The following is a 57671-nucleotide window of genomic DNA, read 5'->3' as shown; positions in this document are numbered from 1 at the left end:
TCTTCCTTTAATAGCTGCTAAATGAGCCACACCTGCTAAATCCATACTTTCTTGCACGGAGTGAGAACAAAGCATAGCAAATCCCGTTTGTCTTGCTGCATAAATATCTTGATGATCTCCAAAAATCGAAAGTGCTTGAGAGGCCAAAGCTCTAGCTGCCACATGAATTACCCCTGGCAAAAGCTGTCCTGCAATTTTATACATATTTGGTATTTTTAATAAAAGTCCTTGAGAGGCTGTATAAGTAGTAGTTAAAGAACCTGCTTGCAAAGAGCCATGCACGGTTCCTGCAGCTCCTGCTTCACTTTGCATCTCTACAACTTTAACTGGTACTCCAAAAAGATTTTTTTTACCTTGAGCAGCCCATATATCTGTATAATCTGCCATAGGTGAACTTGGAGTAATAGGATAAATTCCAGCAACCTCAGTAAATGCATAAGCAGCATAAGCTGCTGCTTCGTTACCATCCATTGTTTTCATTATTTTACTCATCTAATCTATCCTTAAAAAATAATTACTTAAAATCAATAGCTACTTTATCTTTAATTATCTTAAACAATGATAAAAATTTTTTATTATATTTAAACTTATACTTATAAATGTGAAGTTATAGGATATTTTTTAGATAACATACTGCTTTGTAAGTATCTTCAAAAAGCAAAGTGTTAAATTTAACTAAGCTCTCTTTAGCTTCATAACCGCTACTAACTGCAATCGGTGTAATACTTGCATTTAACGCCGCTTGTATATCAAGATGGGTATCACCCACCATAAAAGCATTTTCTTTATTTTTATTTAATCTATTTAAAGCTAATAATATAGGTTCAGCATTTGGCTTAGGATGAGTAACATCATCTCTGCCTATAATAATTTTAAAATATTCACCTATACCCAAGTAATCAAGTAAGGGCTTAGAAAATTTAGAACTTTTAGTTGTAACAACAGCCAAATCAGCAAACAAGCTAGCCTCATACACACTTTCTTTTGCCAAAGGAAGTAAAAAAGTTTGTTCTATATAGATTTTTTGGTATACATTTCTATAAGCATTAATATATTCATTTGTTTTTTCTTTTGGCACTCCAAGTTTTTCAAAAGCAATATCTAAAGGAAAACCTATAAGAGCTTTAATGTTTTCATGATCTCTTAAAGGCTCATTAAAGGCTTTAAAAGCAGCATCAAAACCTTCTAAAATGGCACTTGTAGAGTCTATCAAAGTGCCATCTAAATCAAATAAAATAGTTTTTTTATACAAGATTATTCTTTAATAAAAAATTTAGCCTCAACGCGTCTATTTTGCGCACGGCCTTCTTTGGTATCATTGCTTGCAGCAGGTTTATCAAAACCATAACCTTTTGTTGAAATTTTTTCTTTTGCAACTCCTGATCTTTCAAGTTCATTTGCAACTGCTTTTGCACGCTTTAGTGAAAGTTTTTGATTATATGTTTTAGAACCTATATTATCAGTATGTCCTTCTAAAATAGTATAATATTGTGGATTTTCTTCTAAAACTTTAGCAACTTCATGAATTTTTTGTGCAAATTCTGGATTGATACTTACTTGATCAAAGCCAAAATGGCCTTCAAGTGCTATAGTTTTTTCACAACCTATATGATCAAGTAAAGCACCTTTTCTTGGCTCTGGGCATGATTTTTCAATTTGCTTAACTTGTGGTTTTTCTTCAATTTGTTTTGCTGTAGAAGTTTGAGGAATTTTTGGAGCTTTATCACCAAAATAAAAACTCAAACCAACGCTAGATATTAAATTATGCTCGCCATTATTAAATTTAATTTGATCTCTTGCTTCAAGTCTTAAAGCTAAATCTTCTCCAAGTGCAAATTTAAAACCCGCACCATATTGGGCAAACATGCCACTTTTATTTTCATAAGCTCCATGACTTAAGTACTCATAACCACTTCCTAATAAGCCATAAAAATACACATGATTTGCTAAATCAATCCCTTTAATAGCATTTACATAAAATCTTGAAACACTTGTATTTGTATATGTATTATCTTTTGGATTATTATATTTTGCATTATCATAATACTCTAAACCAAGTTCAGCTTGATCTATCCACAAATGATCATAATGATAACCAAATCTTAATCCCACACCACCATAATTTTTAAGATCTAAATTCCCTTCTGGTATAGTGTAATTAAAAGTTGGAGTAATTTCTATTTTACTAGCATCAAAAGCAAATAAAGCAGTAGCTATACCCAATAAACTTATAATTTTTCTCATAACAAAACTCCTAAGTATTTTAAAATAAGATTATAAGCTATTGTATAAAAATAAAGATTAAAATAAAATAAGCCCCTTAAAAAGGGGCTTAAATTTACTACAAAAAGGAGGTTTCCCTGATCGGACTTTGGAATTATAAAAGTTTATTCTAAACAAAAAATCCTTTGATTTTAAACAAAATAAAAATATATGAAAAAAATGATTTTAAAAATTAAGAAAGAGATTGGATCCAAAAAACGGATCCAAAAAATATTAGCGTTTAGAAAATTGTGGGCTTCTTCTTGCTTTTCTGCGGCCGTATTTTTTACGCTCAACAGTTCTACTATCTCTAGTAAGAAGTCCTTTTGGTTTTAATAATGCTCTAAAATCTGCATCCATAGCAGCTAATGCTCTTGAAATTCCATGTCTTAAAGCTTCGGCTTGAGCGCTGTAACCACCGCCTAAAGTCGTTGCTTTAATATCCATAGAAGTTTCTTGCTTAGTTACTAATAAAGGCTGAACTACTTTTAATTTTATAGCCTCATGCCCGCCAAGCCAAGTGTTTAAATCCATACCATTTACGATGATTTTACCACTACCAGCTTTTACCCAAACTTTAGCTACAGCGGTTTTTCTTTTACCTGTTGCGTATGTTGTTGCCATGATTATTTTCCTTTATTAGCAATTTGAGCAGTATGAGGGTGTTCGCTACCTGCATAAATTTTTAGTTTTTTAAGCATAGCTCTACCTAAATTTGTTTTAGGCAACATACCACGAACTGCTAATTTATATAATTTAACCGGATTTTTTTCTAATAAATCACCAAATTTTTCACTTTTAACACTTCCAAAATACCCTGAATGTCTGTGGTATAGTTTATCTTCTGCTTTGTTTGCACCTGTGAAAACTGCTTTAGAAGCATTGATAATGATTACATAATCTCCACAATCAACATTTGGAGTATAGCAAGGTTTATTTTTACCTCTTAAGATAGTCGCTACTTCTGTTAAAAGACGACCAAAACGCTTTCCTTCAGCGTCTAAAACGATCCATTCGCGTTTTACTTCGTTTGGCTTTGTTATTTTTGTCATCATCTTACCTTTGCCAAAAAATTTTTAAAAATGTGATTATAATTATTTTAGCTTAATTAATACTTAATTTAAGAATATTTAAAGTTTTATTATTTAATTTTATGGGATTTTATTTTAATCTTTTGCTTTAAAGATACTATAATACCATAAAAATTATTTGTATAAATTTTTAAGGAAAATCGATGAAAGATTTTAACAAATATATCAAAAATTCAAAGCTTCAAAGGCTAGAATATTTATATGATAAATTAAGCAAATCACAAAATGGCCTTAGTATAAAAGAACTAGCTGAGGAATTAAATGTTAATCCTAAAACCATAAAAAGAGATATGCAAGGTGCTTTAGAAGAAATGGGACTTATAAAAAATGGTAGAAAATGGCGTATTGATGTGAATAAAGACTATCAAAACCAAGATGAAAAAATCATTCTTGAAGTCTTAGATACCATGGCAAAAAGTGCTGGAGATAGCTTTTATGCTAAAGCACATCCTATACTTTCTAAACTCACTCAAAACATCAATAACCCAATTTATGCTAGCTTAGATGCTGAGAAATTAGAAGAGAAGGATTTAAAAAATTTTCAAATTCTTGAACAAGCTATCAACACAAAAACGCAAATTGTATTTAAGTACGAAAATAAGCTTTTTCAAGCCAAACCTTTAAAACTAGCCTTTTTTAATGGTTTTTGGTATTTGCTTGCTTTTGATATGAAAAAGCGTGAAATTTTTAAGAAATTTTACTTAAAAAATATACAAAATATCACTCTAACACAAGAGCAATTTCAAACAGATGAAAGCTTAGAGACTAAACTTCAAAAGGCAAATTCTATATGGTTTAGTCTTGAAAAAGCTTTTGTGGTAAGACTTTTAATCGAAGAGCCTATACGAAAATACTTTGAAAGAAAGCCTTTAAAATCTCAAATTATCACTGGCAAAGACAATGATGGTTCCATAGAAATAGAACTTGAGATAAATCATGAAATGGAAATTTTGCCTTTGGTGTATTATTATATGCCTTATATAAAAGTTTTAGAACCTGATTTTATAGCAAAAAAAGTCAAAGAAGTTGTTGAGCAATACCTTAAGCAAATAAGCATATGATTGCTTATTTGCTTGGTTTTAAGATTTCTTCGGCTTTATTTAAAGCTTTTTTAATCGTGTCATTTTCTATAAAATTTTTTATCTCATTATAAATATAATCTTCTATAGTTTTAAATTCACTAACTTTAGCGATTTTATCATAGTCAACCATATAATAAATAAATTCATAGTTTTTATCTTGATATTTTTCATCTAAAATTATTTTTTTATATATGCTAGCATCTAAAATATTTAAACCTTTTTTATTTAATTCTTTTTTCTTTATTTCTTTCAACTCTTCTTTAAACTTTTGAATTTTTTCGTCATATTTTGTACATTCTTCATCATTATCATAATAATAAGTAATGCAAAAATCTATACGCAAATTTTTATAATTTTTATTAGCAAAATACAAATTAAATGTTGGCATTATATAATTATTTATATCCTTTTCAGGATAAATAGTAAAGAAGCTCTTATTTGAATTTATTTTTTCATAATCTTTTTCTATAAGTAAAATATTTTTTCCTATTTTTTTGTTTTCGAATTTCTTTTCAAGCTTGTCCATAAATTCAATCATTAATTCTTCACAAATTTCACCCCATTTATCTTTTACTATTTCTTTTGCTTTTTTATATTCATCATCGCTTAAATCATTAAAATCTTTTTTATTTTTATTGTGTCTATACAAAATCATAGTTTTTTCTAAATTTTCTTTACTTGATTTTAAAAATTCCAAAACATAATCTTTAGCCACATAATCATCTGTTGATACATACCAAGTTAAAAGAGTTTTATATTGATTTAAAGAAAAAATAATATTTTGCATATCATTTTTAAACCTTTCTTTAATTTCATTTTTTTCAATTTTATTTTTACATGTATTTATACATTTATCAATCCATTTTTTTATCCATTTATAATCCATTTTAAAATAATGGCTCATTTTGTTATCATTGCTATCAAGCACAAAATTATTTTTTAATTTAAATCCATATCTTGTGCCTAAACTCATTTGGCTAGGCTCTGCTTCTTCATCCATATGTAAATAAATAGTAAGTATATTTTTATAAATATCATCTGTGTTTTTTATTTTTTTTCTTATATGATTTATATAATCTTTTAATTGATTTTTTTGATCTTTTGCATAAAGTTTATTTTCTATGATGATGTATCTTTCATCTTTTAAACTTATAAGTATATCAACCCTTCTATTGTCTTTTATACAAGCTTCTATTTCTACATTTTCTATATCTTGAACTTGCAAAGTATTAAAATTGTCTATTTTAACACTTTCTCCAAGTTTGTCTAAAAATTCTTTTGCAAAAATCTCTTGATAATGATCAGCATTTGGATTTATCAAATAAGCTATAAATTTAGAATGATAATTTTCTTTATATTCAACGCCTAAAGCTTCAAAGATATTTATATCACTCATACCTTCTTGTGCATTTTTTTGAAATTCTTTTTCTTTTTCTAATAATTCTTTTACAAATTCTTTCATTTAAAACACCCCCTTAAACAATTTCTCGCAATTATACCATCATAATATAGACTAAGAATGTCTATATTTTTAAGTTATGATTTTAAAAATTTAATCATAAAGGATTTAAAATGTTTAAAACCATGCAACATATACTAAATCATACAGATGATACTTCTCTTGCAAGATACTTTTCTTATAACAACATCAACAAATTCCAACACACAAAGGCTTTATTTTTAAAATGCCAAAGTATAGAAGAATGGCTTTTAAAAGGGCATTATGATATGGTAAATTCTTCTTTGGAATTTGTAAAAAAATTTGAATTTATCCTTGATAAAAAGATTTTAAACTCCATTTTAGAACAAAGTGTTTTATTAAAAGATAAATATACAAAATTACAAGAAGCAAAAGCCATCATAAAAACAAATTTTAAACGCAAAAGCGAGCCTTTGCATACTTTGATGTTTTTATCTCATTTACGCGTGCTTAAATTTCCTATCAGCAATGATATGCTCTATCTTAATAAAACGCAAATCATGCAAAAACTCAAAGAACTTGCTATAAAGCATTATAAAAATTCACAAGGCAAATTAAAACTTTGGGGAGATATCTTACAATATGATATTATTTATGATGATGAGTTATTAGTTTTAAGCATGCAAGGAGAATGCGGTGATAGCACTTTCTAAACTCTTAAAATCTCAACACAAAAAGATTTATCAAAATCTTGTTAGTAATTTTGCTGAATTTAACATCGGCTTTAAAGAAATACCAAGCAATGATATATGGCTAAGAGATTTTATGCCTTTGGTGTATGAAAATACTGCGACAAGTTATATTTATGATCCTGATTATCTTAAAAAATATCCGCATTTAAAAACCACTATAAAACCTTTAAAAAATCACTTAAATTTGGTGCTTGATGGGGGTAATTTTATAAGAATGCAAGATAAGGCTTTTATGTGTGAGAAAATTTTTAGCCAAAACCCAACGCTTAGTAAAGAAAACATCATACAAACTTTAAAACAAACCCTAAATTTAAACCACATAATCTTTTTACCAAGATTAGCTTATGATAGATTTGCACATAGTGATAGCATGGTAAGATTTATAAGTAAAGATCATGTGTTAATCAATGATTTTTCCTTAGAAAATACGCAGTTTTTTGAGAAATTAAACGTTGCTTTAAAGGATTTTAAAATTACAAAAATGAACTATTCTAAAGAATTTATGCAAAAATACAAATGGGGCGGGTATTTGAATTTCTTAGAATTTGATAAGGTGATTTTTGTGCCAACTTATGGCATAGAAGAGGATGAGAGTGTTTTAAGCTTTTTACAAAATATCTATAAAGATAAGAAAATCATAGGTATATATCTAAAACCTATCATCAAAAAAGGTGGAGCTTTGCATTGCATTTGTGCTAATATTTTGCAATGATTAAATTTATTTAAAGGAGAAAAAATGGAAAATCAAGAAAGAGTTGAATTCATCAATCAATTAAATGATGATATTAAAAAGAAATTTCTAAAACTTTATTTAAAAGGTGTTTTTGGGAGTAAGGAAATCACAAAAAAACTAATCAAAGCAAAATCATACAATCTTAACATTGAAGAAATAGTAAGAGAAGAATTAGAACCAAAATCAAAAAATAAAAACTATGTGGCAAATTTAAAAAATCATTATGAAGTGGTAAGAAAGAAGTATAGAATCAACAAAAAATGGAAAGATGAAAATGAAAAATTTAGTGCAATCGATAAAATGGTTGAAGAAAAATTTGAAGATATGAAAAAATTTGCTATGTGGTATGAAAAAGCGTATTTGAAAATCGAAAATAAAAGCAACCTACAATGTTATTATTGCGGTATCGATGAAAAAAATTTAGAAGATCTATTTGAAAAAAAACTTATAACTTCCAAAAAACCATCTTTTAGCGGCTCATTACAAATTGAAAGGCTAGATCCAGATAAAGGTTATAATGAAGAAAATTGTGTTCTAGCCTGCTGTATTTGCAATAATGCAAAAAGTGATATGATAAGTGCTGAAAATTTTAAGAAATATTTCAAAACCCCCATTGAAAATTTCTATAAAGACTTGTTAAAAAACATAAAACCCAAATAATTTTCATAACTAGACAATCAAAGTCTAGTTATTTTGTTTATAATTGCATTATACATCTTAGTTTAAAGGTTTATAATGCAAACAAATACTTCTACTCTTACCCACATTGCAGATTTAGATTATTACTCACATAATGTAAAAGTTATTTCATTGCACGCACAAATGTTTTCTAATAGCAAGCAAATCAAAAAAGATTTTTACAACGAATTTGAAGAAATACTAGAAAAAAATAGTAAAATCCCCAGTTTTATCTATAAACAATACTCTAAATTTATCTACCCTAGCTTCTTAAAGAAAAATCTAAGCTATCTTAAAAAATACTTGAATTTTACCCAAGCAGAATGTGATGTATTTGCCTTTTTTTACTACGCCAATAAAGGTCGCTTTGCCTTACATCAAGGATATAGCGGGGCTTTAGGCAGAAAAATAATAGAAAAAATTTTTAATCACAATCTAAAAGACATCAACAAAGCTTTAAGTGATGATTCTATGCTTTTTAAACTAGATGCTTTGTGCTATTATGATAGCGATGCCTTTGGCATAGATGTAAAAAATTTTGAAAATATTTTCACACAAGATATCAGCAAGACTACGCTTATGGGCGAGTTTTCGTATTTTTTACCTAAAACTAGACTAAATTTGAGTGATTTTGACTATATACAAGAAGAATTAAGCACCATCATTACTTTTTTAAAAAAATGCCAAAAAGGCAATATTTTTATATATGGAAAAGCAGGTGTAGGTAAAAACGAACTTAGCGCACTCATAGCCAAAGAGCTTGATAAAGAAGCATTGTGTGTTAAAGAGTGTGCAAATGATAAAAAATCAAGCAGAATTTCAAATTTTTACGCACTTAAAAAAATAATCAACCCAAAAAAGCAAATGATAGTCTTTGATGAGTGCGAGGATAGCTTTTGTTATGATTCTTTAAAAGAAAAAATAAGAATTAATAAAATTTTAGATGAAGAAAATGGTATATGTGTGTTTTTATCAAATTCTAAGGATATGGATGAGGCGTATTTGAGGCGTTTTGATATGATTTTAGAGCTTGAATGTATGCCCAAAGAAAAGAAAATTCAAAATATAAAAAATTTACTAGACAAAAAAAGGGTAAAAATAGATGAAACAATCATAGAAAGCATAGCTTCTCACCCTGAGCTTTCTCAAGGGGTTATTTTAAAATGTGCTAAAAATGCCAAAATATTTAAAAACAAAAGCCAAGAAGTATTTGTAAGATTGATTAATGAAAATTTAAAAGCAAGATCACTTCGCACCATTTCAATACCAAAAAAAGACAAAAAATATGATTTAAGCTTGATAGAATGTGATTTAAATTTACAAGAGCTAATAAACAATATCGATGAAAATTCAAGTTTGAGAATTTTAAGCTATGGCATAGCAGGTAGTGGAAAAAGCGAGTTTGGAAAAGAATTAGCCAATGTTTTAAACAAAACTTTGCACTCATACAAGCTTAGTGATATTTTAGATCCTTATGTGGGCAATAACGAAAAAAATATCGCAAACATTTTCAAAAAAGCTTCCAAAAACAACGCCATCTTACAGCTTGATGAAATCGATGCTTTGATTTATGATAGAGATGGGGCAAATAAAGGCTGGGAAAAAAGCTTAGTCAATGAAATGCTTATGCAAATGGAAAATTTTGAAGGTATTTTCATAGCCTCTACAAACTACTTGCAAAGCCTTGATAAAGCTAGTATAAGAAGGTTTGATTTAAAGATAGAATTTCAAGCGCTAAAGCAAGAAAAGCTTTTAAAGGCTTTTGAATTTTTTGCTAAAGAATTAAATTTAAGCTTTGATAAAACGCAAGTTATAAAAAGGCTTTTAAGGCTTCAAAACATTTGCTTGGGCGATTTTGCGCTAATTTTTAGACAAAATAAAATTTTTAAAATCAAAAATATTGATGAGTTTTTGCAAAAACTAGAAAAAGAATCAAAACTCAAATCAGATGATGAAAAGATCAACATGGGGTTTTTATGAAAAGAATTTACGCTTATATAAAAAATAATTTGTTTGATATAATCCTTATATTAGTAGTAATAATAACAGGAATTTTATTTTAAACAAATAAAAATTAAATTTTACCTATAATAAATAAATTTTTTAAAAGGAGTAAAAATGGCAAAAATTGAAGATATTTTCAACAATAAGGTTTTTTCTATACCAAATTATCAAAGAGATTACGCTTGGACAGATAAAAATTTGGAAGATTTATGGGATGATTTATTGGAGTCAGAACAAGCTATAAATGATCAAATGTCTCATTTTTTAGGAACAATAGTTGTTGCTCCAAATAAAAATGATAAAAATATTTATGATATTATAGATGGACAACAAAGAAGCACAACATTATTTATGCTAAGATATGCGTTAAATTATAAAACCTCTAGACCAGAAAGAGATTTAAATAAATTTTTAGATAATAATGATAATTATAGATTGCAAGTTATTGATGATAATAAAGAATTTTTTGACAAAATTTTAGAGCAAGCTAGAAATGGAAAACTAAATAACAATCTTGAAAAAGAAATAAAAACTAAAGGGCATAAAAATTTATTTGAAGTATATAAGGCTATTTATAGCAAAATAAATAGCATAGAACCCGATAGAGCTAGAAAATTGTTAGATATTCTGGATAAAATGTCTTTAATGTGGCTTGAAGAAGGAAATTCTGGTAAAGCTATAAGAATGTTTCAAACTGTCAATGATAGGGGAGTTTCATTGACAATTCTTGACAAATTAAAGGCTTTATTAATTTTATACTCCAATAAATATTGCTTAGGAGAGCTAGATGATATAATAAATGAAAGATTTGGGAGAATTTTTAAAATTGCTTTAGAAATTGAAAAACATAAAGCTGTATATTCTTTTGGGGATGTGCAATTTGTAAAAGAAATAGAATCTAGAATTTTCAATTATCATGCACTAGGAATAAGTAAAATAGGACACTATAGAAATGGCGTTGAAGCACATTATACTGAATTAAAATCGTTCTTAAAAAATAAAGAAAAGAATGATGAATTTAAAATATGGCTGGATGAATATTCTTTAGATTTAGTTAATTTTTTTGAAAGTTTTTTAAGTATTTTGAAGCTTACAGAAATAAATGCAGAAGCTTTTAAAACATTATGTATTTTAAGAATAAATCCTTTATTTTATAATGCATTAATTAGATTAAAAATGAATAATATTCTCGATGATGAATGTCTTAAATTATTCTCTCAAGCACATATATGTTTATATTCCTTAGGAAATACAAATGATTCTACAGCGTTTAAATTAGTAGAAGTTACAAATTCTAAACAAGATTTTAAAGAAAGAATTATTAAAGATTGCAAAACTTGTATTAAAAGAACAGGCCATAACAATATAGAAGATTTTATAGAAGATATATCATCAGATAATTACGAATGGGGTGCATATCACTATATGTTTTTAGAACAACAGAACATAGATATAAATTCTCTATGGCAATTAATTGAAGAAAAAATTTACTCTTTTACAAAAGAGCATATAATACCAAAAAACACAATAGAAAATGGTAGCTTAACAAACTATGGATTTAAAGATGAAGAAGATTTTGAAAAATATAAAAATTCATTTGGTAATTTAGTTCCTTTAGAAAGAAAATTAAACTCAGCAAATTCTGACAAAAGTTTAGTTGAAAAAAAGGAAAATTTTTTAAAATCTAAACTACTATACAATGTTATTTTTGCAAATCAAGAAAATTATTTATTATTTAATAGAGATAGCATAATAAAAAGAAACAATGAATTCAAAGAATGGAGTAAGATTTTTTTCAAAGATTTTTTATAATGTTTTAAGTGTTTTAATAAAATTAAAACACTTAAAACTAGACATTTTTATCCTATAAATTTTTATATAATTTTCATAAAATTTTTAAAAGGTAAATAATGTTTTTTTCAAAATCAAGATACACAAGAGGCACGCAATGTGCCAAGTCTTTATGGCTGAAAACTTACAAAAATGAAATATTAAGCGTTTCAGAAAATGCTTTAGCTAAATTTAGCACCGGCGATAAAGTAGGCGAGCTAGCTTGTGAGCTTTTTCCAAATGGAGTAAAGATAGAATTTGAAGGCAGTTCTTTTGATGAAAAATGCGAACAAACTAAGAATTTACTAGAAAACAACCAAGAAGTGATCTATGAAGCTACTTTTTGTTATGATGGCATTTTGATCATGATAGATATTTTACAAAACACCAAAGATGGCTTAATCATAAATGAAGTAAAAAGTTCTACTTCTTTAAAAGATGTTTATATAGATGATTGTGCTTTGCAGTATTTTGTTTTATCAAATTTAAATTATAAAATCAAACAAGTCAATCTCATCCACTTAAATAACGAATACTATAGAGATGATTTTCTTGATATTAACAAGCTTTTTATAATCAATGATATCACAAAAGAAGTTTCATCAAATCAAAATCAAGTTAAAGAAAATTTAAAATATTTTGAAGAAATTTTAAGTAAAAATGAAGAGCCAGATATAGACATAGGAACACATTGTTTTGATCCTTATGAGTGCGATGGATATGAGTATTGCTGGGCTAAGCAAAGAAATTTATGTGAAAATGAAAACATATTTAACATCTCAAGACTTAATGCAAATAAAAAATTTGAACTTTATTATAAAAATATAATCAATTTCAAAGATATAAAAGATCTATCTATCTTTAATGAAAACCAACAAATTCAAATCCAAGCTTCACTTAATGAAGAAATTCACATAAACAAAGAAAACATCAAAGAATTTTTAAATACTTTAATTTATCCTATATATCACTTAGACTTTGAAACCTTTATGCAAGCTGTGCCTGAATTTAAAGGCGTAAAACCTTATATGCAAATACCTTTTCAATACTCTTTGCATATAGACTATAAAGACAAATTAGAACATAAAGAATTTTTAAGCGAGTGTGGGATTGATCCAAGATATGAACTTGCAAAAAATTTAATCAATGATATACCAAAAGATGTTTGCGTGCTTGCTTATAATGCAAGCTTTGAAAAAGGTGTGATAAGAAATTTAGCACTTGCTTTTCCTGAGTTTAGCGAGCATTTGTTAAATATAGAAAAAAATATCAAAGACCTTATGATACCTTTTCAAAATAAAGATTATTATCATTATAAAATGCAAGGGAGTTATTCTATAAAAAAAGTCTTACCGGCCCTAATCCCTGATATGGAGCAAGCCTATAAAAATTTAGATTTAATCCACAATGGAAGCGAAGCTATGCAAAGTTTTGAAGCTATGCAAAATATGAGTGAAAACGAGAAAAAAGCTTACCGCCAAGCCTTACTAGAATACTGCAAACTTGATACTTTAGCTATGGTAAAAATTTTAAAACATTTAGAAGAGCTAACTAGTTAGAATTAAATTTCTACTATCTCCACTTTATCCTTTAAAACATATACCAAAAAAGCTTTAGTGGAAATTTTAGCTAAGATTTTTTCTATGGCTTTTTTATAAAGCAAGACTTGCTTTTTATGCTCGCTTAAATTCAAGCCTGTTTTATAGTCTATAATGATAGCTTCATTATCATCAAATGCAAGCATATCAAGCTGTTTTTGTTCACCATTATAAGAGATGATTTGTTCTTTTAAAAGCTTTTTACCCGCTAAAAGTGCGTTGAAATTTTCATCCTTTAAAAGCATGCTAAGCCTTTTAAAAAGATCATCAAAATCCCCATCATCAAGAAAAAAGCGGTATTTTTTGCTTATTAATTGTTTGCAAAATTCAAAATTTTGATGATTTTCAAAGTCAAAATACTGCAAAAACTCATGCAAAGCCAAACCAAAATGAATTTGCTTACTTAAAACCTGACTTTTTGTTTTAACATCTTGCAAATTTACCTTTTGGAATTCTTCAAATTCTTCTATTTGGCCTAAATTTTCTATAAATTCATTAGCTTTTGTATCTTGATTTTCTAAAATACCTATTTGCTTTTCTTCATAATCTGTAAAATAACTCTTAAAGGTTTTAAAATTTGCATCATTTTTTATAATAAAAAGAGAATTTTTAGCTCTAGTAAATGCCACATATAAACAATTTATCTCATCTTCTGCTTGGAGTTTTTCTCTTTTAGCTAAAAAAGCATTATAACTTTCATCTTCAAGATATTTTCTAGCACTATGTCTGTATTTTACTTCCCAGCCTTGCTCTAAATCATACTCAAACATTAAAGTCTCATTATCTGGACTTTTTTTGCTCATTCTATCAAGCACGATTAAATTTTCAAACTCAAGCCCTTTTGACTTATGCACAGTCATTATATTAACACCATCATTTTGCTCTTGCATAGAACTTAACTCACATGGGCTAAATAAAAACTCTAAAAAATTATCAAAAGCACTTGCGTATTCTAAATAAGATATTAAATTCAAATCGCTTAAATCAAGTCCTAAAATGTCTATTAAATGTTTTAAAATTTCTCCCACACTGCGGTTTAAATCAAGCTTGATATAGCTAAATTCTTTATTTAAAACATCATTTACAAAATACAAACTAAACTCATCTTCAAAAACACAAGCCTTAGCATACTCAAAAAGCACCCTAACACTAATACAATCTAACAAAGCCACATTACTTTGCGTATAAGCTTTAATGCCGTTTTTTTCAAGGAATTCTTTGATTAAGGTAGCATCTTTATTAATCCAAACTAAAATACAAATATCATCAAGCCTAACGCCTTTTTCTAAAAGCTTATAAATGATTTTTAAAGCTTCTTTAGCACTTGCTTCATAAACAGAACTATTTTTATCAAGAATGTGATTTTGCAAAATTTCTACATACCCACCTTCTTTAACGCTTTTTTGCAAAGTAAAACTTGGGTTTAAATTAGTATCAAAAAATTTATCTTTAAAAACTTCATTCACATACTCAACTATAGCTTTTTTACTGCGATAATTTGTATCTAAATGCTCTAGTTTAATTTGTGGAAAATCTTTTAAAAGCTTATCAAAAAGTTCTTTTTTACCCCCTCTAAAACCATATATACTTTGCTTTTTATCGCCCACATAAAAAAAGCTTCTGTTTTTTTTCACACCCTCACCTGAAACAAGCTCAGCAATGATAGGTTTTAAAATTTGATATTGCAAAACATTAGTATCTTGAAATTCATCAATCAACAAATGCGAAATATAACCATCTAATCTAAAATAAATCAAATCCTTATTAGTCTCATCGCTAATTAATTCATAACACTTGCGTGCTATATCTGAAAAACTTAAGCTATTGTGTTTGATGTTGTTTTCATTTCTTGCTTGTTTAAAGCATTCTAAAAGGCTTGAAAGCATATTAATGCGGTAATTTTCCATTTGTATAAAATACTCTTTTGCCTGCTGTAAAAATTCCGCTCTTTTTTGCATAAACTCACTATCTACAACTTTTAAAAAATACTTTTTATCTAATTCGCAAATAACAGGTTTGCTAAAAAAATCCTCTATGCTTTCAAATTCAAAATTTTTTTGATAGTTTTTGTCTGTGCTTAAGTCTTTTGCATAAGTTATAAATTCATTAAGGCTTGCTTCTAAAGCTTTTTTGCTTGGAAAGGATATTGAATTGGTAGAATTTAATTCACAAGAGCTTTCATAAAGCCTTTCAAGGTTTTTTAAAAAATCACTCCTGCTTTTAGTTTTTATGGTATAAAAGGCCAAGGCGTTTAATTGCTCTTGGTTTAATTTTGCAATAAAATTTTTATAAGATTCTTTAGTATTTGCAATGTTAAAATCACTCATAAGCCCCAAATTTAGTGCAAATGCACGAATGATTTGTGAAAAAAAGCTATCAAAAGTATAGATATTTAATTTAGCCCTTAAAAAATCCTCTTTAAATTTATCCCTCAAAGCCACAAGCTCATCTTTGCTTTTGCCTAGCATTTGCATAAGCTCAAGACATTCTGCTTTAATCTTGCCATTTTCAAGCACATCAAATTCCAAAAAGGTTTTAAAAACCCTTTCTTTCATCTCATTACTTGTTTTGTTGGTAAAGGTTAGAGCTAAAATTTCATTTATTTTTGCACCCATTAAAACCAAAGCCACAAAACGCACACTCAAAGCAAAGGTTTTTCCACTTCCTGCACTAGCTTCTAAGGCTAAAAAAGGTTTGAAGTTATTATCACTCAAAGTTTAAACTCCTTTTTATAAAGCATGGTATAAGGGCTATATGCATTATCATTTTTTTGATTGAAAAATTCTTTTTCTAAAGGTTCTTTAGCTAGTTCTTCTAAAAGTATTTTAAGCTCATCAACGCTTTTGCTTTTTGCGTTTTCAAATTGCATTTTTAGATTATTAAGATCATAAAAACAAGCCTTTATATTATCAAGGGCTTCATTTTCTTCTAATAAAAATTTATAAAAAGCTAGCTGGTATGATTTTTCATCAAATTTAGAACTTTTATAATCAATTAACAATCTTTGCTCTGAGTTTGAATCTATCCTATCAGCATAACCTAAAAGCTCGATATTTGTATTATTTTTGCTTTTGTATTGTTTTTGGAGTTTTTTTTCACACCAAAGCACGCTATAGCCTTTTTGAAAATGAGCGTTTTCAATAGTAGCAAAATCTTTAAAAAGCAATTTTATCCTTGCAAAATCCAAAGCATCTAAATGATAAGTTTTTATACTTTTAACAATTTGCATGAATTTTTCATAATCAAAAAAGTTTTTTTCATTTTCTTTATAATAAAGCTCCAAAGCCTTATGAATAAACTTTCCAAACTCACTAGCCTTATAAACATCACTTAAAATTTTTGGCTCTTTTAAGCCCAAAACATATTTATAATAATAATCCAAACCATAAAAAACCAAAACATTTAACCTTGAAAAAGACAAAGGATTTTCAAAATAATCATGCTTTGCCTTTATGCTAGTAATTGGCTTAAGATTAAAAATACAATCTTGCTTTTTAAAATACTTTGCATAAGCTAAAATACTATAATTTTGATCTTGCTTTAACTCAAAATCAAGCTCTTTTAAAAATCTTGACTTGATTTTATCATCATTTTCCACATAAGAAATTCCAACTAATTTTGCCCTAGCCAAAAGCGAGTAATAATAATGTCTTTGTAAATTTTCTCTTTGAGTGTGGGTGATAAGTCCTGCTTTTTTGCGAATTTCATTATTTAAAAAAAGCTCGCTTGAAACTCTTTTTGGGATAAACTCATCATTAAAATCAACAACAATCACCCCTTCAAAACTAAGCCCTCTACTTTCTAAAAGCCCCATCACAGTAACTTCACCACCCCCAACACTGCTTAATTTTAAATTATCAATTTGCATGAAAAATAACTCTAAAATTTGTGCTAAAGTCAAATTTTGTGCTTTAATGAGTTCTTTGATAAAAAGAAGTTCTTGTTTGATATTTTGGATTAATTCTTCTGATTCCTTCTCTAATAAATTTAAAATAAAATTTTCAAAATACTCAAAACTAACATTTTCACCAAAAAGCTTTTTAAAATCTAAAAAATACTGCGTGCATGAGAAAAAATGCAAATTACACAAATGCTCATTTAACACTTCTTTTTCATAAATATCCTCACACACTTCAAACTCAAATTCATCATCTTTAGCACTTTCATACAAAGACTTTAGTTTATGATAAAAAAGTGTATTTTTGATGCTTTTTCCACTTGCATAATTTAAAACATTGTTTTTATCATAAAGTCTTAAAATATCTACGAATTTTTCATCAGGAGTGATAATGATGATATCTTTAGCTTTAATACCTGCTTTTAAAAAAGCATTGATTTTTTCAAAGACAAAAGCAGCTTGCAAGCTTCTTAAGCTAAAACTCTTATAAAAAATAGTATTTTCTTTAACAAAGCTTTGTTCTTTTAAAATCTTTTTATGGTTTAAATCAAAAACATAATCATGATTTTCTTTAAAGCTCATTCCCTTTAAAAATTCCAAAGTATGCAAAAAATCTTTATTAAATTTAGAGCAAGAAAAATGCAATTTCACAGGAAGTATCTTTACTACTTTTAACAAAACTTCCACCTCAAATGCATTTAAAAAACCTTGAAAATCAAATACCAACTCATCATAATTTTTTAAAAAAGCAGTGTTGATTTGATAATTTAATGGCAAAGAAATTTCATCATATAAATTTTGCTCTTTTAAGTGGGTTAAATAATTTTTCAAAAGTGCGTCTAAAATTTGCAAATGCTCATCATATTGTGCGTAAGCATCGTGTATTTTTAAATCATTTATATCTTTTTTTCCCAAGCTTAATTCTTTAAAAAAACTAAATAAATAAGCATTGTTTTTTAAAAAGGCAAAAAAATTGCTGGGAATTTTTAATTTTTCTTCTAAATTTTTGGTTTGCTCACAAGCTTTTTTCATCAAAAGCAAATGCTCATAAGAGCTTGCTTGAAAAAAGGGTGAAAGGACTATTTTTTGCATAAAATCAACCATATTTATGGCTTGATCGATTAAAGCATCATTTTGTAAATTTTTCTCATAATATTTTCTCAAAGCTCTCATAGAGCTAAAAACAATAAGTTTCATTATTTAGTTTGCAAAAAGAATTTAAAAAAACCAACACTATTTTCATCTTGTGTGATTTTTAAAAGCAACTGCCAAACCCCTTTTTCTTTAACATCAAAATCAAAAACTAAATTATTAGCTTGGACTTTTGCTTGTAATTTTTCATCATTTTCATTTGTATGGGGGCGTGAAAGTAAAGCTTGAATTTGAAGTTTGTTTAAATCATAAGCTTTTAAATTTTCAAGTGCGATTTTTATTTCATTTTTTCCTAAATCAATATAATAAACTTTATTTTTTTTATGCATAAAGCTTTCTTTATCCATAATGCTTAATTTAAAATTAGCATCAAATTGCTGTTGTTTTTTTTGAATTTCATTAAAATTAGTTTCAACATTTTGATAAGTATCAAAATAAAAATTATCCTCATATACTGGGGCCTTGCTTGCAATAAAAATCGTAACAATGCAAGCAATTACAATAAGTCCTAAAGAAATCAAAATACCATAAGGCCAAAAAGTTTTTTTATTTTCCATGATTATCTTCTCCTTTTTATTCTTCTTTGCACAAACATTAAAATCGCTACACATAAAAAGCCATAAATTAAAATTCTCATAATATTTAAAGTATCGCGGTTTGAATTACCATAAAAAGGTTTGATATTAAAATGACTTGCCACTTGATCAGCAATATCTGCATAACCATTAAAAAGCGCTGCATTGTAAATGTCTTTTTGTTTAGGATTTGCAAGTATAGGTAAAATGGTTCCTTTTTCAGGATAAGGACTTAAAACCCCTTCTTTGTCAAAAAACGCCAAAGCATCATTACTTGCAAGTATATCCACTCTATGAGAAGGCTTAGAAAATACAAGTAAAATATAAGGTTTGCTCAAATTTGATTCATAAGCTTTTAAGCTTTCAAAATCTTTTTTATCACTTAATGCTAAAGCTATATTTACACCTGTTAGTTCTTGAATTTGTTTAGAATTTGCACTTATATTTTGTTCTATTGCTGTATTTAAGATATTTTCATTTAATAAAATATCAGCGTGTAATAAATTAACAAAGCAAATAAATACGGCGGTTAAAAAACCGCCTTTGAATGTATTTTTCATCCTATAAAAAGATGATTTGCTGTTAAAACTGACCAAGCAGTGATTGCAGCTGCTACAACTAAACCTGCTATAATTAAATATTCTACAACTTTAGCCATAATTATTCCTTTATAATAATATGCTCATCTCTTTTAGAGTCAAACATTTTAATTTGCTCTGCATTTTCTATTTTATAAGGCTTTTGCATAACATCTTGTTGAGTTTTTAAACCCCAAATAGTAAGCCCTACTAAAATAGATAACAATAACACAGTTGCTATTAGCATCCCACTTACACCCGAAAGTGAAAATACACATCTATTTGAATTTTCCATTACTCACCCCTTGAAAGAGAAATTGTATATTCGCCAACTGCTTCTTTTTGAAGTTCATTTAACAAGCCATTATTAAAATGTGGCATTACACCTATACTTCCTGTTTTACCACGATTTAATACATCAACCACAAAATCAGCACTGCCGTATTTTGTAAGATCAGGAGCTACCAATTGACCATCTAAACTACCTTTGCCATCTTCGCCATGACAAACCGCACAAGTTGCAAAAAGTTCTTTACCTTTAGCTACAAGCTGTGGATTTTGTGTTTTTTTAATTGCTGAAATTTCAGAAGCAACATATGCAGCAATCGCTGGAATATCAGCTTCATCTATACCATTGTCTGCAGCACCTAGCATTTCACCCATTGGATAATTTAAACCTTTAGAACCTTTTGTGATAACTTCTATAAGTCCTTCTTCAGATCCCCATATATTAAGATTTTGTGCTTTTCCATTAATACCATCACCTGTAATTCCATGACATGAAGAACATTGCACTAGGAAAATATTTTTACCCATTTCTTGTTTATCCTCAGCACTTAAGTTTGCAAATTTTTGTGCAAATTTTTCATTATGAGCTTGAACTTCTTTATTATACTCACCAATTTGAGAATAACTATTTAATGGATATCCCCAAAGAAAATACCAAATACACCATACTATAGCTAAGAAAAACACCACTGCCCAACCAAGTGGCACAGGGTTTTTAAATTCACCTATGCCATCCCAATTATGCTCACTAAGCTCACCTTCGCTTTTTTCTTCCTTCATACTCTTAAATAATTTTCCTACCACAACAAGAGTAATCAAAATGATAAGAATCGCTCCGATAAAAGATAACAAATTAACATTATCTTGTAAATTCAACCACTGCATTAAGCACTCCTTTTATTTTGCTCTAAAACACGATCGCTGATTTCATCATGCAAAGCTAAATCAGCGTATTTTTCATAGTTTCTTCTACCCGTCTTTTCAGATCTATATAAATGAAACCAATAAGAATATAAAACAACTACTAAAAATACTACAAGAGCAAAAAAACCATAAGCTTGTAGCTCTCTTATTAGTTCTAAGTCCATATTTTTTCCTATTTTAAGCTATTAAGATACGCTATTAGCGCTACGATTTCTCTGATTTCACCTCTAGCAAACGCATCTTTTACATCTTGATTTTTCATTTGATCAACTATAGCTTGAGCTTCTGCTTTAACTTCTGCTTGAGCTTCTTCCCAAGTTCCAAGTTTAGTTTGCCCTTCAACATCATAAGGAACATTAAAAACTTTTTTCACAGTTAGTGCTTCTGCATAAGCTGTTTCTATATTTGCGTTATTGCTAAACATATGTTTATATGCTGGCATTATAGAGCCAGGAACAACTGAAACTGGATCCCACATATGATTTTCATGCCAATCAGTAGTTCTAAAATTACCTATGCGTAACAAATCAGGTCCTGTTCTTTTTGAACCCCATAAAAATGGTCTATCATATGCATATTCTCCACTAACTGAATACATTCCATAACGATCTGTTTCTGATTTAAAAGGACGAATAAGCTGAGAATGGCATGCATTACAACTTTCTTTTATATAAGCATTACGCCCTGCAAGTTGCAATACCGTATAAGGTTTTTTACCTTCAATTGGTCTTGCATTTTGAGCAAAGTCAGGTAAAACTTCTACAATACCTGCATAAGCAATCACAATAAATACCGCCACAGCAAAAAAGAATGGATTTTTTTCTAACCAACTAAACATATTTTTCCTCCTTATGCTGCCATAGGTGAAGCACTTTTTGGTTCTTTATCAAGCACTCTACCCACTGCGATTGATTTATAGATATTATAAACAAACATGAAAAATCCTATTAAATACAATAACCCACCTACAGCTCTAATCCAATAATAAGGAATAATAGCCTCAACAGTATCAATGAAAGTATAAAGTAAATTACCATACTCATCTGTGGCTCTCCACATCATACCTTGAGTAATACCTGCTATCCACATTGAACTAAAATATAATACTATACCTGTGGTTTGAATCCAAAACTGCGCTTCCATTAGCGATTTGCTATAAAGTTCTCTTTTGAACATTCTTGGCACCATGTGATAAAGAGCAGCCATAGTCATAAAACCAACCCAACCAAGTGTTCCATCATGCACATGCCCTGGAATCCAATCTGTAAAGTGTGCTAATGCATTAACTGATTTAATAGAAAGAATTGGTCCTTCTAAAGTTGAAAACATATAAAAAGTCGAAGCTAAAATCATAAATTTAATCAACGGACTTTCTCTTAACTGACTCCACTCACCTTTCATAGTAAGCAAGATGTTAATTGCCGAACCCCAAGAAGGTAAAATAAGAACGATTGAAAAAACCGAACCCATAGTTTGCATCCAATCAGGCACGGTTGAATAAATCAAGTGGTGTCCACCTGCCCATAAATATACAAACATTAAGCCCCAAAATGCAAATAAAGATAATTTATAAGAGAAAATTGGTTGTCCGCTTTCTTTTGGTAAGAAATAATAAATTTGAGCAATAATACCAACAGTAAAAACAAATGCCACAGCATTGTGTCCATACCACCATTGAACAAGAGCATCATTGGTTCCTGCATACATAGAAACACTATGCCACCAATCACCCATTCCACTTACAAAATAAGTAGGAACTGCCATATTATTAAATAAATATAGCATTGCTATACCTAAGAAAGTAGCTATATAATACCAAAGCGAAACATATAAAGTTTTTTCACGACGAATTCCAATAAGTCCAAAAATACTTACACCCCATAAAACCCAAACTAAAACTACCAATATATCAAGCGGCCATTCAAGTTCAGCATACTCTTTAGAAGTGCTAACACCTGCAAATAAAGATATAACAGCTAAAATCATTGTTACCATATAAAGCCAAAAATGTAATTTTCCAATAAACATTAAAAAGCCTGATTCAGCCATGCTTACTTTTAATACACGCTGACCAATATAATACCAAGTAGCCCAAATTCCTGAGAGCATAAAGCCAAAAATTACACCTGAAGTATGTAATGGTCTAAGTCTTGAAAAAGTTCCATACTCTCCAGCTAGATAATTCAAATCCGGATAAGCCATTTGAAAGGCAATTAGCGTTCCAATAGCCATACCAATAACACCAAACAATAAAGTAGCAAACATGAAATACTTAGCTACTGTATAGTCATAGTTTAATGCATTTCCTGGGTGCATTTCCTCTCCTTAAATTTTTTTCTGCACTAAGCAATTGCTATATTATACGATAATTAATATCTTTTTTAGCTTAAAAAATAAAATTATTAACGCTTGGTTAATATTGCAAATAATTATCAAAAATTAACGAGTAAAACTAAAACCTATATAAGAAAAATATATACCATATAAAATAATTAAAACATAAGAAATCATACTAGCAATTTTTTTAAATCTGTCATTCATGGTTTTTGAAAAATATGCGAAAAAAATCATAGCAGGTAAAGTTGAAACACCAAAAATAAACATAATTAAACTAGCCATATATATATTTTGCATACTCATGCCAAAAGCTATATAAAAATATACCAAGCCACAAGGTATAAAACCATTTAAAAAACCAAGTATCATAGTAGTTTTTAAAGATTTTTTTTGGATTAACTTAGGAATGCTATTTTTTATAAAACAATCAAAAAAATAAGAATTTTCAAAAAATTTTAAAAATTTTCCTTTAAAAATTAGTGCAAAACCTAAAAATATCATAAAAATACCAATAATAAAAAACAACACTCCCTTTGCAACTTCACTAAAAGAAAATAATGAGCCAAAAAAACCAAAAAAAATTCCCAAACAAATATAAGCAAAAATTCTTGAAAAATGATAAGAAAAAGTCAAAATAAAAAACGGGAGTTTAATTTGTTTTGCAAGTTGAGTATAAGCTAAAACAAATCCTCCACACATTCCATAACAATGCCCAAAACTTGAAAGAAAAGCTATACTAGCTAAGGCAATTAGATCTAAATTCACAAAAGCTCTACAAATTCTTTAAAAATATACTTGCTTTCATGAGGCCCTGATGAGCTCTCTGGATGATGTTGCACTGAAATAATAGGATAATTTTTATATTTTACCCCTTCTACATTATCGCCAAATAAATTCCTGTGTGTGATAATAGCAATTTCTGCTATTTCTTCAGGAACATTATAGTTATGATTTTGTGCAGTAATTTCTACGGTATTGTTAGTAAGATTAATCACAGGATGATTTGCTCCATGTTGACCAAATTTCATCTTATAAGTTTCATAACCAAAAGCATTGCTTAAAAGTTGATGTCCTAAACAAATTCCAAGCATAGGAATTTTTGCTTGTACTAGTTTTTTAATCTCTTCAATTTCACTTTTTAACACCTTTGGCTCACCTGGTCCATTTGATAAAAACACCCCATGGATTGCACCTTTTTGATATAAGTCAATCAAATCTTTTGCCTTAGTATTATAAGGAAAAACTTCCACTTCAAGCCCTACACTTACAAGCTCATTTAAAATATTTTCCTTAACACCATAATCAATCACGGCTACTTTTTTACCACTTGATTTTACATTTTTATATGCTTTTTGATTATGATCCCAAGCTCCTTTATTGTGCTTATATACAGTTTTAGCACTTACCTTTGCTACATAATTAACCTCATCAATTTTTGCACTAGCAAAAAGCATTTTTTTAAGTTCTTCTTTGTCTTTAATTTCAGTGGATACAACAGCCCTTAAATTCCCCAAATCTCTAATCATTTTTACTAAAAATCTTGTATCAACTTCACAAAGACCTATCTTTTTATGTTTTTTAAGATAAGCACTTAAAGAATCTTTTGCCCTAAAATTGGAATAATCTTCATTCAATTGTCTTATAATCATACCACTGGCAAAAACTTCTTTACTTTCATTATCCTCATCATTAACCCCAACTACGCCTATTTCTGGCATAGAAAAAACCACAAATTGTCCTGCATAAGAAGGATCTGAAATGATTTCTTGATAGCCGGTTAAAGAAGTATTAAAAACAAGCTCTCCAAAAAAAGTTCCTTCCGCACCAAAAGCCTTAGCGCTTAAAAAGACATCATTTTCTAGATAAATATAAGCTTTCATAAAAGTCCCTTTTTTCTTAACTCTTCTTGATATAATTTTTCAAAAACTAATTCATATTCTTCAGAACCTGGTATGAGTTTTCTTTTGTAATTTGAAATTTTTTCATATACTAGATCTTCTAAATTTTCATACTCTTTTAAATAAGATATTATGCTTGAAAAAATTAAATTTTTTACACGATTTTCTGATACATTATAATTTATCAAATCCTCATCAATTAAATGTTCTAAAATTTTATGCGAAAGATTGTTATATCTATCTTCGCTATCTAAGATGAATTTAAATTCACTGGCTAATTTTTTCTTTATCATCCAAAACATACTTTTTCTATCTATTTGCATGAATTCAATTTCATCCTCTTGACTTTCTAAAAGCTCCTTTGCTTTTTCATCAAGTTTACGCTCATTTAATACATCTATTTCGATAATCTCTTTTGCAGTTTTTATGAGTTTTTGGCTATCATCTTTAATCTTAACAAAAGAAGAGTGCATTAAATCAAGTATTATTTTATTTGCTATGTAAGGTATATGAGCTGGTTTAATACGCATTTATCCACCTTTTTATTTTTATTGAAATAATACTAAAAAAAAGGTAAAAACTGCTTAAAACTTATTGCGAACTTGCATTTTGATCTAAATTTTTCAAAAGAAGTGTTAAATCGGAAGCTTTCTTTGGATCCATTTTAGCCATAATAGAAGAAATTTTTCTAGGTTCTAAAGACAATAAAATTTTTGAAGCCTCATCTGCATCCATTTCACTTAATATACCTGCAACTGCAACATCTTTCATCTTAGCATAAATTTCAGTAATACGCCCCATTGTTTTATCATTAATTACTTGAAGGTTTTCTCTAGTAGCTTCTAATATGCGTTCATTTTGCTCTTTAAGAGTTTTTATTTGTTCTAAACTTGCATTAATATCTGCTTCTTTTTGAACCAAAGCTTGCATTTTTTCTTTTTGTAAAGCCTCAAAAGATGCTTTATATGCTTCCAAACTCTGCCTTGCCTCATCATATTCTCTAATTTGATCTTGCATTTGATCTTTTCTTGCTTCAAAATACTGCTCACAATTTTGCTGTGCATTTAAAATACCTATAAAAACTAATAAATATATAATTTTTTTCATCATTTTTCCTTGTTAAAATGTCTTGTTATAGCAAGTTCATCTATAAATTTTTCTTCTTCTTTTTGTAAAATTTTTCGAATTTTTTTTAACTCCTCATTTTCCAATGCTTTAATTTTTTCAAATTCCAAATGAGCTTTTTTATATAAATGCTGATAATGCATAAGTTCTTTCTTTGTTAAATCCAATTTTTGCTTTATCCTTTGCTTACCTTCTCTTGCAATTTCTTGTAATTTCAAAGAAGATCGCAAAAGTGTTATTGAACCTTTATCAGCTAAAGTTAAACTTTCACAAGCCTTAGAAGCTTCTTGTAATTCTTGCTCACATTGTAAAAGTTTTTGTCTTGTTTTAGTTAAATTAGCCTCTGCTTTATCAAGTTGTTGTTTTCTTAACTTTATCACAGAAGAATATTTATTTTTCATAAAATAATAGTATCTTCCCTTTCAGGACTTGTAGATATATAACCTACTTTAACCCCGCTTAATTCTTCTAAACGCTTAATGTATTTTTTTGCATTTTCAGGCAATAAATCATAATCCCTAATCCCTGCAACTTTGTCCCAGCCTTCCATTATCTCATAAATAGGTTTTGCATTTTCCAAATCACAAGGCACATAATCAATCACTTCTCCTTTATACTCATAAGCCTTGCAAATTTTTACATTTTCAAAACCATCTAATACATCAAGTTTCATTAATGATAAAGTATCTAAGCCATTTAATCTTGCAGTATATTTTACAGCAACTGCATCAAACCAGCCACACCTTCTTTTTCTACCTGTACTTACTCCAATTTCTTTACCAATAAGACCGATTTTTTCACCATCTTCTCCTAAGTCTTCACTTGGAAAAGCTCCATTTCCTACTCTTGTTGTATAAGCTTTTACTATGCCTATAACTTTACCGATTTCTTTTGGATTTAAACCCAAACCACTTAAAGCCCCAGCTGAAATAGTCGTTGAGCTAGTAACATAAGGATAAGTTCCATGATCAATATCAAGCATAGAACCTTGTGCACCTTCTAAAAGTATTTTTTTATCCTCATCTAAAGCCTTCCAAAGCATTCTTGTTGTATCTGTAATATATGGTGCAAGTACTTCTTTAAAGCGTTTTAAATCTTTTAAAATTTCATCATAACTAGGCATTGTAATACCTAAAACATCAAAATAAGTTTTTTTAAGTTCAAAATCTTTCATTAAGTTTTCACAAAGTTTTTCAGGCTCTAACAACTCCCCTACTCTATGTCCATTACGACTTATTTTATCTTCATAGCTTGGCCCTATACCTTTGCCTGTTGTTCCTATAGCTTTATCGCCTTTAAGTCTTTCTCTTGCTTGATCAATCAAAGCATGATGGTTTAAATTTAAATGAGCTCTATCGCTTATAAATAATCTTCCTTCTAAGTTTTCAAATTGAGCCATTTCGCTAATTAATACATCAGGATTAACTACAACTCCATTGCCTATAACATTAATACATTGCTTATTTAAAACACCAGATGGCATTAAATGTAAAGCATATCTTATACCATCAACCCATATAGTGTGACCTGCATTATGTCCGCCTGCACTCCTGCAAACATAGTCATAATTTTCACATAGCTTATCAACTATCTTACCCTTACCTTCATCACCCCATTGGATACCAACGACAATATCTGCTTTACTCATAAAAACTCCATTTTGACTTAAATTTGGCGAGAAGGTGAGAGAATCGAACTCCCCAAAAAGTAGTCAACTACCCTTTCATCTGATTTGAAGTCAGTGGCCATCACCAGATAAGCTAACCTTCCATAAAAGATATTATATCTTATATTTTTTAATTAAAACAAAAATTAAATGCATAAAGTTTTGATGTAAGATTAAGTAGATTATTAATTTTAAAAGATTATTTTTATAACCCTAAAGCTTGAAAACTTTAGGGTTTATTTTTAAAGATGTTTTAACATAGTTTCATAAGCTGCTTTAGTTCCTGGACGCACTTTAGTCACTAAACTTACCAAAATAATCACAACCGAAGCAGTTAAAAAGCCTGGTATGATTTCATATATTGGGAAGTTAAGCCAAGCACCTAAGAAATTTTTATAAGCTACTACCATCAAAGCTCCACTAATCATACCTGCAATAGCAGCATATCTTGTCATTCTTGACCAAAACAATGAAAAAAGCATTACAGAACCAAAGCTTGCACCAAATCCCGCCCAAGCATAAGCTACTATGCTTAACACACTTGAGTTTTTATCTGTTGAAATGATAAAAGCTATTACAGCTACTGCTAAAACTCCAAATCTACCTAAAGTCATTACCATTTTATTTGAAGCTTCTTTATTGAAAATTCTTTTATAAAAATCTTCTGCTATGGTTGAGCTTGAAACAAGTAATTGCGAACTTGCTGTACTCATAATAGCTGCTAAAATAGCACTAAGTAAAATACCTGCTATCCAAGGATTAAAAAGAAGTTGAGACATTACGATAAAAATCTTTTCAGGATCATTCAAACTAAGCTCAAATTTACTCACATAAGCTATACCTAAAATTCCTATCAAACAAGCACCAATTAAAGATATAACCATCCATGAAATTCCTACAAAAGTGGCAGTTGGGATATCTTTAGTAGATCTTATAGACATAAAACGCACTAAAATATGAGGTTGGCCAAAATAACCAAGCCCCCAAGAAAGCGCTGATACTATACCCAAAAAGCTTAATCCTTCTCCCATAGATAAAGTGCTTGGTTTAATCTCTCTAACTATATTCATAGCTTCATCAAATCCACCTAAGTGATAAATCATCACTATAGGAACTATTATCAAAGCACTCATCATTAAAAGGCCTTGAATTAAATCCGTCCAACAAACTGCCTTATATCCACCCAAAAATGTATAAGCAACGATTATCACAGTTCCTGTAGTTAAAGCATAATCATAAGCAATGCCAAAAGTAGCTTCAAAAAGTTTTGCTCCACCCACAAGCCCTGAGGAAACATAAAAAGTAAAGAAAATCAAAATAACAATAGCACAAACCACTCTTAATATATGCTTATCATCATCAAATCTTGTTTCAAAATAATCTGGAATTGTAATAGAATCTGCAATCACACTAGTATAAATTCTAAGTCTTTTTGCCACAAAAGCCCAGTTTAAAAACGCTCCTATGCTAAGTCCTATTGCGATATAACTTTCTGCTAAACCACTCACATATAAAGCGCCTGGTAAACCCATTAAAAGCCAACCGCTCATATCAGAAGCTCCTGCACTAAGTGCAGAAACCACAGGACCCATAGAACGACCGCCTAAAAAATAATCTTCTGAATTTTTATTTTGCTTATAAAAATAAAATCCAATAAAAAGCATTAATGCTGAATACGCCACAAACATTATGGCAATTTGGGTATTAATTTGAACTACCTCCATTTTGCACTCCTTTATTTATTTAATGCACGAATACCTAAATTTCCATAACGATGGAAAGATATGCTTAAAGCCTTTTCATTGTGATATAAAAGCAACTCAAAACGACCATTGATTAATGGCTTAGTATTAGCAATAACTTTTGCACAACTTGCTGCTTTTATGAAAACTGCATCATTTACATCTTGTGGTGCAAAATAACGAATTCTCTCATAATCAGCAATCTTAGCAAGGAAATTTTCTTCACTTTCTTTACATAATAAAGTTTTAGTGCTTATGCTTTGGTTTATTTTTTGCACTAAATCCATTTTTTCATGTTCATCATAACTTAATAAAAGATCAATATTTAGCACACTTGCTGCTAAAATTACACCCAAAATATCTTTTAAGCTATCATCTTTATGCACCCTATAGGCAATATTTTTCACTTTTGTATAAGAGAAAAGATTATCCTCACCTCTAATATTGACATAATCTTTCGCACTTGCAAATTCATTTTTAGCATGATAAGCATAGCTTCTTGCCATAGCTTTGATAACTTCTAATTCTGCTTTATCATTTGTGCTTAAGTCAAGATTTAAAGCATTTAATTTAGACACTAACTCATTGTCTAAAACATTTTGATCAACTTCACTTTGCTCAATATCCATAAATTGCGTGATGTAATTATAAATTCCAACCTTTCTACCAAAACCAATAGCAGATTTTTTAATACCACCAAAAGGCTGTCTAAGAACTATAGCTCCTGTTGTTGGTTTATTAATATATATATTTCCTGCTTCTATATGAGTGTGAAAATACTCCCACTCTCTTTCATCTAAACTTTCAAATCCTGCTGTAAGGCCATAACCTGTAGAATTTACTATTTCAATAGCTTCTTTTAAATCCTTTGCTTTCATTACGGTTAAAATTGGCGCAAAAAGCTCATTCATATGAGTAAAATCACCTTTTTTAGCGCCGTATTTAATACCTGGAGTTAAAAGATAAGGATTATCATCAATAAATTTAGGTTTTAAAGCCCAACTTTCATAAGGCGCTAATTCATTTATAGCTTTTTGTAATTTTGCATCGGGTTTATCAGCTAAAGCACCCAATTTATTTTTAAACACAAAAGGATTTCCAACTGCCATAGAACTTGCTGCATCTACTAAAGTCTTTTTAAATTCCTCATCCTCATAAACTTCTTCTTCTAAAACAAGCAAAGAAGTAGCTGAGCATTTTTGACCTGAATTTGAAAATGCTGAATGAATGATATTTTTAATCGCACTATCACGATCAGCAAATTTAGAAACAATAGTTGCGTTTTTACCACCTGTTTCAGCACTTAAAAGCAAGGTTGGATTGGCTTTGAGCATTGCATAAGCTGTTTCTTCACCACCAGTTAAAACTGAGAATTTAACACTTTGATCTATAAGTAAATATTTTGATATATCACTTCCTTTAGCAGGTAAGAAAATCAAAGCATCTTTTGGAATTCCTGCATCCCAAAAGCATTTACAAAGCATATAACCTGTTAACATTGATAAAGATGATGGTTTATATATCACTTTATTTCCTGCTGCTAAAGGCGCTGCTATAGTTCCTACTGAAATTCCTACTGGAAAATTCCATGGTGCAATCACCACGCCTATGCCTTTTGCTTTAAAAGTAGTATTTGGATTTTGTTCTTTTAATTTTTCTAAAGAATGCGGGTAAAATTCTAAAAAGTCTATTGCTTCGCTAACTTCTGGATCAATTTCTAAGAAAGTTTTTCCTACTTCTAAGGCTGCTATACCTATTAAATCGCCTCTGCGCTCTCTAACAAGTTGAGCAGTTTTGGCTAAAATTTTATAAATTTCATCATGACTTAAATCACTAAAATTTGAATTTTTAGCTACATCTAAAGCAAGCTCGATTTCTTTTTGGCCTGCTAAATGTGCTTTTCCTATGGTGTGATTTTTAATTTTATCTTTTACTTCTACAACTTGTAAATTTTCACCTTTAATTTCTTCTTTAATAACAGGATATACATCATAATTTTCTAAATTTTCATATTTAGCTCTTATACCCTTAGCCCATTCTCTATTGGCTTTTAAAATAAAATCTGTATCAGGCTCGTTTTTAAATTCTTTACTTTCATAAGAGCTAATAGCTTTTACTTCTTTATTTCTATCTTGAGTTCTATGAGTAGAATTATCAAGTGTTTTAATCCCTTCTAAAGATTTTACAAATAATTCTTTTTGTGCTTGCCAATTTTTATCATTAACTTTGAGATTGAAAAAATATCTCATGAAGTTATCTTCGCTAGTATTTTCATCAAGTCTTCTAACCAAATAAGCAATAGCATTGTTAAAATGAGCTTCATCACAAACTGGTGCATAAAGTATAAGATCATGCATCTTAGAAAGCTCATAAGAGCATTGCAAACTCATACCTTCAAGCATTTCAAAAGTAAAAGATGATAAAGCTCCAGCTTGTGAAATTCTAGTATAAGCATAAGCAATTTCAAATAAATTATGGCTTGCTATACCTACATTGATGTATTTATAATTATCCCCTTCTAAAACAAAATCTAACATTTTGTTATAGTTACTATCTGTATCAATTTTTTTATAAAAAGTTGGCAAAGCCCAACCTCTTTGTGAAGCTATGGTTTCTTCACTTTCCATATTAGCACCCTTAACAAAACGAATTTTAATAGGTTTCATACCTTTTAAAACCCTTTCTTTTGAGAAAGCAAAAAGTTTTTTCAAATATTCATAAGAATCAGGCAAATAAGCTTGCAAAACAATACCTGCTTTAATATCAAATTTAGAAACACTCTCCATAAAAGCTTCTACGGTTAATTCTAAGTCTCTAAATTCCTCCATATCAAGGTTTATAAATTTAGAAACACCTTGTTTTTTCTCTTCTTCTAAAGCAAGAGCGTATAATTTGTCTAATCTTTTTACCACCTCATCTTTAGAGTATTCAAAATCAATAATATTAATTTGGGAAAAAATTGTAGTAATTTTTATAGAAATATAAGTAATATAGCTTGTTTTTAAAGCTTCTTCATACTTTCGCATTCTATAAGCACTTTCAGCCTCGCCTAAAACTTCCTCTCCGATTAAATTTACATTTAAAGTGATTTTATCCTCATCTTTTCTTTTACGCATATGAGGCTCTAAAACGCTAGGATTTGCATCTAAAACCATAGCTTTTGTATCTTCTCTTAAATGTTTGATGAAAAATGGCACACTTAATTTTGGGGCAAATTTTCCAAAATTTAAGAACGAAAACAACAAGAATTTTTCAAAAGCACTGAAAAAATCTGCTATACCATATTTATTTAAAGTATGCTCTATAAGCTCAAAACTCGCACTTTTGTCCTTACATCTAAAAGAACGATCTAATAACTCAATTAACATCACTTTATTTTCTGGATTGTTTAAAAGTTTTTGCATTTTTGCATGAAATTCTTTTTCACTTTGAGAAATGTTACTTTCTATTTTTCTTTGTAACTCTTCTGCTAAAAGCAAAGCTTTTTGTATCATTTTTTCCTCCACCTTGATAGATAATATGTTTTTATGATACAAAAATTGCAAGAAAAATCAATTATTATTTATTTATAATTTAATTTTTTATGTAAAAAAGTAACAAATATAAACAAAATGGCTTATTATAAATAAAAAATTAGCATAATAATAAATAATTACGAGTATTTTTTACACACTCAGCAATAATTTTGGCTTCGATATTATGATCTTGTAGGATTTTAATGGCTTGTCTTGCTTCTTTTTCACTCATAGCAGCCAAAAGACCACCTGAAGTTTGAGGATCAAAATAAATTATATCATCTTCACATTCTTTAGAAATTTCAACCCAAGCTTTTAAAGCCTCTTTATTTGTATAAGCACCTGCTGGAATAATCCCCATATTAGCCATAGATAAAACTCCATCCATTAGCGGAATTTCATTTCTATACACTTTAATAGCTATATTATCATTTAACATTTCCTTTAAATGTCCCAAAACACCAAATCCCGTAACATCACTTAAAGCGTTTAATGATTTAAATTTGCTTAATACACGACTTGCATAAACATTTAAAAAACTCATTTGCTCACAAGCTTTAATAATTTGATTTTCTTCCAAAAAATTTGCTTTTATAGCAGTGCTAAGAATTCCACTTCCTATAGGTTTTGTTAGCAATATCACATCACCTTCTTTTGCACTATTATTAGCTATAAATTTTTTTGGATGCACCATGCCTGTTACACTAAGTCCAAAAATAAATTCATTATTTTCTATAGTGTGCCCACCAACTAAAATAGCTCCTGCTTCTTCAATCTTAGTCCTTGCTCCTTCTAAAACTTCAAGTAAAATTTCATTTGTAAAATGGCATGTATCAAAACCTACTATATTTAATGCATTAATAGCCTCAGCACCCATAGCAAAAATATCACTTAAAGCATTTGCAGCAGCAATAGCACCAAAATAATACGCACTATCTACTACTGGGGTGATAAAATCAAGTGTTTGAACCAAAGCTAAATCTTCATTTATTTTATAAACACTTGCATCTTCATTATTATTAATACCGCTTAAAACATTTGGATGAGGCTTTAATATACCAAGTATTTTGTCAAGACTCAACGAGTCTAATTTGGCAGCTCAACCTGCAGTTTTTACGAATTGAGTCAATTTTTGATTTTTATAAATCATAAAGAAATTATCTTTGCCTTTCCAAAAAGTTCATTTAAAATTTCATAGGCATTGCCTATTTTACCTATTTTAAGCTCATTGGTTTTACCAAAAAAATCCAAACACGCCCCACAACTATAAATTTCAACACCCAAATTTTCAAGCTCTTTCATAGCTTCAAAAGCCATATGCGAGCTATTAGTATTTATCAAAACACTATCATTAACACAAAGAATTTTTTTAGGCTTATTAGGTAGTTCTTTTAATGTCTTTAAAAAACCTAGCATTAAATTTTTTCCTAAATCACCTTCACCTACTTTATCACTTTTTAAAAATAAAACATTATATTCTAATAAATTTTGTTCTTGGTTTTGCTCTAAATTAAAATTTTTAACAATGCTAATAATACTTTCATCCTCTATTTCTTTAATATTAAAATCTAAATTTAAAGATTTTAAAAATCTTATAACATTTTCTTTTGAAGCTTGAGAATTCAAAAGAATTTCTAAATTTTCGTTTTGTTTTAAATTTTCCAAAGCTTTTTTAGCTTCTATCACAGGACGCGGACAAGCTAAATCTCTACAATCAATTTTCATTTTTAACCTTTTTTAGTTAATGATATATTTTTATAACTTGTAAGAAAATTAAGTCTTATCTTTTTCTTGACTTTTTTTAAAAAATAATTCTTTAAAGCGTTTATTGGTGTATTCTTCTACATCTTGCTGTAAAATTTTAAAATTATGGATTAATTCATAAGCTCTTGGTGTAAGCTTACTACCAGCATCACTTCCTCTTCCTTTTTTAGCAATAATTAGCTCTTCTTTCATATTTTCTTCTAAATCTTGTATATAAAGCCATGCTTTTTTGTAATTTATTCCTAATATTTTAGCTGCTTGAGATATGCTTCCACATTCTCCAATCAGTTCTAAAATATCTGTTTTACCTTTACCAAAAAGTAATTTTCCATCAGGATTTTCTATCCAAATTTTATTTTTAATATTAAATTTTTTACCTTTTTTTTCTTTAAAACACCCAAGTTCACAATGTTTAACTTCTATTTTATAAGCTCTTAAAGTCGCTCTAATATCAGCTGCATTAAAATTATCCATAAATTCTAAAGCATCTTTACATGCTATATAGCGTTTTTGATCTAATTTTGTTTCTATTTTTTCTAAAATTTCACTTTTTGCAATATTTTTATTTAACTTTCCAAATTGCCCTAATTCACAATCTGAAATTTTTATTCCTAACTCGTTTATAACTTTTTGAAATTCATCTTTGGAGTATTTTTTTAATAAATCTAGTGCTTTTTTGCATGGGAGCTTATTATTTTCATCAAGATTTTTTTGAATTTCTAAAATAAGTTCTTGCATATATTAACCCTAAAAAAATATTAAATAAAAAAGGGTGTATTAACACCCTTTAAATTATTTTGCATCAAGTCCTAAATTTTGGCCTTTAAGCAAAACTCTTTTTCTATACATTGCACTAACTTCAGCTGCATCACCAACTAAAAGTGCATTTGTAGAGCAAACTGCAGCACACATAGGCACTTTACCTTCTGCGATACGATTTTGCCCATAAAGCTCTCTTTCCTCATGAGAATTAGTAGGCTCAGGACCACCTGCACACATAGTACATTTATCCATTTCACCTTTAATACCAAATGCTCCATCTCTTGGAAATTGTGGGGCACCAAATGGACATGCATAAAGACAATACCCACAACCTATGCATGTTTTTTTATCATGTAAAACTATACCATCAGCTCTTATATAAAAGCATTTTACAGGACAAACTTGCTCACATGGAGCATCAGTGCAGTGCTGACAAGCAAGAGTTGTTGAAAACTCTTTGCCTTCTATACCTTCATTTAAAGTGATAACTTTTCTTCTATTAATCCCCACTGGCACTTCATGTGCACTTGAACAAGCTACTTGACAAGCAAAGCAAGAAATGCAGCGATTATTATCTACATAAAATTTCATTCTAGCCATAACTTACCCCTTAAGCCTTTTCAAGTCTGCAAAGTCCTGCATTAAATTCAGAAATTTGCGTATTTATATCAAAACCATAATTGGTAACCGTATTAGAACTTTCCCCTATAGTATAAGGTTTAGTTCCTTCTGGGTAATTATAACTTAAATCCACTCCTTGCATAATACCTGCAAAGTTATAAGGCAAGCAAATTCTATCTGGTGTAACAGAATGATTATGCACGCATTTTACTTTGATTTTAGTTCCTTGAGGAGAGTGAATCCACATCATATCCCCATCATTTATACCATATTTTAAAGCAAGCTCAGGATGGACATTAGCAAACATCTCAGGTGTGATTGCTGCAAGATATTTACTAGTTCGCTCAAGCATACCTGCACCACTTAAATTAACTAAACGCATACTTGAAATAATAGTTGGGAATTCTTTGCTCCAATCTGTCTTTTGTTGTTCGCTAATAAATTTACTTTCAACCCTAAAGTTTTTCTCTTGATCTCCCCAAGTAGGGTATTTTTTAACCAAATCCCAACGCGGAGAATGTAAAGGTTCTCTATGCAATGGAATAGGATCAGCAAATTCCCAAACTTTCATTCTAGCTCTAGCATTTCCTAAACAACATGCACTTTTTTCTCTACATTTTTCCAAGATAATACCTGAAATATCAGTGCTCCAACTAGCACCCATTAGTTCTTTTTCACTATCACTTAACTTGATATTAAAGACTTTTTCTATATTTGCTTTGGTAATTTGTGGATATCCACCCTTAACTTTACAACCTTTTGGAGTAAAGCTATCATCTGCCAATTGAGAATGTCCATCATGTTCTAAACCAAAACGATTTCTAAAGCCCATACCACCTTCTTCATAAGGAATATCTGTATTCCACATAATAGAAGTTCCCGGGTGTTTTTCATCCCAACATGGCCAAGGTAAACCATAATATTCGCCTTTTACTTCACCACCTAAGCCTCTTTGAGTATCTGGATCAAAATGCTCCCAATTTTGCTGATGTTTTCTTAAACGCTCAGCAGAAATTCCTCTTAAACCTATACTTAAAAGTCCATTACTCATTTCTCTTGTAGCATCATCAGGCCATATGAAATTATCATCATTATCATCTCTTGTTTGTATAAGCTTATGATCTTTTAATTCCATTTTCATACCGCGAGTATATTCTTTATAAAAACCAAATTTCTTAGCAAAAGCAAACATAATCTCTTGATCTTCTTTGCTTTCATAAATTGGTTTTATTACTTGAGAACGCCATTGCATTGCACGGTTGGTTGCGGTTACATAACCTTCTGTTTCAAATTGAGTACATGCAGGTATGATATAAATGCCATCAGGGCGATCTGCTAAAACCGCTACTTCATTTACAAACGGCTCAGCAATTACAATCATATCAAGTTTTTTTAGTGCTTCTTGAATTTTTACCGTATGTGCCATTGATGTGATACCTGTTCCTTGAACCCAAAGAACACGAATAGGTGAATTTGAATAAGTTTTTTCTTCATGTAAAACACCTTGCCACCATTTTGCTAGTGAAAAGCCTTTTTCATGCATCCATTCTTTAGAATAAAATCTTGAATTTAAATAATCTCTTTCAACATTCCATACATTTGAGAAATGATTCCACGCATCATCTGTTAAACCATAATAAGCTGGCAAAGTATCAGCTAAACATCCCATATCAGTAGCACCTTGAACATTATCATGACCTCTGATGATATTTGTTCCCGCACCTGGTTTACCTATATTTCCAAGAACAAGTTGCAAAATAGCTAAAATTCTTGTATTTGAACTACCTACTGAATGCTGAGTAATACCTAAAGCCCAAAATAGCGTGGCAGGCTTAATAGTAGCTAGCATTCTTGTGATTTTCTCAAGTTGAGCAGCACTAACACCTGTAACATCTTCTACAACCTCTGGAGTCCATTTAGCAGCTTCTGCTTTTATCTCTTCAACCCCATAAGTTCTAGTTTTGATTAATTCTTTATCTTCCCAACCATTTTTAAAAATCAAATGAAGCATACCATAAACTAATGCTATATCAGTTCCTGGACGAATTCTTACAAATTCATCTGCATGCACTGCAGTTTTTGTAAAAACAGGATCTACCACAACTAATTTAGCATTATTGCGATCTTTTGCTTGTAATAAATGCTTAAATCCAATAGGATTTGCAACGGCAGTATTTGCACCAAAAATAATCATCATTTTTGAGTGTTTAGTTACATCACCAAAATGATTTGTCATAGCGCCATAACCCCATGTATTCGCCACACCGGCGACTGTTGCGCTGTGTCAAATTCTAGCAACGTGGTCTATATTATTAGTTCCCCAAAATGCTGCAAATTTTCTAAAATAATAAGCTTGTTGATTATTAAATTTAGCTGAACCTAAAAACATAACACTATCTGGGCCATTTTCTTTACGAATTTCAAGCATTTTATCACCAATTTCATTGATAGCTTGTTCCCAAGTTAAACGCACCCATTTTCCATTTTCTTTTTTCATAGGATATTTAATGCGTTGTTTGGATTTAGTAAGATCGATTTGATCTATTCCTTTACAGCAATGTGATCCTTGTGAAATAGGATGTTCTATAGCGTTTTCTTGACGCACCCAAACACCATCTTGAACTTCTGCCTTAATCCCACAGCCTGCACTACAGATACTACAGATTGTTCTAACAATCTTAGAATCTGGATAAGGATTTGCCACCTCTTGCGCACTAGCAGCTCTAATAGCTTTATTCTCACTACCAAAAGCAGCGCTTCCAAGACCAGCAATACCAGCAAGCTTAAGAAAATTTCTTCTTGCTAATGCCATTACCTTTCCTTTCTCTTAATAAGCGATTTTGTAGTATTTTTCCCAATGCATAGTTTTTTTATAAAGCACTTCTTCTTTAGTACTTTTTCCCAAAACTACATTTTGCTCTTGATGATCTTCCTTTGCTAAAGCACTTACGCTAGCTCCGGCTACCACTCCTAAAGCACCAATTTTCAAAGATTTTTTTAGAAAATCCCTTCTTTGGTTAGCCTCCATGTTCTCTCCTTTGAAATAAAGTAAAGAATAATTTACAAAAGATTTATCTAAAGCTTTTGCATACTTAAACATGATAAATTTTGCATATTTTCACTTAAGATTTTATTTAATTTTTATTTTCATAAATAAGTTAATTTTGATAATATGTATTTTGGTAACAAAATACATATTGATTTTATAATTTGCTAAGTTCTTCTATATTTGTTTTGCTAAATTTAGTAGGAAGTCTTGGTTCATAAGGAAGTCTTTGTAAGGCTTCATCAGCAATGCTTTTTCCTTCTTTTTTAACTGGAGCTTGCACTTCTAAATAAGCTCTTTCATTTATAAAGAAAATTTTCATTATATTAGCAATACAGACATAAAAATTAGAATTTTTATGAATTTGTAATTTTTCAATAAATTCATCTATAACAGGATTTATCACAAAACGAAATAATTGCTGTGCTATCTTTAAATCATATTCTATAATACTTGCCATAAAAGCAAATAAAAATCCAAATTCATCTTCACTTTGTCTGCAATCTTCTTTTTTTCTAAATTTAGTTTTTCTAATAATCTCACAAGCTTGAAGTTTCATTTTTCCATCATCTCTGCCTTCATCATAAAAAGAAGCACTCATAGGAACATTAACATAAGAAAAATCAAAAAAAACAGCGTTTTGTTCTTCTTTAAAACTAACAAAATCACATTTACTAAGTTTTTCAAAATCAGAATTTAAATTTTCATCCAAAGGACTTTGTGCTAAAATCAAAACTTGCTCATGCCAAATTTTAAATTCATTTTCATCGATAAAATTAAATGCTTTGGAAAAAAATTCATAGAAATATTTGCGTGAAAGATCAATATCTTGTATCATAATTTTTTCCTTGTTATATTTTTATTTGATTATAACAAGGAAAATTTAAAAAAATCAAGTAGATTTAAAATTTTGTCCTAGAATCGTAACTAAAAGATGGATTAATTTGTTTTTTATCACTTAATTCTTTATACCAATAAGAATGCAAAATATAAACTTCCTCTTCCTCTTTATAACCACTAATCATAGAATGAATACTACCTTTAATAGCAAACACTGCCATATAAATATGTATAGCAAAAAATACTGCACATAAAATTCCTAAGATATTATGAATAATTGCTGAGGCTCTTAAAATATCTATATGAGAAATGCCAAAAATAGACTGCAAAGATGTAGAATTAAAATCAAGAAAAAACATAAATGCACCAGTAATTATCATCAAAAAGCCACCAAACACAGCTATATAATACCAAGATTTTTGTCCAAAATTAAATTTACCCGCAGGAACAGGCCTTTTTTCTTTACTTAAATATCCGCCAACTATCATCATCCATCTTAAATCATAGCTTGCAGGAAGCATTCTTTTAATCCAACACAAAAGCATAGGAATAATAGAAATAATAAACAAAATTGTCGCGATACCATGTAAATTCTTACACATGCGAACAAAAAATCCGCCTCCAAAATATGAACCAAAAATCATAATAAGTCCAGTTGGAACAAGTATAATCCAAGAAATAGCAGCTACAAAATGAAACAATCTTTCAAAAACAGAAAATGCATAAATTTTCTTTCCATCATGAGAAAATTTCTTTGGTCCTATAACCATATAATGCAACGCAAAAGCCGAAACAACACCAATTAGTATAATCAAAGCAGCACTTGCTATATACTCGCCTTGTAATTTAGTCCACAAAGCACCAAAATTTTGATAACTTTCTATATTTACTACTCTTTGAACACCCCAAATTTGAGTATCTTTAAGTTCAAAATTTTCTTGAGCAAATAAAAAGTTAAAACAGGCTAAAAGAGCTAGTATAACTCTATACATTAATCACTCCTAAGACATTACAAGCTAGCAAAAAGCTTAGCATTGTAGTTTTGTTAATTTTTAATTTCATTTTCTATTTTAAAAAAAGTTTTATTTAAAAAACATAAAATTATAAAAAACTCAAAAGAAATATTACTTTTAGTTTCGTTTTGAGTAGTTTTTATAGTCAAACTCCCTAATCATAGATAAATTCTCTTTTTTATCTAAAAGCATTAGATTGGGTAGTTTTATGCCATTAAAAGTAGTGTTTTTCACTATAGAATAATGTGCCTGATCTAAAAAAACTATCTTTTGTCCTATATTAAGCTTTTCTTTAAAAGCATATTCTCCCATTATATCACCTGCTAAGCAAGTATTTCCACCGAGTAAATAAGCAAATTCATTTTCTTTTAAATCGCTGTAATTTTCTCCATCACGACTGGATAAAATTCTCGCATTTAAAACTTCACTAGTATAAGGCATTATTATAGTATCTGGCATATGAGCTTCGCTTGAAGTATCTAAAATAGCAATTTGCTTTTCATTATCTACTATATCAACTACACTAGCTACTAAAGTCCCACATTGCCACCCCACTGCTTCACCTGGTTCAAGATAAACTTGCACACCATATTTATCAGCAAATCTTTTACATAAATTTATAAGCTTTTGCGTGTCGTATCCTTTTTTAGTTATGTGATGGCCTCCGCCAAAATTTATCCATTTCATTTTTTTGATATATTTTTCAAATTTATTTTCAAAAGCATTTAACACAAGCTCCAAAGAATGCGCACTTTCTTCACATAATGCATGAAAATGCAATCCACTTACACCATCTAAATTTTCATTTTCAAAATCTATCGCACGAATTCCTAGCCTTGAATACCTTCCACAAGGATTATAAAGCTCTTTTGGGGCTAGCGAAATTTCAGGATTTACTCTTAGTCCTATGCTTTTTATTTTTGCTTTTTCTTTGTATTTATTAAATTGATTAAAAGAATTAAACACTAAATGATTAGAAAGCTTTATAATCTCATCTATTTCATCATCTTTAAAAGCGGGTGAAAAAGTATGAATTTCTTTATCCATAAATTCTTTTGCATATTTTGCTTCCCAAAGCCCACTACAAGTGCATCCTGATAAATACTCACCTACTATATCCATAGTTCCTGAAAAAGCAAAACCTTTTAAAGCTAGCAAAATTTTTGCACCACTTTGCTCGCCTACTTTAGCTAAGAGTTCGCAATTTTTTCTAAGTTTATCTTCTTCTATTACATAAGCTGGAGTGGGGAAATTTTTATCAAGATGATTTTGAATTTGCATGATAATCCTTTAAATTTTTTTGATATTATATAAATTAATCAATAATTTTTAGGAAATTACATGGTAAAAATAGAATTTTTAGGGCCAATAAATAAAGATAGCATAGAGCTTGATGTAAAAAATTTAAAAGAATTAAAACAAATTTTACAAAAAGATGAAAGTTTGAAAGAATGGTTAGAACTTTGTGCTATATCTTTAAATGATGAAATGGTATTTGATGAGAATGTAAATTTTAAAAATGGAGATAAAATTTGCCTACTTCCGCCAGTTTGTGGAGGTTGATAAATGTTTGAGTTATACAACGGGGCTTTAAATATAAATCAAATTTATACTAAATGGTATGATTTTTCAAAAGATAAAAATTGTGGTGCATTAATAACATTTTGTGGCATAGTAAGAAATGAAGATGGCATAAGCGCATTAAGCTTTGATATATATGAACCTTTGCTTAAAAATTGGTTTGAAAAATGGTGCGAAAAAGTAAAAAATGATAATGTAATTTTAATGTTTGCTCACTCCATTGGTGAAGTTAAAGTGCATGAAAGCTCTTATTTTGCTGGAGTTTTAAGCAAACAAAGAAAGCTAGGATTAAAGCTTATAAATGATTTTGTAGAAGATTTTAAAGCTAGTGCGCCTATTTGGAAATATGATATTGTAAATGGAGAAAAAATTTACGCAAAAGAACGCTCTTTAAAACTTAAAGGCGCTGGAATTTTAAAGGATTAAAATGCAATCTTATGAAGATAGTTTAAAAAGTTTAAAAAATGTTATAAATTCTTATGAAAAGATAGAAAAAATAGCCTTAACAGAATGTTTAGACAGAATTTTAGCCACAGATATAATATCCTTAAAAGATCATCCTGAAATTCCAACTTCAGCTATGGATGGATATGCTATAAAATTTGATGATCAAGATGAAAATTTAAAAATCATAGGAGAAGTTCCTGCTGGAAAATTCCCTAATTTTAAACTAAACAATAAAGAATGTGTTAAAACCTTTACAGGTTCGTTAATGAGTGAAGGTAGTGATACTTTAATACCTGTAGAAAAAGTGCAAATAGAAAATGATATTTTAATCATAAAAGAAAAAGTTAGCAAAGGCTTTGCCGTAAGAAAAGTAGGAGAAAGCTATAAAAAAGGTGAAATTTTGTTAAAAAAAGGCACAAAAATAAATTATAGTGAAATAGCACTTTTGGCAGAGCTTGGATATTTTCATATAAGTGTATTTATAAAGCCTATAATAGGAGTTTTAAGTAGTGGTAGTGAAATAAAAGATCTTGGAGAAAGCTTAGAAAATCCTGCGCAAATTCGCTCATCAAACCATGTAGCCATAGCAAATATGGCAAAAAAATTACATTGTGATATTAGAATTTTTCCACTTTTAAGTGATAATAAAGAACAAACAAAAATTGCTATAAAACAAGCATTAAATTCTTGCGATATTTTAATCACCACAGGCGGAGTTTCTATGGGTGATTTTGACTTTTTAAAACAAGCTATAAAAGATTATCAAATCATCATAGATAAAGTAAATACAAAGCCTGGCAAACACATAAAAATAGCTAAATGTGAAGAAAAATTTATCTTTGCTTTACCTGGCTTTCCATATTCAGCTATGGTAATGTTTAATTTATATGTTAGAGAATTATTAAATACTTGGCTTTTACAAGAAAAAGACTATGTATTTAAAGCATTTTTAAATGCTGATTATAAGAAAAAAAGTCCGCATTTAGAATTTGTAGCTTGCAATGTGGAATTTAAAGATGGAAAAATATATGCGAATTTAAAAGGCAAAAAAGAAGGCTCAAGTGCTATCATAAACAACCTAAACAACAAAGCTGCATTAATGATAGCAAATGATAATATAAAAGAAAATGATTTAGTAGATATTGTTTTGATGCCTTGATGTGAAAATGCAAAAGATGTAATTTGCTAAATTTTAACTTTAAAATTAATAGAGTGTAGATTAAGATTGTATTTTTTAATTTTTGTGAGTTGTTTTGATATTATTTTTTTCAGTATTTTTTAAATAATTTACTATGACTGCCTAGTTTTAAAATATTTAATTCTAATTCATTGTTATGTTTTTGATAAATCAATAATAAATTAGACTTTATGTGACATTCTCTAAAATCTTTTAATGCACCTTTTAATTGATGATCTTTATATTTTGGTTCTAAAATTTCATCATTAGAAAGCTTTATGATAACTTTATCTGTTATTTTACGCTCTTCGTTGCTTATTTTTGCATAGGCTTTTACAAAATCTTTATGATAATAAATTTTATATTTTGCCATCTTGATAAGCTTTCACAAATTCTTGATGTGAATTAAAGCTTAATGCGGTATTGTCTTTTTTTTCTTTATTAAGCTCTTTACTTGCATTTAATATCTTATTTTCAAAACTACTTAGTTTAGGTTTAGAAACTTTACATTTAGCATTTATACTTTTAGCTAAACCTTTAAATGCAGGTAAAAATTCTTCATTAACATTTTCAATAATAAGAGTCATGAATTTCCTTTCTCAAGCCATGTAATATAATTATATTGTATTTTAATCAATTTTTATAAGCAATTTTACTACAAAAACCTATTTTAAGAGATTAGAAATAGATTTTTTTATTTTGCTTGTTTTTATTTAAACAAATACAAAGTTAAAATTTTAAATAGCAAGCTTAGACTAAGCGCGAATATATAATATGCTCTAATTTCAGCAAAACAAGATTTTAACTCTACAACAGATCAAATTAATGCTAGCGAAAACGGCAAAATTGCTATGAGAAATACACCTAAAGATATTGTTTGTGGTGGTTTAGGTGTTGCAGGGAAATAAATGATAGCAAATGATGATATAAAAGAAAATGATTTAGTAGATATTGTTTTGATGCCTTAAATAAGTGCTTTTTGAATTTTTTCTAAAAGCACTTTAGCTTTTTCTTGATTTTGCTTTAAATCTTCCACAATTTCTTCTACTTCACGCAAGGATTTTTCTTCTTTTGTATTTGGATTTTTAGCACTTATATCGTAGTTTCTATTTCTTAATTCTTCCAAACTTACTATATAAGAATTTGGTGTGATTTTTCTATCTTTATAGCATTTTAAAAAATCTTTAAAATGTGAATACTCTAAAGGCTTATTTTTAGTAAGTTTAAAAGGTGGTATAAGCTCATAATAATACACTCCATCGCCTTCGCAAATGCATTTTTTGCCTTTAGAGAAAAAAAGCACATTAGTCTTAACAGCACTATAAGGCAAAAATACTCCACTTGGCAAGCTCAAAACACATTCTAAATTAAAATCATCCAATAAATCTTTTTTTACATTTACAAAGGCATTTGAATTTTGAAAAAGCACGCCTTCAGGCACGATGATAGCACATCTTCCGTTGTTTTTTAAAGATTTTAAAATATGCTGTAAAAACAAAAGCTCAGTAGCATTTGATTTTATAGGAAAATTTTCTTGAATTTGTTCTTTTTCTTTGCCTCCAAAAGGTGGATTTGCAAGTATTACTTCGTATTTTTCTTTTTCTGTTATATCTGTGATTTTTTTACTTAAAGTATTTGTTTTTATGATATTTGGACTTGAAATTTCGTGTAATATCATATTCATAACGCCCATTGCATAGCTAAGTGGAGTTTTTTCTTTACCAAAAAGTGCGTCATTTTTTAAAAATTCAAGCTCTTCTACGCTTAAATTTGCTTTTTCGCCTTTAGTTCTATCTTTATACAAAATATGCAAAAAACTCTCAACCAAAAATCCACAACTACCACAAGAAGGATCATAAATTCTTTCTTTTGCTTTAGGATCTATCACTTCTACCATAGCTTTTATCAAAGGACGCGGAGTGTAAAATTCTCCACTATTTCCACCATCACTACCCATATCTTTTAAAAGTTTTTCATAAACTTCACCTAAAGCAAATACCTCATCTTCTTTATTAAAACTAATCTCATCAACTAAATTTATCACTTCTCTTAAGGTATGGCCATTTGCTATGCGATTGTCTATAAATTCAAAAATTCCACCTATTTTATACTCTATGCTTTTAAAATCATCATTATTTTTAAAATTTTTAAGATAAGGAAAAAGCTCTTTATTTACAAATTCAAGCAAATCCGATCCACTCAAAGCATTTTTTACATCAAGTTTGCCATCTTTTTTCGGTGCTGCCCAAACACTCCAGCTAAATTTTTCTTCTAAAATGCTTTTATAATCTTTGCCATCTAAAAATGCTAAATCTTTTAAATTCATCTCATAATCATCTAAAAATTTCAAAAACAATATCCAGCTAATTTGCTCGCTATAATGCATAGCACCGCTTATGCCGTCATCTCTTCTTAAAATATCTGTGATTTTATCTATTTTACTTTGCATTTTTATCCTTAAAAATCAAATTTTTTAACACTTATAATCTTCCTTTAAAGGCTTTATCTAATAATGATTTTTTAAGCTCTTGTAAATTTTTTATCTGTGCTTTATAATTTTGTTTTAAATCTTTTATATTTAAAGAAAGCTCATCTAAATACGATGCGATTTGCTCTTGCTCTTGTAAAGGTGGTAAAGGGATTTGTAAATTTTTTATATAAGTTTGACTTATATTAGGTTGAGCTCCACCAAAAGAATCTTTGATAATTTTATCTCTTATGAAAAATAAAAAATAAAAAAGAAATTTTTCAAAAAATTTAATATTTTTATTATCTTTATGCAAAAATGCACAAATTGCTTGATTTGTAGCTGAATATAAATCTAAAATACCTAATTTTCCAGCTGTAGCTCCATACATAGCGATTAGCAATGTTCCCTTTGGAAATATTTTAGCCGATGAATTTTCAATAGCTTCTTGAGTTATATTTTCTTCTATAAAATTAATATATCCATCATTTAATTCTCCACTTTTCAACCATTTAATTGTTCCATTTTCCCAGTATTCTTTTTTATTTCTTGATGGTGTTCCACCGCTACTAGTAACCGCAATATCACCTAAGCTTTTCCATTCCCAACCTTGCGGGAGTTGATAATTTCCTTTAGAATTATCTTTTAAAGGATTAAAAGCCTTTTGTAAAGCACTTTGCATCAACTCATCTAAATTTAGCAAATCCTGCTCTAAAATTTTAATACTTTCATCTATATTTGCAAAACTCTCATCTAAAATCCCCACTATCCTTTCTTGCTCTTGTAAAGGTGGTATAGGGATTTCAATATTATGTATTTGTTCTGTACTTAAATTTGGTTGAGCAGCGCCAAAAGCATTTGCAAGATTTTGCTCACTATTACAATATAAAAACCAAAAAACATATTTTCTTAAAATATTGTTATCAATTCTTAGCAAACCAATTCTTTGATTTAAATAAGCTTTATCATTTAAATTATATATTCCTATTTTACCGGTAGTAGCACCACTCATAGCTATTAATATATCATTTTTAAATATTAAATAATTATCTAAACTATTTTTATAATCATTAGGATTACAAAAAACCAAATCATCTAAAATAATATTTTCATTTTGTATATTTTTAATTCTTATAATAGGAATTCCATCATTGCAAAATAAATTACTTTTAAATGCAAAACCATTTTTTAATTTAACAATATCACCAAGCTTTTTAACTTCCCAACCAAGCGGTAAATTTGTCATTTTATTTTGCATTATTATTCTCTTCTATTAGATTTAACAATAATTCTATATTATGCTTTATAAAATCATTTTTTGGAAGATTAATTTTGGGATATAAAACTTCATAAGTATTTTTATAATATTGTTTTAAATTATCTAAAAAACCATATTTATTTATAATTTGAATCATTTGCTTGTCACGATTTGAAATATTATAGCTAGAAATATTTTTATATAAGCAAGTATCGCTTATATTATATAACATATATTCACCAAAAACATAAGAATATTTTTTTGAATCCAATGAAATAGCTTTATCAATATAATCTTTTTCTTCAATTAATAAAGACATAGCATTGCTTACCATTTGTGGAGTATTTATTTTTTCTGCTAAAAATCCGAAAATTCTATCTTCGGTTATAAATTGATATTTATTCATACAACAAATACTAAAAATGCTTATTTCTCGTCTTAATTCAATAGGTATATCTTCCAAATTACTTATTGTATGTTTAGTATCATCAATAATTTGTTTGAAATCTACTAATTTTAATATATGCTCTAATTTTTCCTTTACCTTGAAGTTATCTATTTTTAGTAATCCATTAGAGCTTAAAGAATAAATTTCTTGATTTTTTGAATTTTCTATATTTTGAATTTTATATTGTATTTCAAGAATAATACTTTTTGGTATAAAAACATCTTTTCTTTGTAAAACAACATCAAGTTTATTAATATGCTGTAATAATACAATAGAAGAAAAAGTTAATATTTTATTTACATTCCAAGGAATGCATTTATTTGAGTAAAAATTAATATTTTCATCTTCTATAAGCATTGGAATTAATTCTATATAGTCAAACCCTAAACCATTTTTTAGTTTAAATAAATAGCAATTTTGATTATCAAATTGCGAAATAAGCTCTTCTCTTTCTTGTTTTATAGGAAAAGTTATATTGTTAAATTCTTTTATAAAAGATTCTAAAGGATTGTTGTTATCTATGTTAATTTGATGAACATTAGGAAGTTTTTTTTGAGCTATTATTGTTAAATAAAAATTAAAAAATATTGACTCTTTAGCATAATTATCATCTTTTAATTTTAAGTCAAATTCAAAACCATCTATGATATTGATATAATTATAAGAAGGATCAATTTTATTATAATAACTTTTACTTATGTATGCTTGTCTTGTATTTTTATCGTATAAAATTGTATCTTGGACTATATCAATATTATTATTTGTAATATATTTATCATATATTCTACAAATAAAATCGATAATTTCTTGATCTAAATTATTTATAGGATACTCTAAAAGTTGCTTATTTAATTTAAAAATTATATCTGTATCTATCTTTTTATAAAATAGCAAAGAATGATATAACAATTGCATAAGCTCTATCAAATTTAGATTATCAAGATCAGATTTTAAATAATTTATAGCTTTTGCAAGTAAATTATTATCAAGAATTTCTTTATAATTATCATAATAATTTTGTAAAATATATAATGTATGTTTAGATAGGATTGTTTTATCTAAATTTTTATCATTCCAAAGATCTTGCGTAATCTTTAAGCTTTTTTTATATTCACCGCAATTTAAATATATACCAGATATTTCTTTTTGATATAAAGTTTGATCTATATTTTCGATAAAATTTTCAAATTGATTTATATTAATATTATTATAAAAATAAGATAAAGCTAATTCAACCAATCCATTGTATTTATCTTTAAATTTTAAAATTATATCTGTCCAAAAATTAAAATTTTGCTCTTGAAAAAACAATATTATATCTTTTATAAAATCACAATTTAAAGTTGTATCTAATTTAGAATATAATTTTTCTAATTCATTATTTGAAATTGATTTTTTCATCTTTAAATTTAAAAAATCATATATTATATCAGATTCAGATTCACTTGCTATAAATTGTTTTATTTCTTGTACTACTTCAAATTTATTATTAAAACAAATTTTTGTAAAATAAAATATTAAGTTATGCTTATATAATAATTTATAATTACTAGATAAGAAGCTATGAGCCTTTTTATCTTTATGGATATCGCAATATGTAATATAGTCATACATTAATTTAAAATCTTTAGTTTCTAAAATTTTATCTTGTATCATATTGTGATCTATATCATTTTTTACAATATCAATATATGAAAAATAAAAATGATCAAAAAGTTCTTTTTCGTTTTTTGTGTAAAAATCTATAAATTTATCATTTTCTTTAAATAATAATAAAATTTCACAATAATTATATTTAATATACTTTTGATAATCAAATCCAAAATATTGCAGGTTATCATTTTGTATAATATTTTCTAAGATAGCTTGATAATTTCTTATATGGTTTTTATTTTTTAAAATACTTCTATTGTATTTTCTAGTAAAAAATTTTTCAATTACATACAGCATTTCTAAAATATTTTTTTTCTGCAAAAAATTAAGTTTATTTTCTTTTATAAGTGTTTTGCATAATTCTATAAACAATAATGCATCATTTTCATTTTGTTCTTTAAAAAAAGATTGTGTGTATAAATTTGCTTTTAAAAATTCACTCTTTTCTTTTTCTTTTAACTTGTCAAATAATTCTTTTGCTTGTTTTATATCTCCTATATTTAATGCATACATAAAATCAAAATACTCACTAGATCTATTTGTTTGTTTTTCTATTAAAAAATATTGTTTTATCTCGTTAAATTTGTTTAGATCTTTTTCATGCATACACAATGATAATTGAATTTCTTTAAAAGAATTATCTATAAATTCCTTATATTCTTTTTCAAGATAATATAAATTTTCTTTAGTTTTTTCATAATTACATAAGTCAAAATAATATTTTGCTTCATTTACTAACAATAAGTAATTATTTTTTTTATCACTCGAATTATCTCGTTTATATTCTTTTAGTATTTCAAAAGATTTTTTAAATTCCCCATTATAAAAATAATCTTCATTCTGTTTAATGAAAGAAATTATATTAGAATTAAAATGATTATGGTTTTCTTGTTTTATACTACCAAAGTTAAAAAAACTAGATAATTTAAAACCAAACATTCTTTTAATCACTTATTTGAATTTTCTTGTTTTATACTACCAAAGTTAAAAAAACTAGATAGTTTTAAACTAACTTTATTTATATTTTTTCTAGTTTTTTTATTAAATCTTAAATATAAAGCAAAACAACTACCAACAAATCCTCCGACTAACCCACTAATAATTGAAATTAATATATCCATTTTTCTCTCCTTTAATTTAAATAAATCTCCCTTTGTAAATCATCAAAGCTTTGTTTTAGAATTTCTAAGCCACCAAATTCATTAGCTAATTCTCTAGCATTACCTAAAGAACTAAGCTCTATAAGCGGTTGCAAATCTCCATCGAAGTCTTTTATGCCGTATTCTTGATATCTATTTGGTAAAAATTCTATGAATTTTATAGCTTTTTCTTTTTGAAAGCGTTTCAACTCACCAAGCTTTTTAATCTCCCAACTTTGTGGAAAATTTGTCATTGTGTTATTTTGCATTGTTTAATTCTTTAAATTTAATTGCTAATTTATCCATAAAAGCATATGAGCTTACATAATTATTTTTTTCTGCTTCTTTATTTGCCTTTTGAGCATTTGCAATAGCCGTGTCAAGATTTTGTTGTATGATATTTGTAAAATTATAATTTTTAGTATAATCTTGGATGTATTCTTTTAAACAAACACTGATTAATTCTATGCAAGGGCTATTTGTGCTAAATGATTTTGTAGTGTATGTAAAATGTAAAAGTATCCAAAATTCAAAACAAGGATTTGAAATAATTGCTTCAAATTTGTATTTTTTACATTTTTGCTTTGCTTTGTCAAAATTTAAATGCGTATCTTTATCAAACACACAATAAATTTTATCATAAGAATTTTCCTTACTTTTTTCTTTGGCAAATTTAACAACCTGTAAAGGGCTTGACTTTTTACTTGATAAGATATTTATACTTACATTACTTAAGCTAAAAAAATCTTTTAATTGATTTAAATAGTTTTTTTCTGTTTTTTCACCTTCACACACTATGAGTATAACTTCGTTTTCTTGTCTTTTTGGATTCCTACTTCTTAGCGTTTTATTTCTTTTATGCAGATCATCAGTTCCCATTATCACTCCAAGATGATAATATTTCTTTAAAATAAGGCAAAGCTCCAAAACGCCCCAATAAATAATCACTTTCCAAATTTGTTTTATCTTTTCTTACTTTAAAATCACTCAAAGGATAAAGCTTGGTTGCTTTATTTTGCTTTTCGCAAAACCAAATTTGATCCCTTCTAAATACTTCCTGATTTAATATAGAAGTATCGTGAGTGGTAAAAATAAGCTGAGCATTTGATTTGTTTAAATTCTCATTGTGAAAAAGATTTACTAAAAATTTTGTCATCAAAGGGTGTAAATGGGTATTTAGCTCATCTATTATTAAAATGTTTCCTTTTTTTAAAGAATCAATCCAAATACCTGCTATATTAAAAAATTTTCTTGTGCCATCTGATTCATCGTTAAAATTTAAAAATTTTATTTGATTTTTTTGACTTAAATGCATAAAAGATATATCTTCTAGTATTTTTGCATTTTCTAAATTTTGAATATTTTTAACTTCTTGAATAATTTTTTCTTTGAGTTCTTGTGGAATATTTTGAAGATTTGATGGTAATGAATTTTCATCAATATCGCTTGTTTTAATCTCTACACCTTCTATATCCAAATCAGCTATTTTAAAAAAATTATTGATCAATTCTTTATTTTTTTCATATTCGTTAATTGTAATATTTATTCCATTATCCCAGCCTTGCGAATTTGTTATTTGAAGTTTAAGGTTAAAAAAATCAAACACAGGTTTTAACTGCTCGTTATTTAATTGAATAGCCACAGATAAAAATAAAGCATTATCTCTAGTATTTTCAGCCCATAATTGTTTAGAACCTATAAATTTAGCTCCAAAAGAATAATTATATTTTTCTTCTTTTTCATTATAAATTCTTTCAAACCACTTTTGAGCTCTATTGCTTTCACCAAAAATCAAAAGCCATTCTTCTAAAATTTTTTCAGAAGTTAAAATAAAGCCATATTGATATCTTATACCATTTTGTATAAAAATGATTTCAAATTTTGTAGGTTTATCATTTTCATTTCCTAATAAAAAAGGTGTTATAGGTAGTTTATCTCCTCTTTGTTTTTTTGCACTTGAAATAACAATGGTTTTCATAGCTTGCAAAGCTTTTATAATATTTGATTTTCCAGAAGCATTTGCTCCATAAATCACACTGCTTTTTAATAATTTTAATTTTTCATCATTACCAATATGAGAATTTAAAAAAGTATTATCACTACTTGCAACCATACTTAAAACTTGTTCATCTTGAATAGATAAGAAATTCTCCACTCTAAATTCTATAAGCATATTTTTTCCTAAAATGTATTAAAAAATTATTTTCAAAGATTATTTTAACGAAAAATCTCAAATTTACACTTAAAAAATAATCTTAATTTGCATAAATTTCCCTTTGCAAATCATCAAAGCTTTGTTTTAAATTTTCTAAACTTCCAAATTCATTAGCTAATTCTCTAGCATTACCTAAAGAACTAAGCTCTATAAGCGGTTTTAAGCCATCATCGAAGTCTTTTATGCCGTATTCTTGATATCTATTTAGTAAAAATTCTATGAATTTTATAGCTTTTTCTTTTTGAAAGCGTTTCAAAAACTCGCTATTTTCTACTTGCAAAACACGCTCTTGCCTTGTTTTTATCTCGCTATTAAAGCTTAAATGCGCTAAAACATCATATATATCACAATCTTTTTCAAAAATTTCATTTAGATCTTTTAAAGCTTCTTCATCTATACCATCATTTTTAAGATTTTGTAAGAATTTTTTTCTATTGTCCTTATCACTCCAAATCTCACGCAATTTTGTTTCATCATCATAATATTCACCAAGCTTTCCTATCAAAAATTCTAAAAATTCTTTAGTGCTAAGTGGCTTACCTTGTGCTCCTACATAACTTGTAGTTATATCTAATACCTTAAGCTTTGTGCCTTTTAAGTGTATGGTTACGCTCTTTTTTTCTTTGCTTTCTTCTTTTGTTTGTTTTATTTGTTCTTTAGTGATTTTTTCTTTTTCGTTTTGCTCTTTTAGTTCTTCTATTTTTTCACCATCCCATTTTGGATCATAAAAAAGCTTAGTAGCACCGACAAAATCAAGTATAGTAAAAAAATCCTTACCTTCATAAACTCTAGTGCCACGCCCGATGATTTGCTTAAATTCCACCATAGAACCTATATTTGCTAGCAATACTATATTTCGCACATTTTTTGCATCAACTCCAGTTGTAAGCATTTTAGAACTAGTAAGTATGACAGGATAGCTTTTGTCATTATCTTGAAACAATTCTAAATACTTAAGCCCTATTTTACCTTCATCACTTGTAACTCTTACACAATAATCATCTCTTTTTACGCTTTTATATTTATCTATTGCTCTTTTTACTTCGCTTGCGTGAGCTTGATTTGCACAAAAAATTATGGTTTTATCCATAGGGTTTATAAGCTCTAAAATTTTCTTAGCGATAAAATCATTATATCTTGGTAAAAATATATTTCTTTCAAATTCGCTTTGTTTATAAAAGCCTTTTTCAAGCTCTCCTTGTATCAAATCATCAGGATTATAAGTATAGCCATCACTTAGAGTTGTTTTGATAAGTTTTACTTTATAAGGTGTCAAAAATCCATCTTCAATACCACTTTTAAGACTATAATCATAAACACTTTCACCAAAATATTTATAAGTGTCTATATTTTCTTCTTTTTTTGGAGTAGCAGTTAAGCCAAGCTGAGTAGCATAAGAAAAATACTCAAGCACAGCTCTCCAACTGCCTTCTTCGTTTGCTCCGCCTCTGTGGCACTCATCTATAATGATAAGATCAAAAAAATCTTTTGGATATTGAAGATAAAATTTACTTTCTTGTTCTTCTTGAGTATTTGAAGCTAAGCTTTGATAAATTCCAAAGAAAACATCTGAACTTATTATTGTTTTTCCATCGTTTTTTCTTATCTCTTCGGCACTAATTACTCTACAATCTTTCTCTATTGGATTAAATTCTCCTAGGGCTTGTTTTCTTAGACTTATTCTATCGCACAAAAACAATATCTTAGGTTTTCTATCTTTGTTTTCTTTATTCCATTTTGCTTCTAATAAACGATAACACAAAGCAAAAGCTATGGTTGTTTTGCCCGTGCCAGTAGCAAGAGTGAGTAAAATTCTATCTTTATTATTTATAATAGCTTCTATGACTTTATCTACTGCTATTTTTTGATAATATCTTAATTCTTTTTGCGGTATATACATTGGCTTTTGTGTTAAAAGTTTATATTGCCATTCTTTTAAATTTCCAAAAATTCTATCAAAAAGCTCTTTAGGAGTTGGAAATTTATCTATGTATTCACCGCTATGACTTCTCATATCGTATTCATAAATTTTTTCTCCATTGCTACTATATACAAAAGGCACATTTAAAATCTTTGCATATTCTATGCCTTGAGATAAACCATCTAATGGATCTTTGCTAAATTTTTTAGCTTCTATTATGGCAAGGTTGTTTCCTTCATATCTAAGCAAATAATCAGCAAATTTTCTTTGTGCTCTTTTACCACCTAAAAGTTTTCTACCATCTGTAAAATAATAATTTCTCTTAATGTTTTCTTCACTCCAAGAGCTATTAGAAAGCTTTGCATCTATAAATTTTACTCTAGTATCATCTTCTGAAAAAAAATTATTTTCCATATTTTCCTTAGAATACAAAATTTTAAATGATTATATCATAAAAACAAAACAAAACCTTTCACTAGCCTTTAAGATAGCATCTTACTTCATTTTTCCTATTGCAATAAAAACCTAGCTTTAATATAATTTCAAAAACCACAAAGGAGAAAAAATGGATACAAAAATCTTTTTAGAAAATGGCCGCGTAAAAAGCAAAGGTTATGCTATGCTTAGCAAGGATTCTAAATTCACCCCTTTTGAATTTACACGCCATAAAGTAGGCAAAAACGACATCTTAATCGCTATCAAATACGCAGGAATTTGCCATAGTGACATCCACACTGCAAGAAGTGAGTGGGGCGAGGCCACCTACCCTTGCGTGCCTGGACATGAAATAGCAGGTGAAGTTATCGCAGTGGGTGAAAATGTGAGTAAATTTAAAGTAGGTGATTTAGCTGGGGTTGGGTGTATGGTAAATTCATGCGGAGAGTGCCAAGCATGCAAAAAATCTCAAGAGCAATTTTGTGAAAATGGCAAAACCATCTACACTTACAACTGCAAAGATGTATTTCATGATAATGAAAACACCTACGGAGGCTACTCAAACAACATCGTAGTAAGTGAAAAATTTGCTATCAATGTGCCAAAAAATGCCCCACTTGACAAAGTAGCGCCATTACTTTGTGCAGGCATTACCACCTACTCACCGCTTAAATTTTCAAACATCAAAGAAGGCTCAAGTGTAGCTGTAGCAGGATTTGGTGGGCTTGGTGTGATGGCAGTAAAATACGCTGTAAAAATGGGTGCAAAAGTGAGTGTTTTTGCAAGAAATGAAAACAAAAAAGCACAAGCTCTAGCTATGGGCGTGAGTAATTTTTATACTAGCACAGAAAAAAGCGTGGTTAAAGAAAGATTTGATCTTATCATCTCTACTATACCAACGCCTTATGATCCGCTAGCTTATATGGATTTATTAAAATTTGGTGGTGAAATGGCTATAGTAGGCTTACCTCCACATGAAGTAAGCCCTAGTATAAATATCATTAATTTTGTATTTAAAGCAGGTAAAAAAGTATATGGCTCGCTTATTGGGGGCATTAAAGAAACTCAAGAAATGCTTGATTTTTCTTTAGAGCATGGAATTTATCCTGAAATTGAACTCATCAAACCAAGTGAGATTGACAAAGCTTATGAAAATCTCACTTCAGGAAAAGCAAATTTTCGCTATGTGATTGATATGAGTGAGCAAGATTAATACTTATCAAAAATCACATCGCTAATGTCAAATCCTCTTTGCTTGGCTATTTCAAGCAAAGAGTTAATTTGCTCTTTTGCTAAAATTTCTCTTGATAAAATCCACAAATATTTTTTATCAGGACTGCCTACTATAGAAACTTTATAATTTGTATCAATGTAAATAATCTCATAATTTGGCTTGTTAAAAATATTCATAAAAATGCTAAATTTTACCGCCAAAGCTCTTGGGGATTTTACTCTAGCTTTGCCATTTGCTTGAGAGATTTCACCATTTTCCTTGGTGCATATATTTTTAACTTTAACTATGGCTTTATCGCCTTCATATTCTAGCTCATATTCTGCTTTAGAGTTAACACAAGATTTTTGAAAAAACGCAGGTTTTCTAGCCATTTCAAACCATGTGCCCATGTATTTTTCTAAATTTAGATTATCTAATAGCTCTATCATTTTTCCTCCTTGTTTTTTTGATTATAATTTTAAATTAACAAACTAAAAAAGGATTGAAAATGAAAAATATTTTG

Annotated in this window: 55 protein-coding genes, 1 tRNA gene and 1 pseudogene (2 of these 57 cut by a window edge); 12 read left to right on the top strand and 45 right to left on the bottom strand. The window is 28.5% G+C overall.

Annotated elements, in window-relative coordinates; genetic code table 11:
- The 5 genes from nifJ to rplM all read right to left on the bottom strand — a co-directional run.
- Window positions 1-492, bottom strand: the start of a protein-coding gene (nifJ, locus tag CPEL_RS02000; RefSeq protein ID WP_044598404.1) for a pyruvate:ferredoxin (flavodoxin) oxidoreductase. The gene continues 3063 nt to the left of window position 1, outside the view; only the first 492 of its 3555 coding nucleotides appear in the window; its start codon is at window positions 490-492; the stop codon falls past the left edge of the window.
- A gap of 115 nt (window positions 493-607) precedes the next feature.
- A complete protein-coding gene (locus CPEL_RS01995; RefSeq protein ID WP_044598403.1) occupies window positions 608-1252 on the bottom strand; it encodes an HAD family hydrolase in 645 nt (214 codons plus the stop codon).
- 2 nt (window positions 1253-1254) lie between these two features.
- The gene (locus CPEL_RS01990) at window positions 1255-2244 is read right to left on the bottom strand and encodes an outer membrane fibronectin-binding protein (RefSeq protein WP_044598402.1); all 990 of its coding nucleotides are present in this window, start codon (window positions 2242-2244) and stop codon (window positions 1255-1257) included.
- Window positions 2245-2496: 252 nt separating this feature from the next.
- Window positions 2497-2886: a 30S ribosomal protein S9 gene (gene rpsI, locus CPEL_RS01985; protein WP_039617655.1), complete on the bottom strand. Its 390-nt coding sequence runs from the start codon at window positions 2884-2886 to the stop codon at window positions 2497-2499.
- Between the two features lie 2 nt (window positions 2887-2888).
- Window positions 2889-3314 (bottom strand): 50S ribosomal protein L13, encoded by a 426-nt coding sequence (rplM, locus tag CPEL_RS01980; protein ID WP_039617653.1) that lies wholly within the window; start codon window positions 3312-3314, stop codon window positions 2889-2891.
- A gap of 182 nt (window positions 3315-3496) precedes the next feature.
- Between rplM and CPEL_RS01975 the strand changes: the two genes are divergently transcribed.
- A complete protein-coding gene (locus tag CPEL_RS01975) occupies window positions 3497-4414 on the top strand; it encodes a helix-turn-helix transcriptional regulator (RefSeq protein ID WP_044598401.1) in 918 nt (305 codons plus the stop codon).
- Between the two features lie 4 nt (window positions 4415-4418).
- Here the strand turns inward: CPEL_RS01975 and CPEL_RS01970 are convergent, their stop codons facing one another.
- On the bottom strand, window positions 4419-5897 hold the full coding sequence (locus tag CPEL_RS01970) for a PDDEXK-like family protein (RefSeq protein WP_044598400.1): 1479 nt from the start codon (window positions 5895-5897) through the stop codon (window positions 4419-4421).
- 110 nt (window positions 5898-6007) lie between these two features.
- Between CPEL_RS01970 and CPEL_RS01965 the strand changes: the two genes are divergently transcribed.
- From CPEL_RS01965 to CPEL_RS01940, 6 genes are all read left to right on the top strand, one after another.
- Complete coding sequence (locus CPEL_RS01965; RefSeq protein ID WP_044598399.1) at window positions 6008-6568, top strand: hypothetical protein; 561 nt, start codon at window positions 6008-6010, stop codon at window positions 6566-6568.
- Window positions 6552-7319 (top strand): agmatine deiminase family protein, encoded by a 768-nt coding sequence (locus CPEL_RS01960; protein WP_044598398.1) that lies wholly within the window; start codon window positions 6552-6554, stop codon window positions 7317-7319. The genes CPEL_RS01965 and CPEL_RS01960 overlap by 17 nt, the downstream gene beginning before the upstream one ends.
- Window positions 7320-7343: 24 nt before the next feature.
- A complete protein-coding gene (locus tag CPEL_RS01955) occupies window positions 7344-8000 on the top strand; it encodes a hypothetical protein (protein WP_049984561.1) in 657 nt (218 codons plus the stop codon).
- Between the two features lie 75 nt (window positions 8001-8075).
- On the top strand, window positions 8076-9998 hold the full coding sequence (locus CPEL_RS01950) for an AAA family ATPase (protein ID WP_044598397.1): 1923 nt from the start codon (window positions 8076-8078) through the stop codon (window positions 9996-9998).
- 138 nt (window positions 9999-10136) lie between these two features.
- The gene (locus CPEL_RS01945) at window positions 10137-11834 is read left to right on the top strand and encodes a DUF262 domain-containing protein (RefSeq protein ID WP_044598396.1); all 1698 of its coding nucleotides are present in this window, start codon (window positions 10137-10139) and stop codon (window positions 11832-11834) included.
- 98 nt (window positions 11835-11932) lie between these two features.
- On the top strand, window positions 11933-13411 hold the full coding sequence (locus tag CPEL_RS01940; RefSeq protein ID WP_044598395.1) for a DUF2779 domain-containing protein: 1479 nt from the start codon (window positions 11933-11935) through the stop codon (window positions 13409-13411).
- Window positions 13412-13413: 2 nt separating this feature from the next.
- Here the strand turns inward: CPEL_RS01940 and CPEL_RS01935 are convergent, their stop codons facing one another.
- The 28 genes from CPEL_RS01935 to nspC all read right to left on the bottom strand — a co-directional run bounded on the left by CPEL_RS01935 (window position 13414) and on the right by nspC (window position 42475).
- Window positions 13414-16164: an AddAB recombination complex, helicase AddA gene (locus CPEL_RS01935; RefSeq protein WP_044598394.1), complete on the bottom strand. Its 2751-nt coding sequence runs from the start codon at window positions 16162-16164 to the stop codon at window positions 13414-13416.
- Window positions 16161-18545 (bottom strand): PD-(D/E)XK nuclease family protein, encoded by a 2385-nt coding sequence (locus CPEL_RS01930; RefSeq protein WP_044598393.1) that lies wholly within the window; start codon window positions 18543-18545, stop codon window positions 16161-16163. Before CPEL_RS01930 ends, CPEL_RS01935 begins: the two co-directional genes overlap by 4 nt.
- Window positions 18545-19057 (bottom strand): FixH family protein, encoded by a 513-nt coding sequence (locus tag CPEL_RS01925; protein ID WP_049984560.1) that lies wholly within the window; start codon window positions 19055-19057, stop codon window positions 18545-18547. The genes CPEL_RS01930 and CPEL_RS01925 overlap by 1 nt, the downstream gene beginning before the upstream one ends.
- Before the next feature lie 2 nt (window positions 19058-19059).
- On the bottom strand, window positions 19060-19635 hold the full coding sequence (locus CPEL_RS01920; RefSeq protein ID WP_044598392.1) for a hypothetical protein: 576 nt from the start codon (window positions 19633-19635) through the stop codon (window positions 19060-19062).
- Entirely contained in the window at window positions 19632-19733 is a 102-nt protein-coding gene (locus CPEL_RS09070; protein WP_147576102.1) for a hypothetical protein, read from the bottom strand. The genes CPEL_RS01920 and CPEL_RS09070 overlap by 4 nt, the downstream gene beginning before the upstream one ends.
- A gap of 2 nt (window positions 19734-19735) precedes the next feature.
- Window positions 19736-19948, bottom strand: coding sequence for a DUF4006 family protein (locus CPEL_RS01915; RefSeq protein ID WP_044598391.1), 213 nt, complete (start codon window positions 19946-19948; stop codon window positions 19736-19738).
- Window positions 19948-20826 (bottom strand): cytochrome-c oxidase, cbb3-type subunit III, encoded by an 879-nt coding sequence (ccoP, locus tag CPEL_RS01910; protein ID WP_044598390.1) that lies wholly within the window; start codon window positions 20824-20826, stop codon window positions 19948-19950. The genes CPEL_RS01915 and ccoP overlap by 1 nt, the downstream gene beginning before the upstream one ends.
- Window positions 20826-21029 carry a cytochrome c oxidase, cbb3-type, CcoQ subunit gene (locus CPEL_RS01905; RefSeq protein ID WP_039617636.1) on the bottom strand — a complete coding sequence of 68 codons (204 nt, stop codon included), beginning with the start codon at window positions 21027-21029 and terminating at the stop codon, window positions 20826-20828. The genes ccoP and CPEL_RS01905 overlap by 1 nt, the downstream gene beginning before the upstream one ends.
- Window positions 21030-21037: 8 nt before the next feature.
- Complete coding sequence (gene ccoO / locus CPEL_RS01900) at window positions 21038-21703, bottom strand: cytochrome-c oxidase, cbb3-type subunit II (protein ID WP_044598389.1); 666 nt, start codon at window positions 21701-21703, stop codon at window positions 21038-21040.
- Between the two features lie 11 nt (window positions 21704-21714).
- Entirely contained in the window at window positions 21715-23181 is a 1467-nt protein-coding gene (gene ccoN / locus CPEL_RS01895; RefSeq protein WP_044598388.1) for a cytochrome-c oxidase, cbb3-type subunit I, read from the bottom strand.
- Window positions 23182-23304: 123 nt separating this feature from the next.
- On the bottom strand, window positions 23305-23967 hold the full coding sequence (locus CPEL_RS01890; RefSeq protein ID WP_044598387.1) for a sulfite exporter TauE/SafE family protein: 663 nt from the start codon (window positions 23965-23967) through the stop codon (window positions 23305-23307).
- Window positions 23964-25082: a glutamine-hydrolyzing carbamoyl-phosphate synthase small subunit gene (gene carA, locus CPEL_RS01885; RefSeq protein WP_044598386.1), complete on the bottom strand. Its 1119-nt coding sequence runs from the start codon at window positions 25080-25082 to the stop codon at window positions 23964-23966. Before carA ends, CPEL_RS01890 begins: the two co-directional genes overlap by 4 nt.
- Window positions 25079-25630: a DUF507 family protein gene (locus tag CPEL_RS01880; RefSeq protein WP_044598385.1), complete on the bottom strand. Its 552-nt coding sequence runs from the start codon at window positions 25628-25630 to the stop codon at window positions 25079-25081. Before CPEL_RS01880 ends, carA begins: the two co-directional genes overlap by 4 nt.
- Before the next feature lie 61 nt (window positions 25631-25691).
- Window positions 25692-26210 (bottom strand): MotE family protein, encoded by a 519-nt coding sequence (locus tag CPEL_RS01875; RefSeq protein ID WP_044598384.1) that lies wholly within the window; start codon window positions 26208-26210, stop codon window positions 25692-25694.
- Window positions 26207-26626, bottom strand: coding sequence for a flagellar FliJ family protein (locus tag CPEL_RS01870; protein WP_044598383.1), 420 nt, complete (start codon window positions 26624-26626; stop codon window positions 26207-26209). The genes CPEL_RS01875 and CPEL_RS01870 overlap by 4 nt, the downstream gene beginning before the upstream one ends.
- On the bottom strand, window positions 26623-27873 hold the full coding sequence (locus CPEL_RS01865) for an adenylosuccinate synthase (protein ID WP_044598382.1): 1251 nt from the start codon (window positions 27871-27873) through the stop codon (window positions 26623-26625). The genes CPEL_RS01870 and CPEL_RS01865 overlap by 4 nt, the downstream gene beginning before the upstream one ends.
- Window positions 27874-27897: 24 nt before the next feature.
- A tRNA-Sec gene (locus CPEL_RS01860) sits at window positions 27898-27995 on the bottom strand.
- A gap of 138 nt (window positions 27996-28133) precedes the next feature.
- The gene (gene putP / locus CPEL_RS01855) at window positions 28134-29615 is read right to left on the bottom strand and encodes a sodium/proline symporter PutP (protein WP_044598381.1); all 1482 of its coding nucleotides are present in this window, start codon (window positions 29613-29615) and stop codon (window positions 28134-28136) included.
- Window positions 29616-29626: 11 nt separating this feature from the next.
- Complete coding sequence (locus tag CPEL_RS01850; RefSeq protein ID WP_044598380.1) at window positions 29627-33127, bottom strand: proline dehydrogenase / 1-pyrroline-5-carboxylate dehydrogenase; 3501 nt, start codon at window positions 33125-33127, stop codon at window positions 29627-29629.
- Window positions 33128-33266: 139 nt separating this feature from the next.
- Window positions 33267-34298, bottom strand: coding sequence for a selenide, water dikinase SelD (gene selD / locus CPEL_RS01845; RefSeq protein ID WP_084083548.1), 1032 nt, complete (start codon window positions 34296-34298; stop codon window positions 33267-33269).
- Window positions 34295-34873: a sulfurtransferase-like selenium metabolism protein YedF gene (yedF, locus tag CPEL_RS01840; RefSeq protein ID WP_044598379.1), complete on the bottom strand. Its 579-nt coding sequence runs from the start codon at window positions 34871-34873 to the stop codon at window positions 34295-34297. The genes selD and yedF overlap by 4 nt, the downstream gene beginning before the upstream one ends.
- Window positions 34874-34921: 48 nt before the next feature.
- Entirely contained in the window at window positions 34922-35650 is a 729-nt protein-coding gene (locus CPEL_RS01835; RefSeq protein ID WP_044598378.1) for a ModE repressor domain protein, read from the bottom strand.
- A 54-nt stretch (window positions 35651-35704) separates the two neighbouring features.
- The gene (gene fdh3B, locus CPEL_RS01830) at window positions 35705-36274 is read right to left on the bottom strand and encodes a formate dehydrogenase FDH3 subunit beta (RefSeq protein WP_039662920.1); all 570 of its coding nucleotides are present in this window, start codon (window positions 36272-36274) and stop codon (window positions 35705-35707) included.
- 10 nt (window positions 36275-36284) lie between these two features.
- Entirely contained in the window at window positions 36285-39107 is a 2823-nt protein-coding gene (locus CPEL_RS01825; RefSeq protein WP_147576117.1) for a formate dehydrogenase subunit alpha, read from the bottom strand.
- 15 nt (window positions 39108-39122) lie between these two features.
- Window positions 39123-39323, bottom strand: a complete 201-nt coding sequence (locus CPEL_RS01815) for a twin-arginine translocation signal domain-containing protein (protein WP_044598375.1) — start codon at window positions 39321-39323, stop codon at window positions 39123-39125.
- A 175-nt stretch (window positions 39324-39498) separates the two neighbouring features.
- Window positions 39499-40179 carry a TorD/DmsD family molecular chaperone gene (locus CPEL_RS01810; protein WP_049984559.1) on the bottom strand — a complete coding sequence of 227 codons (681 nt, stop codon included), beginning with the start codon at window positions 40177-40179 and terminating at the stop codon, window positions 39499-39501.
- A gap of 64 nt (window positions 40180-40243) precedes the next feature.
- A complete protein-coding gene (locus tag CPEL_RS01805) occupies window positions 40244-41173 on the bottom strand; it encodes a formate dehydrogenase subunit gamma (protein ID WP_044598374.1) in 930 nt (309 codons plus the stop codon).
- A gap of 138 nt (window positions 41174-41311) precedes the next feature.
- The gene (gene nspC / locus CPEL_RS01800; protein WP_044598373.1) at window positions 41312-42475 is read right to left on the bottom strand and encodes a carboxynorspermidine decarboxylase; all 1164 of its coding nucleotides are present in this window, start codon (window positions 42473-42475) and stop codon (window positions 41312-41314) included.
- A gap of 60 nt (window positions 42476-42535) precedes the next feature.
- On the opposite strand from nspC, the gene CPEL_RS01795 reads away from it, so the two are divergent.
- From CPEL_RS01795 to CPEL_RS01785, 3 genes are read left to right on the top strand one after another with little or no spacing between them, the layout of a single operon-like run.
- Window positions 42536-42757 carry a MoaD/ThiS family protein gene (locus CPEL_RS01795; RefSeq protein WP_044598372.1) on the top strand — a complete coding sequence of 74 codons (222 nt, stop codon included), beginning with the start codon at window positions 42536-42538 and terminating at the stop codon, window positions 42755-42757.
- Between the two features lie 3 nt (window positions 42758-42760).
- Window positions 42761-43201: a molybdopterin synthase catalytic subunit gene (locus CPEL_RS01790; RefSeq protein ID WP_044598371.1), complete on the top strand. Its 441-nt coding sequence runs from the start codon at window positions 42761-42763 to the stop codon at window positions 43199-43201.
- A 1-nt stretch (window position 43202) separates the two neighbouring features.
- The gene (locus CPEL_RS01785; RefSeq protein ID WP_044598370.1) at window positions 43203-44381 is read left to right on the top strand and encodes a molybdopterin molybdotransferase MoeA; all 1179 of its coding nucleotides are present in this window, start codon (window positions 43203-43205) and stop codon (window positions 44379-44381) included.
- Between the two features lie 109 nt (window positions 44382-44490).
- Here the strand turns inward: CPEL_RS01785 and CPEL_RS01780 are convergent, their stop codons facing one another.
- The 10 genes and pseudogenes from CPEL_RS01780 to hsdR form a co-directional block, all read right to left on the bottom strand.
- Window positions 44491-44772, bottom strand: a complete 282-nt coding sequence (locus tag CPEL_RS01780) for a type II toxin-antitoxin system YafQ family toxin (protein ID WP_044598369.1) — start codon at window positions 44770-44772, stop codon at window positions 44491-44493.
- The gene (locus CPEL_RS01775; RefSeq protein WP_044598368.1) at window positions 44759-44986 is read right to left on the bottom strand and encodes a hypothetical protein; all 228 of its coding nucleotides are present in this window, start codon (window positions 44984-44986) and stop codon (window positions 44759-44761) included. The genes CPEL_RS01780 and CPEL_RS01775 overlap by 14 nt, the downstream gene beginning before the upstream one ends.
- Window positions 44987-45363: 377 nt before the next feature.
- A complete protein-coding gene (locus CPEL_RS01770; protein WP_044598367.1) occupies window positions 45364-46848 on the bottom strand; it encodes a type I restriction-modification system subunit M in 1485 nt (494 codons plus the stop codon).
- A gap of 31 nt (window positions 46849-46879) precedes the next feature.
- The gene (locus CPEL_RS01765) at window positions 46880-48124 is read right to left on the bottom strand and encodes a type I restriction/modification system, S subunit (protein ID WP_049984558.1); all 1245 of its coding nucleotides are present in this window, start codon (window positions 48122-48124) and stop codon (window positions 46880-46882) included.
- Window positions 48114-51164 carry an RloD family protein gene (locus CPEL_RS01760; protein ID WP_044598366.1) on the bottom strand — a complete coding sequence of 1017 codons (3051 nt, stop codon included), beginning with the start codon at window positions 51162-51164 and terminating at the stop codon, window positions 48114-48116. Before CPEL_RS01760 ends, CPEL_RS01765 begins: the two co-directional genes overlap by 11 nt.
- An 8-nt stretch (window positions 51165-51172) precedes the next feature.
- A complete protein-coding gene (locus tag CPEL_RS09150; protein WP_158337679.1) occupies window positions 51173-51346 on the bottom strand; it encodes a hypothetical protein in 174 nt (57 codons plus the stop codon).
- An 11-nt stretch (window positions 51347-51357) separates the two neighbouring features.
- Window positions 51358-51573, bottom strand: a pseudogene (locus tag CPEL_RS01755) (type I restriction-modification enzyme R subunit C-terminal domain-containing protein); the annotation flags it as partial.
- A gap of 49 nt (window positions 51574-51622) precedes the next feature.
- Window positions 51623-52243, bottom strand: coding sequence for an RloB family protein (locus tag CPEL_RS01750; protein ID WP_044598364.1), 621 nt, complete (start codon window positions 52241-52243; stop codon window positions 51623-51625).
- On the bottom strand, window positions 52233-53537 hold the full coding sequence (locus CPEL_RS01745; RefSeq protein WP_044598363.1) for an AAA family ATPase: 1305 nt from the start codon (window positions 53535-53537) through the stop codon (window positions 52233-52235). The genes CPEL_RS01750 and CPEL_RS01745 overlap by 11 nt, the downstream gene beginning before the upstream one ends.
- Before the next feature lie 82 nt (window positions 53538-53619).
- Window positions 53620-55914, bottom strand: coding sequence for an EcoAI/FtnUII family type I restriction enzme subunit R (hsdR, locus tag CPEL_RS01740; RefSeq protein WP_044598362.1), 2295 nt, complete (start codon window positions 55912-55914; stop codon window positions 53620-53622).
- Window positions 55915-56065: 151 nt separating this feature from the next.
- Between hsdR and CPEL_RS01735 the strand changes: the two genes are divergently transcribed.
- A complete protein-coding gene (locus tag CPEL_RS01735) occupies window positions 56066-57148 on the top strand; it encodes an NAD(P)-dependent alcohol dehydrogenase (RefSeq protein WP_044598361.1) in 1083 nt (360 codons plus the stop codon).
- Here the strand turns inward: CPEL_RS01735 and CPEL_RS01730 are convergent.
- Window positions 57145-57597, bottom strand: coding sequence for a lipocalin family protein (locus tag CPEL_RS01730; protein ID WP_044598360.1), 453 nt, complete (start codon window positions 57595-57597; stop codon window positions 57145-57147). The genes CPEL_RS01735 and CPEL_RS01730 overlap by 4 nt on opposite strands.
- 59 nt (window positions 57598-57656) lie before the next feature.
- Between CPEL_RS01730 and CPEL_RS01725 the strand changes: the two genes are divergently transcribed.
- On the top strand, window positions 57657-57671 hold the 5' end (the start) of the coding sequence (locus CPEL_RS01725; RefSeq protein ID WP_044598359.1) for an NAD(P)H-dependent oxidoreductase. Its footprint extends 570 nt past the window's final position; the window shows 15 of its 585 coding nt (coding positions 1-15); the start codon lies at window positions 57657-57659; the stop codon falls past the right edge of the window.

It is taken from the genome of Campylobacter peloridis LMG 23910, assembly GCF_000816785.1.
Lineage (GTDB): Bacteria > Campylobacterota > Campylobacteria > Campylobacterales > Campylobacteraceae > Campylobacter_D > Campylobacter_D peloridis.
Note: the sequence above shows the minus strand (reverse complement) of the source record. Positions and strands in the feature narration are given on the sequence as shown.

What these genes read in the sequence shown, in the direction of transcription:
- CPEL_RS01990 (WP_044598402.1), bottom strand. Translation starts at nt 2,244, where the DNA reads ATGAGAAAAATTATAAGTTTATTGGGTATAGCTACTGCTTTATTTGCT.
- rpsI (WP_039617655.1), bottom strand. Translation starts at nt 2,886, where the DNA reads ATGGCAACAACATACGCAACAGGTAAAAGAAAAACCGCTGTAGCTAAA.
- rplM (WP_039617653.1), bottom strand. Translation starts at nt 3,314, where the DNA reads ATGACAAAAATAACAAAGCCAAACGAAGTAAAACGCGAATGGATCGTT.
- CPEL_RS01975 (WP_044598401.1), top strand. Translation starts at nt 3,497, where the DNA reads ATGAAAGATTTTAACAAATATATCAAAAATTCAAAGCTTCAAAGGCTA.
- CPEL_RS01970 (WP_044598400.1), bottom strand. Translation starts at nt 5,897, where the DNA reads ATGAAAGAATTTGTAAAAGAATTATTAGAAAAAGAAAAAGAATTTCAA.
- CPEL_RS01965 (WP_044598399.1), top strand. Translation starts at nt 6,008, where the DNA reads ATGTTTAAAACCATGCAACATATACTAAATCATACAGATGATACTTCT.
- CPEL_RS01955 (WP_049984561.1), top strand. Translation starts at nt 7,344, where the DNA reads ATGGAAAATCAAGAAAGAGTTGAATTCATCAATCAATTAAATGATGAT.
- CPEL_RS01950 (WP_044598397.1), top strand. Translation starts at nt 8,076, where the DNA reads ATGCAAACAAATACTTCTACTCTTACCCACATTGCAGATTTAGATTAT.
- CPEL_RS01945 (WP_044598396.1), top strand. Translation starts at nt 10,137, where the DNA reads ATGGCAAAAATTGAAGATATTTTCAACAATAAGGTTTTTTCTATACCA.
- CPEL_RS01940 (WP_044598395.1), top strand. Translation starts at nt 11,933, where the DNA reads ATGTTTTTTTCAAAATCAAGATACACAAGAGGCACGCAATGTGCCAAG.
- CPEL_RS01930 (WP_044598393.1), bottom strand. Translation starts at nt 18,545, where the DNA reads ATGAAACTTATTGTTTTTAGCTCTATGAGAGCTTTGAGAAAATATTAT.
- CPEL_RS01925 (WP_049984560.1), bottom strand. Translation starts at nt 19,057, where the DNA reads ATGGAAAATAAAAAAACTTTTTGGCCTTATGGTATTTTGATTTCTTTA.
- CPEL_RS01920 (WP_044598392.1), bottom strand. Translation starts at nt 19,635, where the DNA reads ATGAAAAATACATTCAAAGGCGGTTTTTTAACCGCCGTATTTATTTGC.
- CPEL_RS09070 (WP_147576102.1), bottom strand. Translation starts at nt 19,733, where the DNA reads ATGGCTAAAGTTGTAGAATATTTAATTATAGCAGGTTTAGTTGTAGCA.
- CPEL_RS01915 (WP_044598391.1), bottom strand. Translation starts at nt 19,948, where the DNA reads ATGGAAAATTCAAATAGATGTGTATTTTCACTTTCGGGTGTAAGTGGG.
- ccoP (WP_044598390.1), bottom strand. Translation starts at nt 20,826, where the DNA reads ATGCAGTGGTTGAATTTACAAGATAATGTTAATTTGTTATCTTTTATC.
- CPEL_RS01905 (WP_039617636.1), bottom strand. Translation starts at nt 21,029, where the DNA reads ATGGACTTAGAACTAATAAGAGAGCTACAAGCTTATGGTTTTTTTGCT.
- ccoO (WP_044598389.1), bottom strand. Translation starts at nt 21,703, where the DNA reads ATGTTTAGTTGGTTAGAAAAAAATCCATTCTTTTTTGCTGTGGCGGTA.
- ccoN (WP_044598388.1), bottom strand. Translation starts at nt 23,181, where the DNA reads ATGCACCCAGGAAATGCATTAAACTATGACTATACAGTAGCTAAGTAT.
- carA (WP_044598386.1), bottom strand. Translation starts at nt 25,082, where the DNA reads ATGAAAGCTTATATTTATCTAGAAAATGATGTCTTTTTAAGCGCTAAG.
- CPEL_RS01880 (WP_044598385.1), bottom strand. Translation starts at nt 25,630, where the DNA reads ATGCGTATTAAACCAGCTCATATACCTTACATAGCAAATAAAATAATA.
- CPEL_RS01875 (WP_044598384.1), bottom strand. Translation starts at nt 26,210, where the DNA reads ATGATGAAAAAAATTATATATTTATTAGTTTTTATAGGTATTTTAAAT.
- CPEL_RS01870 (WP_044598383.1), bottom strand. Translation starts at nt 26,626, where the DNA reads ATGAAAAATAAATATTCTTCTGTGATAAAGTTAAGAAAACAACAACTT.
- CPEL_RS01865 (WP_044598382.1), bottom strand. Translation starts at nt 27,873, where the DNA reads ATGAGTAAAGCAGATATTGTCGTTGGTATCCAATGGGGTGATGAAGGT.
- putP (WP_044598381.1), bottom strand. Translation starts at nt 29,615, where the DNA reads ATGGAGGTAGTTCAAATTAATACCCAAATTGCCATAATGTTTGTGGCG.
- CPEL_RS01850 (WP_044598380.1), bottom strand. Translation starts at nt 33,127, where the DNA reads ATGATACAAAAAGCTTTGCTTTTAGCAGAAGAGTTACAAAGAAAAATA.
- yedF (WP_044598379.1), bottom strand. Translation starts at nt 34,873, where the DNA reads ATGAAAATTGATTGTAGAGATTTAGCTTGTCCGCGTCCTGTGATAGAA.
- CPEL_RS01835 (WP_044598378.1), bottom strand. Translation starts at nt 35,650, where the DNA reads ATGCAAGAACTTATTTTAGAAATTCAAAAAAATCTTGATGAAAATAAT.
- fdh3B (WP_039662920.1), bottom strand. Translation starts at nt 36,274, where the DNA reads ATGGCTAGAATGAAATTTTATGTAGATAATAATCGCTGCATTTCTTGC.
- CPEL_RS01815 (WP_044598375.1), bottom strand. Translation starts at nt 39,323, where the DNA reads ATGGAGGCTAACCAAAGAAGGGATTTTCTAAAAAAATCTTTGAAAATT.
- CPEL_RS01810 (WP_049984559.1), bottom strand. Translation starts at nt 40,179, where the DNA reads ATGATACAAGATATTGATCTTTCACGCAAATATTTCTATGAATTTTTT.
- CPEL_RS01805 (WP_044598374.1), bottom strand. Translation starts at nt 41,173, where the DNA reads ATGTATAGAGTTATACTAGCTCTTTTAGCCTGTTTTAACTTTTTATTT.
- nspC (WP_044598373.1), bottom strand. Translation starts at nt 42,475, where the DNA reads ATGCAAATTCAAAATCATCTTGATAAAAATTTCCCCACTCCAGCTTAT.
- CPEL_RS01795 (WP_044598372.1), top strand. Translation starts at nt 42,536, where the DNA reads ATGGTAAAAATAGAATTTTTAGGGCCAATAAATAAAGATAGCATAGAG.
- CPEL_RS01790 (WP_044598371.1), top strand. Translation starts at nt 42,761, where the DNA reads ATGTTTGAGTTATACAACGGGGCTTTAAATATAAATCAAATTTATACT.
- CPEL_RS01785 (WP_044598370.1), top strand. Translation starts at nt 43,203, where the DNA reads ATGCAATCTTATGAAGATAGTTTAAAAAGTTTAAAAAATGTTATAAAT.
- CPEL_RS01780 (WP_044598369.1), bottom strand. Translation starts at nt 44,772, where the DNA reads ATGGCAAAATATAAAATTTATTATCATAAAGATTTTGTAAAAGCCTAT.
- CPEL_RS01775 (WP_044598368.1), bottom strand. Translation starts at nt 44,986, where the DNA reads ATGACTCTTATTATTGAAAATGTTAATGAAGAATTTTTACCTGCATTT.
- CPEL_RS01770 (WP_044598367.1), bottom strand. Translation starts at nt 46,848, where the DNA reads ATGCAAAGTAAAATAGATAAAATCACAGATATTTTAAGAAGAGATGAC.
- CPEL_RS01765 (WP_049984558.1), bottom strand. Translation starts at nt 48,124, where the DNA reads ATGCAAAATAAAATGACAAATTTACCGCTTGGTTGGGAAGTTAAAAAG.
- CPEL_RS01760 (WP_044598366.1), bottom strand. Translation starts at nt 51,164, where the DNA reads ATGTTTGGTTTTAAATTATCTAGTTTTTTTAACTTTGGTAGTATAAAA.
- CPEL_RS09150 (WP_158337679.1), bottom strand. Translation starts at nt 51,346, where the DNA reads ATGGATATATTAATTTCAATTATTAGTGGGTTAGTCGGAGGATTTGTT.
- CPEL_RS01750 (WP_044598364.1), bottom strand. Translation starts at nt 52,243, where the DNA reads ATGGGAACTGATGATCTGCATAAAAGAAATAAAACGCTAAGAAGTAGG.
- CPEL_RS01745 (WP_044598363.1), bottom strand. Translation starts at nt 53,537, where the DNA reads ATGCTTATAGAATTTAGAGTGGAGAATTTCTTATCTATTCAAGATGAA.
- hsdR (WP_044598362.1), bottom strand. Translation starts at nt 55,914, where the DNA reads ATGGAAAATAATTTTTTTTCAGAAGATGATACTAGAGTAAAATTTATA.
- CPEL_RS01735 (WP_044598361.1), top strand. Translation starts at nt 56,066, where the DNA reads ATGGATACAAAAATCTTTTTAGAAAATGGCCGCGTAAAAAGCAAAGGT.
- CPEL_RS01730 (WP_044598360.1), bottom strand. Translation starts at nt 57,597, where the DNA reads ATGATAGAGCTATTAGATAATCTAAATTTAGAAAAATACATGGGCACA.